This window comes from Micromonospora sp. NPDC047738 (assembly GCF_040642675.1).
Classification (GTDB): domain Bacteria; phylum Actinomycetota; class Actinomycetes; order Mycobacteriales; family Micromonosporaceae; genus Micromonospora.
The window spans coordinates 346,030-402,901 of sequence record NZ_JBEYSO010000005.1; the positions used below are offsets into that span (position 1 = coordinate 346,030).

Sequence of the window (56,872 nt, forward strand, 5' to 3'; positions counted from 1 at the left end):
TGGCGAGGTCGATGTCCGCGCCGAAGCCGACCTTGACCTTGACGGCGGTGAGCCCGAGCGCGGCGCAGCGGTGGGCGACCTCGGCGACCCCGGTTGGTCCGAGGCTGGAGCCGTACACCGGCAGCTCCGTGCGTGGGCTCGCGCTGAGCAGCCGGGCCAGGCTGGTGCCGGCGTGCCGGGCGGCGAGGTCCCACAGCGCCATGTCGACGCCGCTGATCGCCTGGTAGACCGGGCCGGGTGCACCCCACTGGCGGCCCAGCGGCGCCAGCGTTGCGAGCAGCGCGCGCTGGGCGGTGGTCGGGTCGGGAAAGCTGCGGCCCTTCATGAGCGGCGCGACGCCGTCGTGGATTGTGGCGATCCGCTCGCGCCACGCCCAGGACGGGTAGTTCGCCCAGCTCTCGCCGACGCCGACCGAACCGTCGGCCAGCTCGACCTCGATCAGGATCATCACGCGGTGGTTCAGCGGCGCGAACGACATGGCGATCGGCTCGGTGGGGCGTGCCCGGAAGACCCGGCACCGCACGTCCACCACTGCGGCATCCGGCAACGTGACCATGCGGGTCTCCGTGGCTGAGGGTGCGGCCTTGAGGTCCATGTGCCTTCTCTCACGTCGACGCTATCTGCATGCAGTGTTGAACGCATGTCACCCAGGCGTCAAGAGCACGAAACAAAGAAAAGGCGGAGAGTTGGCATCCGGCGAAAGGTGCCAATGCCTCATCGGGGCGCGTTCCGCTGTCGCCCGCTCCCCGTGAGGCCTCGGCAGGATTTCGCCACTACCGCAGCGGGTCTACACCGCGTTCGCGCAGTTCACTCGCTTATGCGGTCAGAACGCGGGTGCCGGTGCGGCGTGCGGCCGTGGCAACCGCAGCGGGCAGCGGACCGTCCACGACCAGGGTGTCGATGCGGTCGAAGCCGCACACCTGAACCGGAGCGGTGGCCGTCAGCTTGCTCGCGTCGGCGAGCAGCACGACCTCCTCGGCGATGTCCATGAGGGCGTGCTTGGCGCTCAGCTCGACCTCCGAGCGCACGTACGCGCCCCGTTCGTCGACGGCGCTGGCCCCGAGGAACAGCAGGCGCACCCGCATGCGCCGGACGAGATCCAGCGCCGCGAAACCCACCATCGCCTGGTTGTCGTGCAGCAGCTCGCCGCCGATCCCGATGACCCTTGACCTGGGCCGGGACAGCATGTGGGCCAGCACGGGGACGGAGTGGGTGATCACGCAGCCGTCGAAGTCCTCGGGCAGCGCATGGGCCACCTCGGCCGCGGTCGTGCCGCTGTCGATGCCGATCGTGTCGCCGGGCTGCACCAGGCGGACCGCCGCGGCGCCGATCGCCTGCTTGGCGCCGGCGTGGCTGAGCGCGCGGGACGTGTACCCGGGGGCCCCGACGCCGCCCGGCGGAAGACTCACGCCGCCATGGACCAGCTGGACCTCGCCAGCCTCAGCGAGTCGCCGCAGGTCACGGCGGATCGTCATCGAAGAGACGCCGAGCTGGGCGCTGATGTCGGCGACCGAGAGGAAGCCGGCCCGGCGCAGCGCGGCCATGATGTGCGTCCGCCGCTGCGGGGCGCCGTCGTAGCGCATGGCTTCCACTGACACGCCCGTAGTCTAGCCCCTGTTCTTCCAGCACCAATGGATGTTATTTTTCAAACATCCTTTGATCTCAGTGCCTCGACGTCGCCGACCTCGGCGGCGCCTCGGCCGCTCCCGCGCTGGAGGAACAGTGACCACCGACCCCTCGATCCTCGCCCGCACCTCGGGCGGCTACGCCATGCTCGCCGTCGACCAGCGCGAGGCGCTGCGCGCCATGTTCGCCGCACGCCAGCCCGAGCCGGTGACCGACGCGCAGCTGACCGCGTTCAAGGTGGACGCGGCACGGGCGCTCAGCCCATACGCGTCGGCGATCCTCATCGACAAGCAGTTCGGCTGGGACGCCGTGATCGCGGACAACGCCGTCGACCCGTCCTGCGCGCTGATCGCAGCGGCCGACGCGTTCACCCCGAGCGCCACCGAGTTCGTCGCAGACGTGGCGATCGACCCCGAGGTCGACCCCGCAACCGTACGCAAGCAGGGCGCGAAGGCCCTCAAGCTGCTCGTGCTCTACCGGCCGGACGAGGCGCCTGAGCCGCGGATCGCCATGGTCACCGACTTCGTCGCCCGCTGCCGCGAGGCCGGCCTGGTCAGCATCATCGAACCGGTGTCCCGTGGCCCGCGCGACGGCGGCGCGTACGACCACGAAGCGGGAATCCACGCGGCGGCCCGCGAACTCGGCAACCTCGGTGCCGACCTCTACAAGTCGGAGGTACCAACCCACGGCAAGGGCACCGCAGACGAGATCACCGCCGGGTGCGCCTCGCTGTCGTCAGTCATCAGCAGCCCGTGGGTGGTGCTGTCCTCCGGCGTACCCGCGGAGGTCTTCCCCGAAGCCGTGCGACTCGCCTGCCGGGCCGGCGCCTCGGGTTTCCTCGCCGGCCGCGCGGTCTGGGCCTCGGTGGTCGGCAGCCCGACCATGGCCGACGACCTGCGCACGATCTCGGTTGACCGGCTGCGACGCCTCGCCGACGTGGTCGACGACGCCGTGTCGCACTGAGATGGTGCCCGTCGCCGACGTGCTCGCGGTCAGCGCGGTCGCGCTCGGCGCCACCATGCAGAGAGCAACCGGCCTGGGCTTCGCCCTGGTGGCCGCGCCGTTTCTGGTCGTGATCCTCGGCCCCTTCTCGGGCGTGACCCTGGCCAACCTGCTCTCAGCGGCGATCAACCTGATCGTGCTGTCCATGACCGCCCGGGCGCTGCGCCGCCGCGTGGCCCTTCAGATGATCGCCGGGGTGATCCTCGCGCTGCCACTGGGGGTCTGGGTGGTCCGGGAACTGCCGGGTCCGATCCTGCTCGTCGGCATCGGCCTGATCACAGCGGGATCAGTGGCCTGGGTGGCGGTGGGCCAGAGCATGCCGTTCCTCCGGCAGCGGGGTGGTGCGGTGGCGTCCGGGTTCGCATCAGGCTTCTTCAACACGACGGCCGGGACGGGCGGACCGCCGCTCGCGGTCTACGCCGCGAGCACCGACTGGGAGCACCGAAGCTTCGTCCCGACCGTGCAGCTCGTCGGCCTGGTGACGAACGTGCTGTCGCTGGCGGCGAAGGGCCCCCCGGTCCTGTCGTGGAGACTGCTGTTGGCCTGCGGGGCGGCGATGCTGGCAGGGATCGGTGGCGGCCACTTCCTGGGGCGGTGGTTGCCGGCGACGGCTGCCCGGCGTTGGGTGCTGGCGCTCGCCCTCGCCGGAAGCGTCATAGCGATCGTCAAGGGGCTGGCGGCGTGGTGAAACGTCGTGCCTCAGCCCCGCACTCGGGCGGGCCGACGTCTCCGGGCGCGTCGACCCGGTGGCCTCGCCGCGTCTTCAGTCAGGGCAGCGACCCGGATCCGCGGTTCAGCCTCGCCAACGAGCGCACGTTCCTGGCGTGGATCCGTACCTCTCTGGCACTCTTCGCCGCAGGCGTGGCGTTGGAGGCGGTGAACCTGCCGATCGTGCCCGGGTTGCGCCGAGCGTCTGCGATCGTGCTGATCCTGCTGGGTGCCGCCGCCCCGGCCCAGGCCTGGTTCGGCTGGGTCCGCACCGAGCTCGCCCTGAGACGGGGGGAAGGACTCCCGCCACCGATGATGGCCGTGCCGGTCGGTGCGGGTCTCATGCTCGTCGGCGTCCTGGTCCTCCTGGGGCTCGTCCTGTGATCCACCTCGGCTCCTCGCCGTCGTCAGGCCCCTCCCCGGGGCCGGTCTCGTCTGGTGATCCCGGGTTGCAGCTGGAACGGACGGTGCTGGCGTGGCGGCGTACCGCAGCCGCCTTTGTCGTCGCGGCGGCCGGGGCCGGCCGTTTCCTCCTGCCGCACCTCGGCGGATGGATCTTTCTGGCCGCCGTCGCCAGCGCGATGACGGTCGTCATCGTCGCCGCAGCGGCGCTGCGCCGACGCCTTCCGCCCTCCGCCGCCCCGGCCGTGCTGAACTCGGCCCGCCCGCCCGGCCCCTGGCTGGCGGCGGTCACGCTCGCAACCGCCGCCGGCGGTCTCAGCGTGGCGCTCGCCGCACTAGCCGGATCACACTGACAGGCACCTTCTTGGACGGGGTCCGCGACCGGTCGACGCATCTGCCGTGCGAAGGCCATTGACTGTGCGCTATTGCCAGGGCCGGCGGCGCGAGGCCTGGACACCGCCCTTGGTGACACGGTGCGGCCATGTCAGCCGGTGGTGACCGGCAGCGTGGCGTAGCCGCGCAGCGCCAGGCGGTCGCGGCGTTCGCCCGGGGCGGCCAGCTTCAGCCGCGGAAGCACGGTGAGCAGCAGCGGGAACGCGACCTGCGCCTCCAGCCGGGCCAGCGGCAGCCGGCGGTCGATTGGCAGTTGGGTCACTACGGCGTGGGCGGCCTGCCCGGGCCCGGTGTCCCATTCCTGGTCACTTCTGATCGGTCCGCTGGCTGCTCACGACGCCGTCACGCCCGCCTCGTGCCTGTCGGCGTATCGCTCGCGCTGCTCGGGTGCCGGAGCGGTCGGACCGACACGCGGGCCGTGACACGCGGACGCCGCGCTTGACAGCGGCTGATTTCGCGATGATGCTGCCCACTAGTCCTACTGTCGTAGGACAATAGAGAGGATCGTCTCGAGTGATCGAGTTCGTGCTGGACAGTCGGTCGAAGGTGAACACTTACCTGCAGCTGGTGCAGCAGGTGAAACAGGCGCTCCGGGTCGGCCTGCTGGCCCCGGGCGACCAGTTGCCGAAGGTGCGTGACGTCGCGCAGTCGTTGGCGATCAACCCGAACACGGTGCTCAAGGCGTACCGCGAACTGGAGATCGAGGGCCTGGTCGCCGGGCGGCCCGGGGTCGGCACGTTCGTCGAACGGAGCCTGGCGGGCGCGTCCCTGCCCAACCAGGCGGAGCTGCGCGAGGACCTGGTGGCCTGGCTGCACCGGGCGCAGGCGGCCGGACTCACGCCCGAGGACGTCATCGCCCTGGTGGAGACCACCCTGCGGGCCGCCCTCGCCGACGACACACCACACAAGCAACCCGCGCGAGCGGAATGAGAGGACAGCCGATGGACGTGGCTCTGGAGACCGACCAGCTCGGCAAGAGGTACGGGAGCACCTGGGCGCTGCGGGACTGTTCGCTGCAGCTACCGACCGGGCGAATCGCCGCTCTGGTCGGCCCGAACGGGGCGGGCAAGAGCACCCTGCTGCACCTCGCCGTGGGCCTGCTCCGGCCGAACGCCGGGACGGTGCGGGTGTTCGGCGAATCGCCGTACGACAACACGAAGGTCCTGGCTGACATCGGGTTCGTCGCCCAGGACACCCCGCTGTACCGGGACTTCAGCGCGGCGGAACTGGTCACCGCCGGTGGGAAGCTGAACCGGCGGTGGGACGGGGCGCTGGCCCGCAACCGGCTGGCCCAGTTGGGCATCCCGCCCGACCGGCCGGTTGGCAAACTCTCCGGCGGGCAACGTGCCCAGGTGGCTCTCGCGCTCGCGCTGGCCAAGCGGCCCCGGCTACTGCTGCTCGACGAGCCGGTCGCCAGCCTGGACCCGCTGGCCCGGCGGGAGTTCCTCCAGTCGCTGATGGGCAGCGTCGCCGACGCCGGCACGACCGTCCTGCTCTCCTCGCACCTGTTGGCGGACCTGGAGCGGGTCTGCGACTACCTGATCGTGCTGCACGCCGCCCGCGTGCAACTCGCGGGCGCGGCCGACGACCTGGTGGCCGGGCATCGGCAACTCGTCGGGCCCCGCCACGACGGCGGTCCGATCGGCGGCGTCGCCGCGGTCGTCCGGGCCAGCCACACCGACCGGCAGTCCACCCTGCTGGTTCGCACCGACGGGCCGATCAACGATCCCTCCTGGACGGTCCGGGACGTCGGCCTGGAGGACGTCATCCTCGCCTACCTGGCCGACGGCGACCCGGCCGCGAGCCACACCGAATGGGGGGTGCCGGCATGATCTGGCTGGCCTGGCGGCAACACCGCAAGCAACTGCTGTTCACCCTGCTCGGGTTCGCGGCGCTCGCCGCCCTGATGATCCCTATCGGCCTGTCGATGCGGCACACGTTCACCGAGTTCGGGCTGCCGGACTGTGTCCGCCAGCTGGCCGACGCCGACGTCGCCCGGACTACCCGGGACTCCTGCGATGCGGCGTTCCGCCGCTTCAGCACCCGGTACGGCAGTTTGAACCTGGTGGCCGTCCTGCTGCTCGTCCTGCCGATGCTGGTCGGCCTGTTCTGGGGCGCCCCGCTGGTCGCCCGTGAGGTGGAGCACGGCACCCACCGGTTCGCCTGGACCCAGGGGGTGGGTCGCACGCACTGGGCGCTGGTGAAGTTCGGGCTGGTCGGCGTGGCCACGGTCGCCCTCGCCGTCTGCTACGGGCTGGGCATGTCGTGGTGGGTCAGCCCGCTGACCCAGGCCGCGCACGAGGGCCGGATGGGCGTCATCGTTTTCGACCTGCAGGGGATCGTGCCGATCGGCTACACCCTCTTCGCCGTGGCGCTCGGCATCTTCGCCGGCACCGTGTGGCGCAAGATGCTGCCTGCCATGGGCGTCACCCTCGTCGGGTTCGTCGGCGTACGGGCGGCGGCGGCGATCCTGGCCAGGCCGCACTTCCAGCCCGCCCGTACCCTCACCTTCCCGATCGAAGGGACGGAGGGGCCGAGGATCAGCCGGGGCGACTGGATCCTCGCCAGCGGCGTCCGGGATGCCGACGGCAAGATGGTGCTGGCCGACTCCCAGATCGTCTGCCCGCCCGGCACGAAGGGACCGGATGGCAGGGCCTGCGGCGCCGAACTGGGACTCGGGCCGGGCGCCTACAACTGGCAGCTCTACCAGCCGGCCGACCGGTTCTGGCTGTTCCAGAGCATCGAGACGGGCATCTTCGTGGCCCTCGCCGTGGTCCTGCTCCATCTCGCCATCCGCATGATCCGCCGGATCGCCTGAGGCGCATCAGCGGTGATCGCCGGTCCCTGCGGGGTCCGGCGATCACGCGTGTCGGCGGGTGCCGGCCCTGACCGATCACCGGTGGATCAGCCGCGTCCGGCCAGACCCCGGACAGCGACCAGCCCGGGCACCGCGACGCGGCCGAGCTCGTTGCCGGTGGCGGGATCGTGCCAGCTGACGGCCCCGGTCTGGCCCACGTAGAGGCGCTTGCCGTCGGGGCTCCGCACGAGGCCGGTGACCGGCTCGCGGACCGACCAGTCGGCGGCGGGGCGCAGTTGCTGGAGATCCATCCGCCGCACCACCGTGCCGGCGCCGAGGAACAGACTCTCGCTGTCCGCGGCGGCGTGCCCGGTGCCGCTGCCGCCGGCCACGATGGCCGTGCGGCGTACCGTCAGCTCCTCGGTGGAGATCTCCGCGACCGTGCCGGACGTGACGTCAGAAACAAAGAGCCGACCGCCTTGTGGGCTGATCGCCATGGCGTGGCCGCTCGCCGACGCCTCCCCGAACGGATGCGGCAGGTCCACGCAGTACGCCCACCGCTCGGTGAGGTTCAGCGTGTGGACGAACGCGTGTGCGTTGCCCGGCCGCCCGCTGACCAGGTCACGGGTGTGCTGGTGGCCGGGTTGGTGCGTGTAGAGGGTGTAGAGGGTTTGGCGGTCCGGCGCGAGCACGGCCTGGCGCCCGTCGCCGCGCATCTCCTCCTCGGCGCCGGGCGGGATCGCCGCCTTGTCCCGGGTGGTGAGCGGGCCCGGAGCCTTCGTGGCGAGATCGACGACGCGGACCCGGTACCGGTCGGGCGCCGCCGCCGGGAGCCACTCGAGGACGAAGAGTCCGGCTTGATCCCCGGTGAACGTCTCCGGCACGAAGTTGCCCCGTAGTTCAAGCTGGTGCCGCACCCCGGTGACGTCGGCGACCAGCACCGGCGTCACGTCCCGGCCGTCCGGGCGTCCCAGCGCCGCATTCGCCGCATCCGAGGTGAGCGCCACCAGCGCGCCGTTCGCCGAGACAGCCTGCGGCAGCCAGCGCCCGGGCAACCTGACCCGGTCCGACGTGTGGCCGGTGGCGGTGTCGACCCGCCAGAAGGCGGTGTCGGCGCCGTCGGGCGCGGTGGCGTAGATCGCCGACCCGTCGGCGGTGGCGACGGAGCGCGGGATCGACAACCGGTCGGGGCCTCGGAGCACGCCGAGTGCGTCGTCCAGTTCGACGAGCAGGGCGTCGGGAAGCGACACGGCGGGCGCTGTGTTCCGCACCGGATCGCAGCCGACGAGCGTGGCGGCGCCGGTGCCGGCGAGGAGGGCCAGAACGGTGCGACGCGAGATCCTTGTCGTTGCCATCATGCCCGGATGACACCGGCGAACCCGCCGCAGTTCCACCCGGAGCGGGGATGGAACCAGCCCGGCGTGAGCGGTGTCATGAAGGGTGATCGGGGAGGTTGTCACTGGACGACGGAGAGCTCGTCACCCGCGCTCGGGCTGGTGACCTGGAGGCGTACGAACTCCTGGTCGCCCGGCACACCGCGCCCGCGTATCGGACGGCGGTGTTGCTCGGCGCCGGCCCGGACGCCGAGGACGTCATCCAGGAGGCGTTCGTGAAGGGATACCGCAGTCTCGCCCGCTATCGGGGAGAGTCTTCCTTCCGTTCCTGGCTTCTGGCGATCGTCGCCAACGAGACGCGGAACCTGCACCGGTCCCGCGGCCGGCGGGATGGACTCGTCCTGCGGGCCGCGGAGGCGAACCGGGGATCGGAGGTCGCCGAGGACAGCGCGGTCGGCGCCGTCCTCGCCGGCGAACGCCGCGCCATGCTGGTGCAGGCCCTGCGCCGGCTGCCCGTGAAGGACCGCGAGGTGATTGTCTGCCGGTTCTTCCTCGACCTCAGCGAGGACGAGACGGTGGCGATGCTGGGCTGGCCCAGAGGCACCGTGAAGTCGCGGACCTACCGGGCGCTGGCCAAGCTCCGCGGCCTGCTCAGCGTCGAGGAGGTCCACCATGGATGACCTCGAACGAGAACTGCGCGACCTGTCCGCCTGGCTGGACACCCCCGAACCGCCCGACGTGACCGCCCGGGTACGCGCCCGCCTCGCCGTACCCGCGCCCCGGCGGCGGCGGTGGCGCTACTACCTCGCCGCGGCGCTCGTCGCCCTGCTCGTCGCCTTGCTCCCGCCCGGCCGGGCCGCCCTCGCCGACGCCGTGACGGGGCTGCTGCGCTTCGCGGGCATCACCATCGCCACATCGCCCGCACCGACCCTGCCCACCGGCGAACCGTCGCCGCTGCCCTCGCAGCGACCCGCCGCCCTGCACGAGGCGCAGCGGCTGGTCCACTTTCCGATCCGCCTGCCGGCGAAGCTGGGTTCACCGGAGCAGGTGCTGGTCGCCGACCCCGACCGGACCGGCGCGTACCGGGTGGCCACCCTGCTCTATCGCGGCGGCACGCTGCGGATCGATGCCTTCGACGGTCGTCTCGACCCGACGTTCCACAAGCTGGCCATGGGGCCGGGCGTAGAGTTGACCGAGGTCGATGCCGGGTACGCCATCTGGGTCGGTGGCCCGCACGCGCTGACCTACGTGGATCGCACCGGCACGGCCCGGGAGGAGACCGCACGGCTCGCCGCGTCGACTCTGATCTGGGAAGAGGCCGGGGTGAGCTACCGACTCGAAGGTGACCTGGCCAAGTCCGACGCGATCGAGATCGCCAACTCGCTGCGGTAGCGGACATGTCTCGGCTCGGCGCCTCGCTGGCGGCGTTGCGCACTGCGGTACAGGTGTGGACACGCTGGTGTTCGTATCCAGCGACGGTGAGGCGGCACGTGTGCTTGACCCCGTCCGGGGATGCTGGCCGCAGCGTTGAAAGCCGACGCGTCGCCGCACCGTTGGTTCCGTGTTGGCCGGTGTGTCGGCATCGGCACAACGTGTGGGGTTGCGGTGCGGGCAGTTGGTCACGACGGCGTGCAGTCGGCCCCCAACGCCGCGAGGTCCGGGGTGAGTATGCCTCTCCTGATCAATGTTGCAGAAGCAAATGAGGCCGGGCGCCCGTGAAGGCTAAATGCCCACCACGATGTGGACGGCTATTGGCGGAGTGCCCGGGCGATCAGCCTGCCGATGACCAAGTACACCAGCGCGGCGAGTCCGTAGTTGAGAACGAGCCCAACCTTGGCGTCGTTCGGCGTGAACACGTCCCCGAATCCCAGTACGAACGCCTTGGCAAGCACGTAGACGAATTGAACGAAGCTGTTGCTCTGGTTGGCACCCGCCAAGGAAAAGAGAACGTGCAAGGCGAAGATGAGAGCGACGCTGCTGGTCACGCCGACCATGACGCGGGCGACGATGGTAGCGGTATCTGTCTGATTCCGTTGTCGTGGCGCTGGCGCTGGCGCTGGCGCTGGCGCTGGCGCTGGCGCTGGCGGGGCCGGGTAGGGCTGTGATGGGTAAGCAGGTGGCGTATAGGGCGTCGGGGGTTGGGGGTAGTGCATCGGTGGCTGGGGGATGGGCGGCGCGGGGTGGGGGTACGGCGCTGGGGGTTGGGTGCGCGGCGTGGGGTGGGGGTAGTGCGCCGTGGGTGCTAGGCCATCGCCGTGGTGTACGTCCACGTACGCGATCCGCTGTGTCGGTGGGGGGTCGGGCGCCGTGGGTTGGGTGGGGAACCGGTGGTGTTGGTCGTCGGGGTCGTAGTTGTTGTACGACATGGATGGGCAGTCTACTGTCGGTCGGGAGTCGGCAAAACCTCTCTTTCCGATTAATCGGATCTCTCTACATCGTGTCTCTTGTTCACCACAATGCGTGAGTGTCCACTGCGTCCACCTCGATGCCTGACACATCATCACGACTGTCAGTGACCGCCGTGGCGTGGGTTGAGGTGGCCCGCTGGCCGGGTTGGTGCTCACCGGGCGAGGACGACGTTGTGCAGGTTGGCGATGCCGGAAGCGGCGTCGTTCAGCATGTAGGCGGCGCAGTGGGGCGCAGGACTATGCGGGTTACTTCCGGGAGGCGAAGACCACGACGGCGAGGGCCCAACCGACGAACAGTCCGTAGATCCCGCCACCGGCGGCCCAGTTGAAGGCGCCGCGCAGGCTGGTATCCACCTGGATGAACGCGGCCAGGAGGCCGGCGGACGCCGCAGCGAAAACGTAGGCTCCCCAGCTCGAGAAGAACAGCCTCGCGCTGCGCGATGACGCTGCCGCAACCATGAGCGACACGAAGACACCGGTCAGCACGATGAGCAGGATTGCCTTGATGTCGTTGGCGAGGATGGTCCGCACCGAATCGTCCGAGCTGAACGACCAGGTCGGCCATGCCAACTGCTTGAGAAAGAATCCCCACGCGTCGTTCGAGGTGTCGTTCTTCGCCCAGTCGGTGTAGGCCGGGTTGCCGAATGCCGCCACCAGGATCAGGGCGGCGAGTACTGCGGTGCCCGTCACGGTACGGACCCGCCCGGCTGCAGTGGTAGTCATACGCACAGTGTGAGGCGTGACTCCTAAGCAAAGCAATCCACGAGGATAAATGGCCACCCCTCCGGGAGCCAGGATGACCGCCAACACCAGCCCGATCGTTCGCCAACTGTCCGTGACACTCCGGACCGGTTGGTTGAGCCGGGCCAGCCGATGGCGGGCGGTCGCCATTTCTGGTAGCCGCCAGTGGTCATGCTGTCCGCCGCCGGTACGGCTCGACTATGAAAGGGGGGACGCATCTCTGATCACTGGGAGTCCCATGACCATGCCACTCTCGGCCCTGCACCGGGCGAGCGCCGCCGCCGTCACCTCGCTCGCCGTCGTGGTCGGCCTGCTCACCGCGGCGCCGTGGTCCACAGCGAACGCGGCGGCCTCCGCCGATGGCCTCGCCGCGGCGCCGGCTGCGCGGGTTGTCTCCGTAGGCGGCGGAGCCGAGGTCGCCCTGACGCCGCTCGGAGACACCGGCGCCACCTCGCTCGCCGCGCTGCCCAGCCCCGACGGCGTGACTCCTGGCCTTGTTGTCGCGACGAACAAGACAGGCACGACCGTGCAGACGACCGATGTCGCCAGCACGCCGACCGTGATCGAGGGCCACGCCGCACCTCTGGCCGCCAGCGCTGCCGACACCGTGCCGCTGCACTTCTCCGCGGTGGGCCGGGACGGCCGGGCCGCCCAGGCCTACATCACGGTTTTCGACCTTGAGCACGGCGCGGCGTGGACCCGCCAGTTGGTCACCGACCCGGCGCCGGGCAACGAGTGCTCCGAGGTCACCTTCGCCCGGACCACCTGCGTGCTCGTACCGCCCGGCGAGTACTCGGTGATGGCGTTCGTCACCACTCTGCCCGCCGAGAAGCCGACCATCGGAAGCAGCCGCACGTTCCAGAACATCTCGCTCGTGGGCGAGCCGGAGACGACGGTGAGCGGAGAGCGAACCTTCGCGCTCGACGCCCGCGATGCCCGGCAGCTCACGCTCAGGACCCCGGGGCGCAGCACCAAGGTGCCGCCGCAGGGTGCCATGCTCATCGGCTACGACCGCACCGCCGCGGACGGGTCCGCAGTCCACCTGGACATGCGCCCGGCATACCTCCTCGACCAGCACTTCTACCTGCAGCCGACACCGCAGGTGTCCATCGGGACGTTCCAGGCGCGCACCCGGGTCCGGCTGGAGGCCCCCGACATCACCCTGTCCGTGCCGACCGCGCCGGCCCTGCACCCGGAGTACGTCGACCGGACCTGGTTCTCCGACGTCGCTTCGGACTTCCCGGTCGTCAACGGCCGGTCCCGCCTCCCCGTGGTGGACGTCGGCCGCGCCACGGCGGCCGAACTCGCCGACCAGCAGCTGCACGGCGCGCTGGCGCTGGTCACGCACTCCGCCGACATGTCGATCGCCGAACAGTCCAACAATGCGGCCGCACACGGTGCGGGCGTGGTCGTGATCCGCAACGACGGCCCCGGTGACATCAGCGACCCGGGCGGCACCGGAGTAAAGCTGCAGGTGCCGACGATCCGGCTGAACCGGGCGGAGGGCCTCGCGCTCGCCCGACTCCCTAAGGGAGCCAGGGTGACCGTCGAGGGCGAGCCCGCCAGCCCCTATGTTTACGACCTCTACCTGAAGATGAAGGACCGGATCCCCGAGGACCCCACTTACGTCGCCCTCCCCGAGCAGCTCGCCACTCAGGTGCGTCAGGTGTACGGGCAGCCGACGCTTCCCTCGACGTTCTCCGAGGCGGCGTACCCGTGGCAGCCCGGCAACTCGTTCGTCGTCTCGACGACGTTCCCCTTCGAGGCCGGGCCGCGTACGCGCGCCGAGTACCGCATCCCCGACCCGGACACCGCATGGAGCTACGCGGTGTTCGCTCCGGAGTCCGCTTACAACACGATGTTCCCCAAGGCACCGGTGCTGCCGATGAGCCTGAGCATGCCCGGGCGCCAGGCGTACTCGGACCGCGAGAAGGACGAGCTGCCCTTCGGCCGGGCGCCGATCACGGCGGCCCCGAATCCCGCTCGGCCCGTCCAGCGCTCCGGTGATCAGCTGCGCGTGGCCGTCGACGGCTTCATCGACGCGGACGGAAACCACGGAACGGAGTACACCCACCCGAGTGGGGTTCGCACCCATCTCGAGATCAGGGCCGACGGCGCCCTGGTCGGGGAGACGGACAACCTCCCCTCCGGCACGGTCCGGCTGCCGGGCGGCGAGTCTCGCGTCTCGATCTCGTTCACCGCGGACAACCCGCAGGCGTGGAACGAGCTGTCGACACACACCGACACCGCCTGGAGCTTCCCGTCGACGACGACCGCCGGAGATGCGGCGGAGGCCCAGCCGCTGCTGCTGCCGGACTACGACGTCGGCGTCGACCTGCACAACCGGGTCCGGGCCGACCGCCAGGGCAGAGTGGCGTTCGACCTGCGGCTGCGGCGCCCTGACGGCGTACCGTCCACGCTGGGCGGGGAGCCACGCCTCGACGCGTCGTACGACGACGGTGCGACCTGGCGGCCGGCGGTCGTCACCCGCGGTACGGAGGGCTGGCGCGTCGAGCTGCCGGCCGGCAGCGGCCTGGTGTCGCTGCGGCTACACGCGGAGGACACCGGCGGCTCAGTGGTCGACCAGACGATCGTCCGGGCCTTCGACATCGGGCACTGAGCTCTCGAGCCAACCGAGCCGGACCGCCTGCACGCCCGCCTGGAAGCGCGTGCGGACGTGCAGGTGGTCCATCAGCTCGGCGATCCGGCGGCTGAGCGTACGGGTGCTGGTGCCCAGCCGGCGGGCAACCGCGTCGTCCTTCGCCCCGGAGGCGAGCAGCGCGGCGAGCTGGCGATCGCTGAACCCGCCCTCCTCTGCCGGTGCGACGATCGGCGTCGCCTGCGCCCAGAGCAGCTCGAAGAGCTGGACCAGCGCGTCGAGGAGGGTGGAAGGTCGGATGCAGACCGCCACATCGGCGCTCTGCACGCCGACCGGCAGGATCGCCAGCCGGCGGTCGCCTATCGCCAGCTTCATCGGGAGGCCGGTGTGCACCCGGGACTGCTCACCCACGCCGGCTGCGTCCTGGACCTCCTCGAGCGCACCCGGCAGCTCCAGCGCCTCTGGGGCGTAGATGCCGCGCACCCGCACCTTCGCGCGCAGGAGCCGGCGTACCGAGTTGTCCGACCGCCGGGGATCGGCGACGTACGGCGGGCGATCGAGCACCATGAGCTCGTGCCGGGTGGTGCTGAGCAGCTGCTCGAACCGGGCAGCGATCGCTGCCCGGCCGACCAGCACCTCGACGATCTCCTCCGGGCGGTACCGCTCCTCGGCGGGCATCTCGGCGAGCAGGGTGCGCGCGGCGAGCTGCGTACGCGCCAGCTCCTCGCGGCGTCGGTCGACCAGCGCGTCAACCGCGACGTCGGGCCGCGCCGCGCGCATCCTGGCGGGCTGGCCGGGCAGCCGGTGCACCAGGCCCAGCTCCTCGAGTCTGGTCAGCGAGCTGCCCACCTCGGCCGCACCACGGTCAAGTGCCGCGGCGAGGTCGCGCTGGGACGCCTCGGGGCGGGACAGGAGTTCGCGGTAGACCATCTCGTCCTCGGGGCGGACACCGATCGGCTCGAGCACCAGCCCATCTTGCCCCGGCCGGCCGGGCGGCCACCCAGGCACCCGTCTGCTGGTGGCGAGGTCTACGCGCGACCGGGGCGACAACGGCGTGGTGTCGTTGCCCAGGACGGGAGCCAGACCGTCTCGGGGAGCGGTGCCAGGCTTGCGAAGTGGTTGATGATCGCCCGAAGCCCCGGGTGCGGATTCGTTCTGGGGAACATGAGGGAGAGCGGGTAGGCGAGCGTCGGGTTCACGATCGGGATGCGGCGTAGGTCGTAGTTCGTCGGCCAGATGTACCGGTCGCGCGCGCCGACGAGGGTGGCCACGTCGGCGGAGTCCGCGAGGGCGTCGAGGAGTACCTCGTTACCGAAGTTCGGGCCCGCCGCGTCGATGCGGAGGTCGAAGGCGGTGGCGAGCTGATCGTAGAACTCCGCCCATTCACTTCGAGGCACGATACCCGGCACCCAGATCCGAAGCTTGCGCAGCTGGGGTGGTGTCACTGTGCGCGCGGAGGCAAGCGGATGCCTGGGGCCGACGAGGAGTTCCAGCGGGGAGTCGAAGGCGTGGATCATCTGCACGTCGCGTGGCAGCGTGGTCGGATCGGTGACGGTGCGGAACGAGGCGTCGACATCGCCTGCCTGGACGGCGGCGGCCGCCACGTGCGGGTCGTTGACCCTGAGGGTCACCACGTCGAGGTCGGTTTCGGGATGCGACCGCCAATAGTCGTGCAGAACGACGGCCTGCGCGCTTCGCAGGCCTAGAACGTCGATCCGAAGGGCCCGCGAGCCCGGCCTGACCGCGGTGACGGCGCGATCAACACCCGCGACGATACTCCGTGCGTGTGGGAGGAATGCCTGGCCGTCGAGCGTCAGTTCGACCCCTCGGGCGGTACGGGTGAACAGGCGGACCTCCAGCTCGCGCTCCAGGGCGGCGACCCGCTTCGAGACCGCCTGCTGGGTCACGCCCAGCTCGTCGGCCGCGTGTTGCAACTGCCCGAGCTCGGCCGCTCGGACGAACGATCGTACTGCCTCGGTATCCATTGGCCCAGCTTAGGCTCGCCCAACTGATCGTTGTGGCTCGCCGAACGGCGGTTGTTTGATCCCGCCCTCGTGCAGCCGATGGGATTCAGGGATCCAAACATCGGTTGTTGCGGGGGAGTCGTGTGCGCGTGAAACTGGGGTCGAGTTTCGGCTGGCTCTGGTCGGCCTACGCGATCAGCACGTACGGCACGTGGATCGCCTTCGGAGCGTTCCCGCTCATCGCGGTTCGAGTGCTGCACTCGTCGGCATCCGCGGTCTCGCTGCTGGAGGCAGCCGGGCTTGCCGTCGCGGCGATCATTGCGGTCCCGCTCGGGCCGTGGGTCGAGCACCGGTCCAAGCGCCCAGTGATGATCGCGATGGACCTGGCTCGGTTCCTCGCGATGGCGAGTGTTCCGCTCGCGTACTTCCTCGGGGTGCTGTCCTACGGCCAGTTGTTGGTCGTCTCGGTCATCTCCGGAACCGCAACCATCGCCTTCTCCGCCGCCTCCGGCGCGTACCTGAAGTACCTTGTCCGCAGTGACCACCTCCTGACCGCGAACGGGAGATTCGAGGGCACGAGCTGGGTGGCGACCGCGGCCGGACCGCCCCTCGGCGGCGCGCTCGTCGGGCTGCTCGGCCCGGTCATCACCCTCATGGTCGACGCTCTCAGCTACCTGCTGTCCGCGCTCGGGGTCCTCCGCATCCGCGGCGGCGACGTCGCGGCACCCCGCGACCCGGCCACCGCGTTGCGCGGAGCCGACCTTCTTGGTGGCTGGCGGTTCATCCTCCACGACGGCGCACTACGGTGCCTGTTCCTCAACTCGATCCTGGTCGGCGGCCTGATCATGGCCACCGTCCCGCTCCTGGCCGTCCTGCTGCTGGGCGAATACCACTTCCCGGCCTGGCAATACGGTCTCGTCTTCGGCATCCCGGCACTCGGCGGCTTCGTGGGCGCCCGCCTCTCCGCACGCCTCGTGAAGCGTTACGGCCGGCACCGGGTCATGATCGTCTCCGGCTGGCTGCGATCGTTCTTCCCGCTCGGTCTCGCGTTCGTCCATCCCGGCATCACCGGACTCCTCACCGTGATCATCGTCGAGGGCCTGCTGATCACATGCATGGGCATCTTCAATCCGATCTACGCCAGCGAACGCCTGCAACGGACTCCCGCGGATCATGCCGCCCAAGTCCTCAGCGCATGGAGTGTCAGCAGCAAACTCGTGCAGGCCACCCTCATGGTGATCTGGGGCATCCTCGCCACACTCACCAGCCCCCTCGCCGCGATCACCATTTCCGGTGTCCTCCTGCTCGCCACCCCACTCCTGCTGCCCAACCGGGCACACTTGCGCTACCTCGAACCCGTCTTGTCGGCCGAAGACGTCCCGGCCGCCTGACTCACCGCAACGCCCCGTTCACCTCGGAAGGGCGCCGCAGGCGCATCGAGCGCGCGAGGACCTGGGTGACCTCACTCCAGATCCTGTTCGGGCGCGAGAATGCGGTCCGCCAAATCTGCGGTATCAACTGTGCCATCGGGGTCAACGCTGATGGGAGTAGCTCGACCATCAGATTGGATAAGCCAAGCAAGGACCGCCTCAGTCAGCGGGGTGCCGTCGTACCCGTCGTTCCAGTGGGCACGCCATCCACCCCCAGGTATGACGCCCACAACACGCTCTCCACGTTCCAGATGGGAGAAGTCCGGCCAGTCGGTGACGGGGCGGAGCGCACCACGTTGAGGGTCCACGACAAGCGCCACCCCAGTAGCCGGATCCCACGCCTCCACTGGTCGCATGCGTCCGCTCTCGGTCTCCGTCCCGCTGAAGATCGCCGTCCAACCAGTCGCACTGAAGCACCGCATTGATCAAGTCTCGCACCAACCGGTGGAACGATTTCGCCAGCGGTGTTGCGGGTTCTACCGCCGCCGTCACTCCGCCTTGAGTCGATAGCTGGCCAGTGCGGTGAGCGCGCCGTCCAGGGCGGCCTCAAGCGGCGGCGCTAGCGGGGAGCGCGGCGGTCTGCGACGGCGTACGAGGCGGCTGCGGTGAGTGCCGAGACGGCCAGCACGGCGGGCCAGGCACCGATGCGCCTGGCCAGCGGGTGCGACAGGCCGAACGCCCCGAGGTAGGCCGCGACCAGGCCTGCGGTCACGGCCGGGCTCGTCCGCCGGGCCCACTCGCGTCCCGCCAGCACACCGCCGGCCGCAAGGACCACGCCGCCGAGGGGACGGTTACCGGTCCGGCGGGCGAGTTGCCACCCGCCGATAAGGGAGCCCGCGGTGGTCGCTGCGGTTGGGAGGCGCATTCCACGACCGTACCCGCCGCCGACGGTGTGCGCCTGAGATCAGGCGACGAGCAGCAACGCGCCGACAGCGGCGACGAGCGGCCGATCATGTCAGCTGCCGTGTCAGGGGCGTGTCAGGTGGGTGGCAGGCCCGGCGCCGATGGTGGTCGCATGACGAGTTCAGCGATTGCGGCTTCAGGGCTGCGGAAGGCGTACAAGGACAAGATCGTTCTTGACGGCATCGACCTCGATGTTGCCGCGGGCACGATCTTCTCCCTGCTCGGCCCTAACGGGGCGGGCAAGACGACGACGGTCAACGTGCTGACCACGTTGATGAAGGCCGACGGTGGCACGGTCTTCGTTGCCGGGCATGACGTGGCGACCGAGACCAAGGCCGTCCGCGCGGCCATCGGGGTCACCGGTCAGTTCGCCGCGGTGGACGATCTCCTGACGGGCCAGGAGAACCTCCAGTTGATGGCGGATCTCAAGCGTCTGCGCTCGGGTGAGAGCAAGCGGGTGGTCGCCGACCTGCTGGAGCGGTTCGACCTGACGGAGTCGGCGCAGAAGATGGCGGCCACCTATTCCGGGGGTATGCGCCGGAAGCTGGATCTGGCGATGACCCTGGTCGGCCAGCCCAGGATCATTTTCCTCGACGAGCCGACGACGGGTTTGGATCCGCGCAGCCGTCGGACGATGTGGGACATCATCCGTCAGCTGGTGGCCGAGGGCGTCACCATCTTCCTGACCACCCAGTACCTGGAGGAAGCCGATCGGCTCGCCGACCGGATCGCGGTGCTCGATCAGGGCAAGCTGGTTGCCCAGGGCACTCCCGCCGAGCTCAAGCGCCAGATCCCCGGCAGTCATGTCCGGCTCCGGTTCGCCGGCGACCTGGAACTCGCCGCCGCGGTGCGGGTCCTGACCGACTCCGCGCGGGACGCCGAGGACGATCTGGTCCTGCGGGTTCCCAGCGATGGTGGGGCGAAATCGGTTCGCGCCCTGTTGGCACAACTCGACGCACATTCGATCGAGGTCGAGGAATTCTCGGTGCACACGCCGGACCTCGATGACGTCTTTCTTGCCCTGACCGGCCGTACTCGCGCGAAGGTGAACGCATAATGAGCAACGCGACGACCATGCTGGGTCGCAACTTCAAGCACACGCTCCGGAACCCGGTCGCGGTATTCAACGCCGTCCTGTTCCCGATCGTGATCCTGCTGATGTTCGTGTACGTGATCGGCGGCGCTTTCGACATCGGCGGCAACTACATCGACTACGCGACGCCGGGCATGGTCGTGTTGACGATCTGTTACGGGTTGAGCGCGACCGCGTTGGCCGTCAACTCCGACATGACGAAGGGGATCATCAATCGGTTCAAGGTGATGGACATCTCCCGCAGTGCCGTGCTGAGCGCTCATGTCGCCGCCAGCATGCTCCGCAGTCTGATCGCCATCGCGGCCATCATCGGAGTGGCGTACGCGGTGGGGTTCCGACCAGCGGCGAGTTTCCTCGAATGGCTCGGCGCGATCGGCCTCATCGTGCTGGTCTCTTTCGCGACCAGCTGGATCACCGTCGCCCTGGGACTGGCGGCCAAAACCCCGGAATCGGCGGGCCTGATCTCCGTACCGCTGGTCATGCTGCCGTTCCTGAGCAGTGCGATCGTGCCGGCCGGAACCATGGGCGCGGGGGTGCGGCAGTTCGCGGAGTACCAGCCCTTCACCCCGATCATTGAGGCACTGCGCGGGCTGCTGACCGGTGAACCTGCTGGCAGCAAGGTGATCATCGCCGTCGTCTGGTGCGTCGGGATCGCCCTGGTCGGATATGTGTGGTCGCTGGCCACCTTCAAGAAGCGGGCCTGACCAACCGGGGCGGGCACACCAACAGATCACGTACCAAGCAAGAGGGAGAAGCTGTCATGCCTACATTCGCCACCCCCGGGCCCATCGCCGCCACCGTGGAAGTCGCCGGTGGTCAGGTGCGGGTCACCGCGAGCGACCGCACCGACACCGCGGTGCTGGTCGAACCCATCAACGCGACGAGCCGGTCCGACGTCAAGGTGGCCGAGAAGACCAAGGTCGAATTCGCCGGCGGTCAACTGTCGGTCAAGACGACCGTCCCCGGGCACAAGAACGGGTCGGTCGCCATCACGATCGAGCTGCCCACCGGCTCCAGTTTCGCCGCCTACCTGGCGCACTCCGATGTTCATGCCGACGGCTCGTTCGGCGGGTGCGAGCTGCACGTGGCATCGGGCCGGGTCCAGGTGGCCCGCATCGACACGCTGCAGGCGAACATCGCGTCCGGTGAGGTCGCGATCGGCCACATCGCCGGGCGCGCCGACATCGAGGGCGGGGCGTTCGCGCTGCGGATCGGCGAGGTCGAGGGCGCGCTGCGGCTCTCGAACTCCGGCGGGCAGGCCTGGATCGGCCACGCCTCGGCCGACCTCGATCTCAGCAGCGCCGGCTGCGACTTCGACATCGACCGCGCCGACGGCAGCATCGCCGCCATGACAGCCAGCGGCGCCATCCGGATCGGCCGGATGACACACGGTCAGGCGAAGCTGACGAACGGCTCGGGAAACATCGAGGTCGGCATCAGCGAGGGCACCGCCGCCTACCTCGACGTCAACAGCGAGCGAGGATCGGTGCGCGACGCCGTTTCCGCGCCGGGAAACCCTGGCCCGGCGGGCACCAACGTCTCGGTCCACGCCCGCACCCGGCACGGCGACATCGTCATTCGACGCGCAGGTCAGAAGGAGAGCGTGGTCTCGACCAGCTGAGCCCAGCTCGCCTGCGTACCCTCCTGCGACACCTCGGCGAACCGTGCTTCGCCGAGGTGTCGCCGTACGTCCCGCTCGATCCTGGCCGCATCCGGGTGGGCGAGATCCGGCACTCCACGTGCGCCGACGCTGGCCGCGAGCAGTCGCGCCGCCTGCTCGTACTGGTCGTGCCGGAGTGCGAGGTCCGCGACACCGACGAGGGTCTGGGCGATCATGGGAGCGTGTCCCGCCTCGGACGCCGCCTGCCAGGCCGCCACGCGGTGGGAACGAGCCTCCCGAAGATCGTCGACCAGGTAGCCGAGCACGTCGTGGATGCCTGCGCGGATGTCCGCCGTCTCCGCCTCGTCGCCGAGCAGGGCGGTCGCGACCCCGAGTTGGTGACGTGCCGCCGCGGCGTTACCGACCCAACGCGCGAGATCGGCCTTGGCGAGTGCCAGCTCGACCAGCGCATGCGGCCAGGTAACCCCTTCGGCGCACCGCTCCGCCTCGGCGATGGCGGCCGCGCTGGCGTCCCGGTCGCCGTGCAGCCAGTACAGCAGGGCCTGTTGGGTCCGCAGCCGGATGACATCTTCGACGGCGCCGACCTCGGTGACGAGCGTGACCGCCTGTTCGTAGTGCGCACACGCACCCACGAACTCACCACGCAGGGCGAGTTGGCCCGCCAGCTCGGACAGGGCGATGGACATGCCGAACCTTTCGCCGAGCGCGCGGAACTCAGCGAGCGCAAGCTCCAGGTTGGCCTCCGCCTCCCGGCCGCCCTGGCCGAGCATGATCCGCATCTTGCCGAGCTGGAACCGGGCCAGGGCGCGTACCCAGGGGTCTTCGTTGTCCAGCACCGACTCGAACGCGGTCACCGCGGCGTCCGGCTCCTGCAGCAGGCGTTCCAGCGCGTCGACCAGTCCCAGCAGCGGGTTGCGGTGCTGGCTTTGCTGACTGAACCGGTACGCCTTGTGGATCCATTCCGCGCCCAGGTGCTCGTCGCCCCGCCCGGAGGTCACGAAGAGCACCACGATCCCGTACGCCATGGCCCGGACGTCATCGGTCACGTCGCCGGGGATGTTGGTGGCCGCGAGCATCAGCTCGAGGCCTTCGGCCCGGCGCCCGCCGAGCCACCAGTACCAGCCGGCGGCGGCCGCGAGCCGCATCGCCGCCTGTGCGTCACCGGCCGCGACCGCCGCCCGCATCGCGGCGCTGATGTTGTCGTGTTCGGCCTCGAGCGTGGCGAGCCAGGCCAACTGCTCGGCGCGGCGCAGATGTGGCTCCGCGGTCTCGGTGAGGTCGGTGAAGTAGGCGAGGTGCGCCCGGCGAGCCAGGTCCGATTCGCCCGCTTCGGCGAGCCGGTCCGCGGCGTACTCCTTGATCGTGCTGATCATCCGATAGCGCGGGGCGGCGTCGCCCTCGGTGACCACCAGCGACTTCTCGGCCAGCGACGTGAGCAACTCCAGCACCTGATCCTGCTCGACGTCATCGCCGGCGCAGACCCACTCGGCCGCGTCCAGGCTCGCCCCGCCGGAGAACACCGACAGCCGGCGCAGGACCGTCCGCTCGGCCTCGGTGAGCAACTCCCAGCTCCAGTCGACCACCGCGCGCAGCGTCTTGTGCCGCGGCAAGGCGGTACGGCTCCCGCTGGTCAGCAGGCGGAACCGGTCATCGAGCCGGTTGGCGAGCTGATCGATGGTCATGGTACGCAACCGGGCGGCAGCCAGTTCGATCGCCAGCGGCATCCCGTCCAGCGCCCGGCAGACGCGCACCATCGTCGACAAGGTGTGCTCGTCGACTCCAAGGTCCTTGCGCACCGCGCCGGCCCGGTCCCGCAGCAAACGGACGGCCGGCGAGGACACGGTCTCGGCAAGGCCTGCGTCGGTTGACACGGCCAGCGGCTCGACCAGCCACAGCGCCTCACCGGTGATGCCGAGCGGTTCCCTGCTCGTCGCCAGGATCCGCAGCCGCCGGCATTGCCCGAGCACCCGATCGGCGAACCTCGCCGCCGCCTCGATCACATGCTCACAGTTGTCCAGGATCAGCAGCGCCTCCCGCTCGCGGATCGCGGCAATGAGCCCGTCCGCCAGGTCCGCGCTCGGACCCGCGCCGAGCAGAGCATCCCGCAGCCCGAGCGCGGTGAGCGTCGCCTGCGCGACGTCACCGTCGGCGCCGATGGCGGCAAGTTCCACCAACCAGACTCCGTCCGGCAGGTCACCGATCAGCGTGCGTGCGGTTTCCGTGGCCAGCCTGGTCTTGCCCGAACCGCCCGGCCCGATCAAGGTGATCAGACGATGCTCCGCGATGAGCTCGCGGACGGCACCGACATCAGCGTCCCGGCCGACGAAACTGGTGAGCTCGGCACGCACGTTGGTCTTCCGATTCTCCTCCCGCCGCCCCAGTTCGCCCCGCAGTAACGCGACATGTAAGGCCGACAACTCCGGCGAGGGGTCGACGCCCAGCGCGTCGGACAGCGCCTCCCTCGTACGCTCGTAGGCGAGCAGGGCCTCGGAGTCGCGGCCGGCTGCCACCAGGGCCCGCATCAGCGCAGCGACCAGCGGTTCCCGCAGCGGATGCGCGGCCACCGCGTCGGTCAGTTCCGCGACCACCGCCGCTCCATGGCCCAGACTGACCTCCGCTTCGAAGCGATCCTCCATCGCCGTCAGACGCAGCCCCTCGAGCCGCGTCACCGCCGCGTCGAACGCCTCACTGTCCCCCAACCCGACATCCTGCATAGCCGCACCGCGCCACAGGGTGAGGGCTTCGCGCAACAGCCGAACTCGCTGGAGGCCCTCCTCCTGGCGAGCCCGGCCGATGAGGCGTTCGAACCGAAGGGCGTCGACCGCGTCGGGGCCCACCATCAATCGGTAGCCGCCCGTCTGCCCCTCGATCACCCCGCCGGGCAGCGCCTTCCGTAGCCGGGAAGCCAAGCGTTGCAGGGCGTTCCCCGCATCGGCGGGCGGGTTCTCACCCCAGATCCAGTCGATGAGCGTCGCCTTCGGCACGACGCGGCCAGGTTCGAGTGCCAGGGCGATCAACAGTGCGCGCAACCGGACGCCCGGCACGTCGGCCAGGATGCCCTCGTTCGTGCGAACCTCGAATGATCCAAGCATCCCGACCTGCACCCGCTGATTCTCCCACGGCGGCGTGCCCTTGCCGGAGGCGCGGCCCGTCACCGGTGACGCCTCCAGCTCCAGGCAGGACCGGTTGTTCAGGACGGCAATGCCGCCCGCTCGAGACCGCGCGGGAGCGGGTGACGGATCGGGCGGCGGAGCGGACCCGGTGCTGCGGTTCGGCTACCGCTTCACCAGGTTGCGCAGCGCGGCGAGCAGCGACCGGTCGCTGACCTCGGCGTAGATCTTCTTGTCGGGACCGACCAGGACGACGTACGGGCAAGCCTGGTCGTCGCCGCCCATGGCCTTGTCGAGCAGCTTCCGGCCGGTCGCCACCTCGTACACCCGAAGGCGGTAACTGGCCTTCAGCAGCGTCAGCGTGTCCGGCTTCGGGTCGTCGTACTTGCACCGGCGGATCGTCGCGCCGGTGTTGACCCGGTCCAGGCAGGCGACCATCTGCACGTTCTTCGGATCCTCCGACGCCCAGGTCTGTTCCACCCGCTTCGACAGGCCCTCGTCGTAGTAGTAGCCGTTGTCCTGGCGGCGGTGGTTTCCCGGGCCGTCTCCGATGAGCAGCACCACCGGGTGCGGGGCCTTGCCGGCGCGCTTGGGCGACTGGGGGTAGTAGAGGATGCCGTCGCACACGTTGTTCAGATCGGAGATCTGGGTTGCGGCGTAGTCGCTGGGCTGCGGCCCCTGCGGCACCGGCTCCGCGCTCTCGGCCGTGCGAGGGCTCGGGGCCGAGCTACCGGTCGTGGACGACCGCCGCGCCTCCGTCGCCGGCTTGGCCGCGTCGCGCTCCGTGGAGCGCAGCAGGAAGGCCCCGCCGACCAGGCCCGAGCAGGCCACCAACAGCAGTACGCTCAGCGCCACGACGGCGATGATCAGGCCGCGGTTGCGGTGGCCGGGTGGCGGCGGGTCGGCTGGCAGTTGCGCCCCGAACGGGATCATGGGCAGTCCGAACGGCTGGCCTGCCGCGGGTGGCACCTGCGGCGGTGGCGCGCCGTGGACCGGTGCCGGCTCGGGAGCCGCACCGCCCGGCAGCGGCGTCCGTGCCGTTTCCGGACCGCGCACCCAGTCCGCCGTCGATCCTGAATCAGGTCCGGCCCCCGCGTCGGACATGTGCATCCCCTTGTCGATTCAAGCGAAGGGCGAATCTATCAAGATCCCGCCAGGTGGGGCGGGTGCAGGTTGGGCGGCGAGGCGGCGAAACCGCCGATTTCGGCGAGAGCGGCGATCGTGAACAGCAGGATGAGCGGGCGACCGTCATGCGTCGGACCCCATCTTCACCACCTGGCGGTCCTTCTGGTCACCCTGTCCACAGGAGCAGCTTCCGCCAGCGCAGCCGGTGGTGTGGCGGCGTTGGCTGGCCCACCACCAGGACAGGCAGGCGAGCACGGCCAGGGCGACGGCGACGGCGGGCATGAAACGGTTGACCGCGGCCCAGCCGGCGCCACCGAGGATCCCGGCGGCGAGCAGCGCCGGCAGCACGCAGCAGGCGGCGCAGGCGGCTCCGGCGAGTGCGGCCATGCCGGAGGGGAGCAGGCGGCGCAGCCGGTTAGCAGGCGTCGGCACGGTCGGCCCTTTCGGCGAGTTGGGCAAACGGCAGGGGGCAGCAGGAGCTGCCGGCGCAGGCGACCAGGTCGTCGCAACCGGCGGAGATGGCGGCTCGGAGGGTGTCGCGGATGACGGTGAGGTCGGCCAACTTCTGTTCCACCTCGGCAAGCTTTTCTCTGGCTCGCGCCTGGAGGCCGGTATCCGGTTGGCCACTGTGCCGGTGTCGGCCGGCGTCGAGCAGGTTGGCGACCTCGGTGAGGGTGAAGCCGAGGCGTTGCGCGGTCTTGATGACCCGCAGCAGCGTGACCGTCTCCGACGGATAGAGCCGATGCCCGCCCGGCGACCGCTGTGGGGAGGCGAGCAGCCCCCGGCGCTCGTAGTAGCGCAGCGTTTGCAGGTTGACCCCGGCCGCGTCGGCGAGCTGGCCGCTGCGTAGCCGTGATTCGATCATCGGGAGCCTGCCGCTGACGCGGCACGATTGGCGAGGCCATCGAGCACGTCGGTGTGGGCCGCCGGCACCCGGACGTCCAACGTCAGGTCATCAGGGCCGGACCGGAAAATGTCAAAAGCGAAGAACGAGCAGCAAGACGACTCCCGGGCGGTGAGGTCCCGCGCCGTCTCCTCAACCTGCACGCCTCCGGTGAGCCGCAGGCGCAGATGCTGCGCCGACAGCCGGTCGGCACTCCGGACCGCATCGCGGAAGAACTGATCGAACTCAGCAAGCCGCAGCGGCCGTTCGGCCGTCGGCAGGGTGCAGGCATTCGGCACCCAGGCGTCATCGGTTGTGACGTGTCGGTCGCTCATACTCCGACGGTAAGCCTGTACCTGGGTACCAGATGCAAGCCCCAGGTCAGTGGAAGCACCCAGGCCGTTGCCAGGCCGTCGGAGGTCGGACAAGGCCAACCAACGATGACCATTGGCGACGACGGGGTGCGCCGGCGGCGTGCCAGGGTGACGGGTGAGGGCGGAGCCCACCGACCCGGGCAGCGGGATGTCCCGTGTCTTGCGGCTCTTGGGCACGTCGAGTCGGGTCGGCGCTGCACGCCCTCGCTGAAGGCCAGCACCGCTACGCCGAGTTCGGCCGTTCCTGATCGGAAGTTGGCAGGCGGCCGCCGCTCGGACGCTATTAGTGCGCTACGACCTGCCGAAGTTGATGGCCAAGGATTGCCTCGACCGGGCCGATTTCATCGGGGGTGAACGTGCATGCCGTGCGAGCCGGGCTGGCGACTGCGATCTCGAAGCGGGCAAAGCCGCTGGGCCAGTCGAACTTCAGGGTGTCCAGCGCGACTGCCGTCTCGCAGCATGGCACCGTCACGATCAGGCTGTCGAACTCGCCCTCGGTCTCCTCGATGAGGTCCCCGTACCAGGCCAGCGGGCTGTTCTGGTCGCAGCGTAGGCATGTGATCTGCTGGATGTTCTCGCCTGCGTCGACCACGGTGATCCGGTCGTAGAACTCGACCGTCACGTCCTGCTGGACGCCGCCCGGTTGGCGACGCACCGACCCCCAGCTGGCGCAGGACAGCCCCTGCCGGCTGCCGGCGAAGCTGGACGCTCCTATCGTTCGTCAAGTGGTGCCGTGGGTGACTGGCTGAGCCCGTAGAGCTTGTTGAGGTCGAGCAGGTGGTGGCCGAGTACTGATGCTGTTCGGAGGTTGAGTACGAGCACCATGAACACGTTCGGGGCCTCGGACGCGATGAGGACGTGCAGATGGATGCCGTCGGGCATCTGCCAGACGTTCGTCACCTCCTCGCGGCTGAAGTCGTGGCCCGCGAAGTGATCGTGGGGGATGGCGTCGAAGTAGGGCCAGAAGTCGAATGGAGGACGTTCATCGACGTCGACTGGTGCTGGCGGTGTCCCGTACGTGGCCTTGAACTCGTCTGCCGTCAGTAGTCGCACCGGGCCATGGTGCCGGTTCTGTCGGGCGAGGTGCGAGGTGGGTGAAGGCTTGCCGCGCGATGTAAGTTCCGCTTCAACGTCTGACCTACTGGCTGACCGACGTTTCCCGATCAGAGTGGTGTCCAAGAAGCCAGCCGTTGCTCAGCCGCGTTGAGCCGGCCGATCCATGCTTGCGCCTCGACGGACCCTTCCGCAGTGTCAGCGAAGCAGAGGAGCCCCTGTACGACGACGGCGGGTAGAACCGTCGTTAGGCGTTCGGCAGGTCCGTAGGCGGCGGTGACGGCGGCCCATTGGGAGGGGTCGACGGAGGACAGCAGGAGCCAGGCAAGGTCGATGACTCCGGGGGCGGCGGAGACGTCCTCCCAGTCGAGAAGTGCCAGCTCGCCGTTCGGGGCGGTGCGGGCGTTGCGTGCGGACGCGTCGCCGTGTACGAGGGTGAGCGGGCCTGCCGAGGCGATGTCCTGCTCGGCCTCTGGCACTCGTCCTACGAGTCGCGCAGCGAGCGTTCGTAGGTTAGCGGGTAGGTCAGGGCGTGCTGCCAGGGTCGGCATCATCCGGTCGAACAGGTCGCCGACCAGGTCGGCGGCTGCGCCTACCGGACGTAGCCACGGCCACCTCAGCGGAGCCTGCCCGGCCCAACGCTGATGCATGTGCGACAGCAGTTGGGCGTGTGCGACGGGGTCGGCTCCTGGTTGCCATGAGGAGAGGTCTTCGAGGACCAGTGTCGTGCCTACCGGGGTGATCTCGGAGTGAAAGCAGGTAGGCACTCGGACGCCCACGATCGGCGCGATCTCGCGATAGAAGCGCACCTCGGCACGGAACATGTCCAGGACCTCGGGAATCGAACCTGGCTCTGGTATGCCGCGACGCTTCACAAACCCGTGCACGGCGCTCATGTTACGAGAACTGCCCGGAACAGGCTGACCGTGCGACATGCCGGTGATTACCGCTCCAGGGCCGCCGTGAGAGGAGGAGGCCTTCGACAGCAACGGTGACAGACATCCGGCCCGGACGAGGACAGCCGCCAGCGGCCGAGCGCGGTTCATAGCCGGAGGTCTACACGACCCAGCTCACCCTACGCGATTGCCGCGATGGCGGCATGTGGCCGATGAGGGCCTTCGCTGGGCCGCTGCAGACGCTCAACTTCCGTGAAGCCGGCTCGCGCCAGTCGCTCGGAGAACTCGTCAACGGGCCAGCGATAGGCGGTCACGACCTTGTGGTCAAAGGCGGCGACCTCGTCACCTACGAAGAGACCAAGCACTAATGCCCCGGCCGGGGCCATTACTCGCCGGAACTCAGCTAGCACGCCGTCGAGATCCTCCGGCGGCAGATGGATCAACGAGCCCCAGGCCAGGATGCCGGCGATGGAGTGGTTGGCAACGGCGAGATTTTCCATCGACCCGAGCTGGTACCTACCGTTCGGGTGGGCTGCCCGCGCATGGGCGATGAACTCGGGGACCATGTCGATTCCCGTTGCGTCGACGCCAAACGAGCGGAGGTAACCGGTGATGTGGCCAGGCCCGCAGCCCAGATCGAGCACCGTGCCAGGTCGACCCGCCAGGTGTCGCGCGATAAACGCGAGGTCGTCGGCGTGTACCTGCTGGCTTGTACCGAAGAGTTCGATGTAGAGCTCTGCGACGGACGCATATGCCTGCCGGACCTGCTCCATCTTCACCCCGTGACTATATGAGCTCTCGTGCTCGGAAGGCCGACGTGGGCCAGCGCTGTCTGGAAAGGCCTCTTCCAGCCACGAGGACGGGCGGCCGGCCGCAGCCTTTCGCGTCGATGACCATGGGGTGCCGCGGAGGCCGGCCATCCACTCAGCGACCGGGGCCAGGTCGCCGGTCGGCCGCCGGTCGAAACTAGCCGATGTGCGGACTGGTTGGCTGGGGCCGAATCGTGCTTCCTCGGGTTCGTTGGGCGGTCAGCGAGGTGTCGGGCTCATCGTGGCCAGGGCCGCGATGGATGCCGTCATGTCCCTGACAAAGGCATCTCTGGTCGGAGCGGCAACGCGGTCCAGAGAGAGGTAGGGGTTGAGGTCCTCAAGCTCGACGAGTAGGAGTTCGCCGGTTCGTGTGCGACAGGCGTCGACGCGCTGGATGCCGTGGCTGATGTCGTTCCAGTCGATGAACCGTTGAGCGAACGCCAAATCGGCATCGGTCGGTTCGTAGGGCTCGAGCAGCCACCGTTGGTCGGCATGAGGCGCGTACAACGCGTACTGGAAGGTGCGGTCGACGAAGTAGAAGGAGACTTCGTACTCGAAATCGACACGTGGCTGGACCAGCAGGTTGTCGTAGGTCAGGTCCTGCAGTTGCTCGCGCTGAACGAACTGCAGACCAACGGAATCAGCGCCGAACTTCGGCTTGGCCACGTACTGGGTGGCCGGTGGCAGGCGTTCGATGTCCTGCAACCGGTCCACGGTGGGGATGACGGGGTAGCCGGCTCCGTACAGATCCAGCAGGTACTGCTTGCCGGCCATGTCGGCCTTGCCGGTCAACTCGGTAAAGACTCGCACACCCGTCTGCCTCGCACGAGCGCGGAACTCGTCGTGATGATCCTGGTAGTACAGGACGGGGCCGCTGTTGCGAACCACGACCACGTCAAAGGAGTCCATCAAGTCAACTGCATCGATCGGGTGGCACAGGGCGATGTCGAAGTGCTCCCGCAGTTGGGTGGACAAGAAGATGTCCTCGTCGCAATAGCGACGCCCGCGCGCCTCGTATGCCAGATCGGTGACGTAAAGGACGCGGGTTCTACGGGGCGGCACGGGGCTTCTCCTGTTGGTCGGGCGTGGGTCGCTGGCTTCAGTTGGCGTTGTCGAGCACGAACGCCCGCATGAGCTTGGCGCACTCGGCCGCGTGCGTCTCCAACAAGAAGTGCCCGCCGTCGTAGATGTGCGCGTCCATGCGCTCGAGGGCGCGGTGGTAGGCGAGGACTTCGTCAACGTCGAAGTACGGGTCGCGCCGTCCCCACAGCACGAGCGCCGGCGGCTGGTGAGCCCGGTGGTACTCGGCGATCTCATCGAAGCGGGCGACGTGGCTGGCGTAGTCGCTGAAGAGCGCGAACTGCGCGTCGATGTTGCCGGGTCGGCTCATGCGCTCCCAGTCGAGGTGCCACGACTCGGGAGGGTGCAGCGTACGCAGGTATTCGGGCAGCCCGGCGAGGTACTGGTCACGGGTGCCAGCGAAGTTCAACCAGTCCGGCAGCTCGGCGCGCTTGTCGTCGGTCGGGTCCGCCCAGTACTCCTTGGCGCTGTCCCACTGCTCGCCGAGGCCGTCCTCGTGCGCGTTGCCGCTCTGGACGATGAGGCCGCGGATGCGATTCGGGGCGCGGGTGGCCAGGTGGTATCCCACCGGTGCGCCGAAGTCGTGCAGGTAGACGAAGAAGCGCTCGACCCCAAGCTGGTCGAGTAGGTTCTCGATCGCCCGTGAGAGGTTCTCGAAGGTGTAGTCGTACTTGTCGACGGTTGGTGACGAGGACATGCCGAAGCCGGGAAGATCAGGCGCGACCACGTACGCGACCTCAGCCAGTGTTGGCATGACCTCCCGGAATGTGTGCGACGAGCTTGGGAACCCGTGCAGCAGCAGTACGGTCGGCCGGCCGGGGCGCCCGGCCTCGCGGAAAAACACCTCCAGACCGTTGACGTCGGCATGTCGATGGCGGACCTTCTGGATCGCCTGCATTGCGTCCTCCTCCTACGTCGGTTAGCGAGGGTCCCCGCGCAACCACCTCAAGTGACCGAACTGGGCATGGCAGGGATTCGGTGTTCGCTTGCCGACCGCTACCCACTGTCATCCCCAACGGATCAAGCCAAGGCCCGGCCGTGCCGAAGAGGGGATGCTGAACTCACCGACTGCACCGACGGGACCGGGCGGCTATCCGAAGCGGTCAGCCAGCTTCGTCAGCTGGGTGACGTACGCCGGCCAGTCATAATCCTGAGGGATGTTGGTGTTCTCCCGCCGCAGGCCGATCGCCGTGTCGTGCTGCTCGCGCATGATGTCGGCGTGACCGGCGTGACGAGCGAGGTCGCAGGTCACGTGGACGATGATCCTTTGCAGCGTCACGGCCTGTCTACCTGGCCGCCACCACGGCACCCGCCCCGGCGCGTCGAGCGGTAGCTGTTCGATCGTCTGGTCCGCGAACACCCCGACACGGCGATACAGGTCGATCAGCCCATCCTTCGTCTCCTCCTCCCGCGCGTACCAGTCTGCCTGCGGGTCCTCCTCGAACGCCTCCATGGCGACCAGTTCCTCAGGCGTCGGGAATTCGCGCCCGAAGGTAGGCCCGAAGTAGCCGGCTTCGACATTGAGGCAGTGCTTGAGGACTCCCAGCAGGTTGTTGCCGGTCGCGGTGCGGGGCAGTCTGGCTTCACGTTCGCTCAGCCCGTCGAGCTTCCAGATTAGGTCTTCGCGAGCCGCCTGAAGGTAGTGGTGCAGCGCAGCCTTCGCATCGTCCAAGTCAGCCATGCCCGCCAGTCTTCCTTATGCGCCGAGCCATCGTGCGAGGTGCCGTCCGCAAGATCAGCGCCCGGCTGGAGGCGTCGGCATCCTCATCAGCCGCAGACCGAGCCGTATCAGTCGGTGCCAATCGCGGTCAGGATCTGCATGGCGTGGTGTTCCCTGTCGGCGAGTTCGGTGAGCATTGCCGAGGCGCGGGTCAGGTGGTCTGGGTCGGCGGTTGCTCCGGCGGCCGTGATGTGGTGGGAGACCTCGGTCCATAACGGGGCGATCTCGGCGTACAGCTGGTGACCGACGCGGAGGTTGTCGTCGTCGACGATCGTGGCGCATTCGGCGAGGAAGTCGCGGTACATGTTGCGAAACAGGGCGCCGCCGGTCCCGCCGCGTTCCATCAGCGCCGCGGCCAGCGGGAGGTCGCGGGACGGGTCGCTCGAGCGGTCGAGCCACCGCGCCACCTGTCGGGCTGCCTTGGCGATGCCGCGGTGACCGAGGTTGGCGATGGGTGGGTTGAGAAAGGCGTGTGCGTTGTTCCGGATGGCCGACCGGATGGCGTCGCCCAGATCGGGCTGGCCGGCGGGGTTGGCGATGGTGTAGGAGAGGTTGCGGGCGGTCATCGGTCCGCGTTCGGCGCGGGCCCGTTCCAGGCTCGTCAGCGTGGTCGTCACGGTGCCGCCCTGCTGGGCGGTGTCGATGAGGTAGGCGTGGGTGTCGTCGTAGCCGTACATCGCGGCGAAGTGGCCCCCGAAGTGGACTTTCGTGGTGAAGTAGTCCAGGTGGTAGCAGTCCAGTTGCAGGCCGACCGGGCGTCCGGCGGTGAGGGCGGCGGCGACGTTCTGCCAGGCCTTTCGAGGCGAGGCGGTCTCCTGGATGTGCAGCGCCAGGCCCAGCCGGTCGGCCACGGTCCGGGTGATCGCGGTCGGCTTGGTGCGGCCGCCGAGGAATGGAAAGTCCATGTTCTTGGCGTCCCAGTAGACGAAGCCCAGACCCTCGCCGAGGCCGAACAGCATGGGCTCGGACAGGTCGAGGCCCTCGTGGCGCAGCAGGGCGCCGAGCGTGGTGGTCTCGCAGTGCTGACCGGCGGGGAACGCCACATTATCGATGATCATTCGGTGTCCTGATCTGCTGGTCGGGCGGGCCGGACGGGGGTCGGACCGGCCAGGCGATCTCCGTGCGGAGCGCGGCCGTGGGTACGCCGGGCGCGGGCGGGACGAGGTAGCGCTCCTCGGCCGGGCCCGCCAGCACCCGGTCCTGCTCGGCGATCCAGCGCCCCAGGGACCGGTAGGCGGTCTCAAGGTCGTCGTAGCCACCCTCGTGGACGGTCGCGGCGAGCAGGCAGCCCGCCAGTTCCCCGGCCGCGATCGTCGCGGTCGGCCGGGGTGGGTGCCCCACCGGCACGAACACCTCCACCTCCAACTCCGCCGCGTCGAGGTCGTCGCTGAGGTAGCGGGTCCCGGCCGGACCCGTCGGGGCGATCCCCTGCGCGGCGAGGCCGGCGAACAGCCGCGCGAACCCGGGCGCCAGCGCCTCGGCCAGCCCGCTCAGTGGGGTACGCACCAGCACGCGGGCGGTGGGCTGGGCGGGGCGCCACCGTTCGTACACGTGTAGCCAGCCCGGCACGCGCCCCGGCTCGGCCAGCACGACCCCCAACTGCCCGGCGATTTCATCCAGCCGGGCCGCCCGCGCGGCCACGCGTTCCCGGTGCCGCTCGATAACGGTGCGTGCCTGCTCCGGGGTGTCGGCCGCCAGGATCTCGGCGATCTCGGGCAACGGCACCTCCAGCTCTCGTAGCCGTCGGATCAGCCCCGCCCGGGGGAACTGGTCGACGCTGTACCGGCGGTAGGCGGTACCCGGATCGACCCACGCCGGGACGAGCAGACCCAGCTGGTCGTAGTTGCGCAGCGCTCGAACGGACAGCCGGGTCGCTCGCGCGAACACTCCGATCGGCATCAACCCCGTCACCAGCGCCTCCAACAGCCTCGACTCTCTCTCTGGGAGAGGGTCAACCCCGGCGCGGCCCTGCCGCGCCGCACCTGGAGGAAATCATCGTGGAACAGGTGCGGTCGTCCGCAGGTCCCACCCGCTTGCGGACTATTGCTTCCGCCGCGTGATCAGAGACGCAGGTCCGTTCGTCATGATCGAGGACATGGCTGACCTCGTCGACTGATTGACCTCAACGGTGGATGTCGAACGCACCCACCCTCTCGACGAGCCAGGTCACATCGGCGCCGCTCGGAACCTCGACCGGCTCGGATCCTCGGCGGAAGACTCGCGCGCCCGCGGCCACGCCATCGAGCCGCATGGCACCGTCGCTCACCCGCAGCCAGGTGCCCTCGCGCATGGCGAGCACCGGGACGTCGTTCTCCTCGAGGAACTGGGTGAGCCGCTCCTCCCGGGTCTCGCCCTGGTGCGTCGAGGCCGGATCCGGGTCGAGGTAGTGGGGGTTGATCTGGAAGGGCACGAGGCCGAAGGTCTGGAACGACGGCGGCTGGACGATGGGCATGTCGTTCGTCGTGCGCAGGCTCGGCGTCGCGGCGTTGGTGCCGGCACTCGACCCGAGGTAGGGCATCCCCTCGGCGACCCGGGCACGCACGACGTCGATCAGGCCGAGCTCGTGGATCGCCTTGACGAGGCGGAAGGTGTTGCCGCCGCCGACGAAGACGGCCTCGGCACCGGCGACCAGGTCGCGCGGCGTGCCCTCGTGGGCTCCGCGGACGGTGATGCCGAGCGGTTCCATGGCACCACGGACCGTCTTGGTGTAGGCGTCGTGGTCCGCCAACGCGAACGGGACGAACACGATGGAGCGCAGGCCGTCGAGTGTCTCGAGGATCGCCTCGCACGCGTGCTCGAGGTAGGTCCGCCCGGGGGCCGTCGAGTTGGACAGGAGCAGGAGGTTCTGGTGGCCCTGGGGCATGGGTGTCTCCTCGCGGTGGTCGGTCTGGCTCAAGGGCGCGGCGCTCAGTGGGCTCGGGTCGGCTTGGTCTGCCGGGCTACGGCGGCCGAGTTCGCCCGGTTGTCGAGCAGGGCGGACAGTTGCTCCGCCGCGGCCTGCAGTGCCGGCAGGTGGTCTCGGATGTCGTCGGAACGCGCCGGATACTTGCTCTCGCCGAGACTGAGCGAGCCGACAGGCCGCCCTCTGAGCATGATGGGAACGGCGAGCGCCCGGGTGGCGTAGTCGTATTCGCCCTCGGAGTAGGCGTACCCCTGCGCGACGGCCTCGACGAAGAGCCGTTCGAGCTCATGCTCGTCGACCCTGGTCAGCTCGGTGAATGTCGCGAAGACCCGCCCCGAGATGAGGGCGCGCCGCTCGTTGCCGTCAAGGAAGGCGAAGTAGCCGCGGGAGGTGGCTCCCGCGTTGGCCGGGTACAGCTCCCCGACGAGCGGATGACTGCGCAGCGGTCCGCCGCCGTCGACGGCCGCGACGCACCGGACGTGGAGCCCGTCCGGGACGGCGAAGAGGGCCGTCCGATCGGTCTGGAAGGCGAGCGGCTCCAGCACCCGGTGCGCCAGGGCGGCCAGGCCTCCCGTGCGTTCCCAGACGGCGGCCATCCGCCACATCGTCGGGCCGAGGCTGTAGCGCCGGGACACCGGATCGGCGCTGAGGAAGCCGCGGGCGGCGAGCGCGGCGAGGATGCGCTGCGCGGTCGACTTGTCGATGGCGAAGGCCTCGGCAAGCTCCATGACGCCCCAGTCGCGGCGCCGCTCGGTGAACGACAGCAGGACCTCCAGGGCGCGGTCCACGGTCTGGAGCGGCGAGCGGGGGCGAGCGCCCGTGTCTGACATGGGTCCTCCGGGATGGGCGGGACGGGTGAGAACCTACCGCACCCGGAGCCAATCAGGGACGCCCTCTCAAATACAGAGAAAGTATTGCTCAGTGATGACGGGCAAGCGAATCCTGGGCGCCGAGACCAGGTCAGACCCAACGAAGCGCAGATTGGAGGTGGCTGTGAACCACGTGGTGCGACGAGTCCTCGCGATGATCCCGGCACTCTTCGGCGTCGTGCTCTGCATCTTCCTGCTCACCCGCGTCCTGCCCGGCGACCCGGCCCGGACTCTCGCTGGGGAGCAGGCTGACCCGGCGACCGTCGACAAGATCCGTGCCGAGATGGGCCTCGACCAGCCACTGGTCGCTCAGTTCATCTCCTACGTGCGCGGCCTCTTCGCTGGAGACTTCGGATTCGCGTGGCACACCGGCCAGCCCGTCCTCGCGGACTTCGCCTCCCGGCTGCCGGCGACGGTCGAACTCGCCATCGTGGCGATCCTCATCTCGCTGCTGCTTGGGGTCCCCATCGGTGTCATCAGCGCGACGCGTCGCGACCGGCCGATCGACCACGCCAGCCGCATCTTCTCGCTGATCGGGGCGTCGATGCCGCTCTTCTGGCTCGCCCTCATCGTGATCTTCGTCTTCTACAACAAGCTCGGGTGGGAGCCGGCCCCGCTGGGCCGCATCGCCCAGGACGTGAACCCACCGACGTCGATCACGGGCCTCTACGTCCTCGACTCGCTCCTGACCGGTGACCTGGTCGCGCTGAAGTCGTCGCTGGCCCACATAATCTGGCCGGCCCTGTGCCTCGCCACCGGGAGCACGGCGATCATCGCCCGGATGACCCGGTCCGAGATGCTCGAGGTGATCAACCAGGACTACGTGCGCACCGCTCGCTCCAAAGGCCTGCCGCCGGCCAAGGTCATCCTCAAGCACGCGCTGAAGAACGCCGCCCCTGTCGTCGTGACCGTCGTCGGGCTCCAGTTCGGCCAACTCCTCGGCGGCGCGGTCATCACCGAGACCGTCTTCAGTTGGCCGGGCGTCGGCTTCTATGTCGTCCAGTCCGTGCTCGCCACCGACTATGCGCCGGTCCAGGCCTTCACGCTGCTCGCCGCGGCCATCTACCTGACGGTCAACCTCTGCGTCGATCTGTTCAACGCCCGACTGGACCCGAGGATCGAGAATGCCTGACACCACCGTGTCCGCCTCTGCGAGCGGCGTCCGGGCCGCGTCGTCCGACCGGGCGGGTTCGAGGCCCACGACGGCCTGGCGCCTGCTGATCCGCAACCGCCTGGCGATGGTCGGCCTCGTCTTCATCGCGATCTGGACCATCGGCGCTCTCGTCGCCGGCCTGCTGCCGTACTCGCCCACCGCGACCGGAGCCGGCGGGCTCCTCGAGCCGCCCTCCGCCGCACACCTGTTCGGCACGGACAACTTCGGCCGCGACATCCTCGCCCGGGTGCTCGCCGGCGGGCGGATCTCTCTCTGGACCGGGCTCATCGCCGTCGGGATCTCGCTGCTCATCGGTGTCCCGATCGGCGCCATCTCCGGCTTCCTCGGCGGCGTGGTGGGTGCGGTGCTCATGCGGGTGATGGATGTGCTGCTCGCCTTCCCGTCGCTCGTGCTGGCCATGGCGATCGCCGCCGCCCTCGGCCCGGGTCTGGCCAGCGCGATGATCGCCGTGGGCGTCGTCGGCATCCCCGAGTTCGCCCGCATCGTCTACAGCCAGACCCGCTCGCTCCGGGAGCGTGACTTCGTCGAGGCGGGTCGCGCCATCGGCCTGCGTGACCGGACGATCCTCACCCGTCACATCGTCCCGAACACCGTTGCCCCGATCCTCGTCCGGGCGACTCTCGGCATGGGCTACGCGATCCTCACGGCCGCCTCGCTCAGCTTCATCGGCCTCGGCGCGCAGCCGCCGACGGCGGAGTGGGGCGTCATGATCTCGGACGGCCGTGGCTACATCATCAGCGGCGAGTGGTGGATGACCGTCTTTCCCGGCATCGCCATCGCCACCTCGATTCTCGGCTTCAACCTCGTCGGCGACGGCCTACGCGACGTCCTCGACCCGCGCCTGCGGACGAGCCGATGACCCGGTTCGTATCTGCCACGGGCGCCAGCCCATCCACCCCCTTCCATCGCATCTTCCCCCACCCGTACATGAAGGAGAACAGCGTGAAGCGCAGCGCCACCCTGGCCGCCGCGGTCGCCGTCATGTTCGCCGCAGCCGGCTGTGGAGCCAACGCCAACCAGGGCGGCTCCTCGCGTGCCGGTGCGGCCGCCAAGGACACCCTCGTCGCCGCCTACTCCGAGGGCGGCAAGACCCTCAACCCGGCCGAGGCCAACGACGTCACCTCCGACACGTTCGTCGTGGCGGCCTACGACCAACTCGTCACGTACGACCGCACGACGACGAACGGCAAGCCGACCGCCAAGACGGACAAGATCGTGCCGATGCTCGCGGAGTCGTGGAAGGTGAGCGACGACTCGAAGAGCTACACCTTCACGCTGCGGCAGGGCGTGAAGTTCGAGGACGGCTCGGCCCTCGACTCCGACGACGTCGTCAAGTCGTTCGACTTCATCAAGAAGTCCAAGTCGGCGAGCTTCCTCTACGGCATGGCCGGCATCGGCACGGTGACGGCGATCGACCCGCGCACCGTGAAGATCGACCTCACCGCGCCGAACCACCTCTTCCTCCAGATCCTGCCGATGTACTCGTTCTCGATCATCAACATCGACAAGGTCAACGCCGAGGGTGGCGCCGCCTGGCTCGACACCCACACCGCGGGCTCCGGCCCTTACCGGGTGACGAAATGGGACCCGGCGACCGAGGCCGTGCTCGAGCGCAATGACACGTACTGGGGCGAGAAGCCGGCCCTGCGCAAGGTCAACACGAAGTTCATCGGCGAGGCGAGCAACCGCGTCCAGCTCCTCACCAAGGGCGAGGTCGACCTCGCGCTCGAGGTGCCGGCGAAGGACGTCGACACCCTGTCGAAGCAGTCCGGCGTCGCCATCGACTCCCGCGCCAGCAACAAGATCCTTTTCTTCGGGATGAACAACGCCATCAAGCCGTTTGACAACCCGAAGGTCCGCCAGGCCGTGTCGTACGCGATCCCGTACGACAAGCTCATCAGCGACGTCATGAAGGGCCAGGCGTCGTCGATGCGCTCGTCCGTGGCCAGCTCGACCCCGGGCTTCTCCGACGCCGGCTACGTCTACTCGCACAACCTCGACAAGGCCAAGGCGCTCCTCGTGGAGGCCGGCTACCCCAACGGCTTCAGCTTCGACTTCACCCTCGGCAGCGGCTTCGACGACTGGTCGGACGACGCCGTGCTCATCCAGGCCGAGCTGGCGAAGATCGGCGTGACGATGAACATCCACAAGATGGCGCGTCCGCAGTTCCTCGAGGCGCTCGCGACGAAGAAGGTGCAGAGCTACATCAGCCGCTGGACCTCGTTCGTCAACGACCCGGGCTATCACCTCGGCCTCCTGTTGACCAGCGACGGCACGAGCAACTACGTCAACTTCAACAACCCTGAGGTCGACAAGCTCTGGAAGCAGGCCTCGACCGAGCCGGACCAGAACGTCCGCAACGATCTGTACGGCAAGGCGCAGGAGATCATCAACACCCAGGCGCCGTGGGCCTACCTGTACGAGTACAACATCGTCGTTGCGGAGCGCGCGGGCGTGCAGGGGTACACGTCGTACCCCGACGGGATCATCCGCTTCTTCCAGTTGAGCAACAAGGGCTGACGCCGAGAAGGGGAGGCGCGCCGCTGGGCCCGCTGCCATCCCGACGCGCGGCCAGCGGCCGCCTCCCCGCGCACCAGTACGAATCCGACGCCCCGTACACGAAACGACACTTGGAGCCTGACGTGGCCACGCAATCCTCCGACTGGGAGACCCGGGTCCTCGACGAGATCGAGCGCACCCGGGACGAACTGCTGACGCTCGCCGGAGACCTCATCCGGATCCCGAGCGAGAACCCCCCGGGGGACTGCACAGACGTCGGCACCTTCATCGCCGACCATCTGCGCGCCGAGGGCCTCGACCCCGAGGTCCACGACGCGGGCGATGGTCGCCTCAGCATCGTCGTCCACCGTGCCGCGAGCAACGCCGCGGTGGGCGGCGACCCCACGACGGCGCGCCACCTCGTGCTCGCCGGCCACACCGACGTCGTACCCGTCGGTGACCTCAGCCGCTGGACTTTCCCGCCCTTCGCAGGTGACGTCGTCGACGGTTACCTGCGCGGTCGCGGAGCGAGCGACATGAAGGCCGGTCTCGCCGGCGTCATCCACACGCTCGTCGTCCTCCACCGCCTCGGTGTCCCGCTGGCCGGGAGGCTGTCGCTCGCCGCCGTCCCCGACGAGGAGCAGGGCGGCTCACGCGGGGCGGACTGGCTCCTCGACCAGGGGGTCCTCGACGGCGCGACCGGCGCGATCATCGCCGAGCCCGCCGAACGGACGCACCCGACGATCGGCCAGAAGGGCAGCAACTGGTTCCGCATGACGATCGACGGCAAGCCGGGGCACGGCAGCCTCCAGCCGCTGCACGGCGTCAGCGCGAACCTCCTCGCGGCCCGGGCCGTCGTCGCCCTGCAGCAGCTCTGGGACATGAAGCCGTCCGCGCCCGAGGACGTGCGCGACCTCATCGAGAGTTCGAAGACGTTCGCCGAGGAGCGCGAGGGCTACGCTCCCGGCATCGGTGCCGTCTTCGAGCACGTCACCGTCAACATCGGCACGATTCGCGGCGGCACGTCCTCCAACGTCGTCGCCGACCGGTGCGTCGTCGAGGTCGACACCCGCGTGCCGATCGGGTTGTCGCGCGCCGAGGTCCTCGCCCGGGTCGACGAGTTGCTCGCCGAGGCGGGCGTCGAGGCGACGATCGAGCCGATCGGCTTCTGCAGCGAGCCGAACTGGACGCCGCCGAGCGACCCCATCGTCACCGAGCTCGTCGCGGCTCTGCGCGAATTGACGGGGGACCCCACCACGGAGGGCGTGCTCCAGTGGGCGTCCTCCGACGCCCGCACCTTCCGCAGCCACGGCATCCCCGTGCTCCAGTACGGGCCGGCCGAGCTGGCCACCATCCACGGCTTCGACGAGAAGGCACCAGTCGCCGACGTCGTCCTCGCCGCGAAGACCTACGCCCTGACCACCCTCCGGTACCTCGGCGTCGCCGAGACCGCTGTCGAAAGCGAATGATCGTGCTGTCCCACGTCCTTACGGCCCTCGACCTCCTCGACCGCCCCGACGCGTCCGGAGATCTCGTCGCCGAGCACCTGCGTACCCTCGGCGACAATGCCTGCTCGATCACCGTCGAGAGGGTGGCGGGTGAGCTCGGTTCGACCGACTTCATCTGCGTCACCGTCCCGGGCAGCCGCGGCAAGACCGCCGGCGGCGACGCTCCGACGCTCGGTGTCGTCGGGCGCCTCGGCGGCATCGGCGCCCGGCCGGAGCTGATCGGCTACGTGTCCGACGGCGACGGGGCGACCGCCGCCATCGCCGCGGCCGCCAAGCTCCTCGCGATGCACGCCCGCGGCGATGTCCTGCCCGGCGACGTCGTCATCTCGACGCACATCTGCCCCGACGCGCCGACCCGTCCACACGACCCCGTGCCCTTCATGGACTCGCCCGTCGACATCACCGCGATGAACGAGCACGAGGTCACCTCGGAGATGGACGCCGTCCTGTCCATCGACACCACGAAGGGCAACCGCCTCATCAACCACCGTGGCATCGCCATCTCCCCGACGGTCCGCGCCGGCTACATCCTCCCCGCGAGCGCCGACCTCATCGGCGTCCTCGAGACCGTGTCGGGTGAGCCCGCCGTCGTCTTCCCGCTGTCGACGCAGGACATCACGCCGTACGGCAACGGCCTCTACCACCTCAACTCGATCCTCCAGCCGGCCGTCGCGACGGCCGCGCCCGTCGTCGGTGTCGCCATCACGACGGTGACGCCCGTGGCCGGCTGCGCGACCGGCGCGAGTCACGAGGTCGACATCGCCCTGGCCGCGCGCTTCGCCGTCGAGGTCGCCAAGGGCTTCACCGCGGGTGCGGTGTCCTTCCACGACGAGGCCCAGGCAGCGCTCCTTGAGAGCCTCTACGGCCCGGCCACCCACCTGCAGACGGCTGGACAAGTCCCCGCGCACGCCTGAGCGGGCGCGCGAGACCGAGCCCAGCGGCATACGGAACCAAGGAGCACGGACATGGCTGAGACTCTGCTGTCGATCGAGAACCTCTCGATCCGCATCGACACGTCCCGCGGCCCGATCCACCCGGTCCGGGGCCTCGACCTGACCATCGCACGCGGCGAGATGGTCGGGCTGGTCGGCGAATCGGGCTCGGGCAAGAGCGTCACCGCCATGTCGATCACGGGATTGCTGCCGGCGCGGCAGGCGCACATCACAGGTGGGCACATCCGCTTCGACGGACGCGACCTCGCCGCACTGTCGGACCGGCAGAGGCGCGGGATCCGCGGCAAGGACATCGCGACGATCTTCCAGGAGCCGATGACCGCGCTCAACCCGGTCTTCACGATCCGCGACCAGCTCACCGAGCCGTTGCGCCAGCACCTGCGCCTGGGCCGACGGCAGGCGGCCGACCGAGCGGGCCAACTGCTCGACATGGTGGGGATCCGCAACACCGCACGCGTCCTCGCGGGCTACCCGCACGAGCTGTCCGGCGGGATGCGTCAGCGCGTCATGATCGCCATGGCGATGGCATGCGAGCCCAAGCTGCTCATCGCCGACGAGCCGACGACGGCGCTCGACGTGACGACCCAGCTGCAGATCCTCGACCTCATCATGGACCTGCAGGAGCAGCACGGGACAGCGGTCCTGCTCATCACGCACGACCTCGGTGTCGTCGCCCAGACCTGCCAGCGGGTCGCCGTGATGTACGGCGGTGAGCTGCAGGAGACGGCGCCGACGGAGCAGCTCTTCGCCGCGCCACAGGCCGACTACACGAAGCGGCTGCTCAGCTTCATCCCCTCCGCCAACAGGCAGGTCATCGAGGCGGTCGAGGCGCTCGCCGAGGGAAGCACGGCGCGCGACGGCTCCGGGTCGGTTCGCGTCGAGGCACGCACGGCCGCTCCCACGGAAGCCCCCGACGACGACGCGCCGGTGCTGCTCGAGGTCACCGACCTGACGAAGGTCTTCACCGGGCGACGCCGCCGGCTGGGACGTCCGGCCGACACCATCACGGCGGTCGACGGTGTCTCCTTCCGGGTCCGCCGTGGCCGCACGCTCGCCATCGTGGGCGAGTCCGGTTCGGGCAAGTCGACAACCGGTCGGGCCCTGCTGCGCCTGCACGAGCCGACGTCGGGGACGGTGACCTTCAACGGGGCCGACCTCCTCGCGGCCGGTGACGACGAGTTGCGTCGCCTCCGCTCCCAGATGCAAATCGTCTTCCAGGACACGTACGCCTCGCTCGACCCACGGTGGACCATCCACCGGGCACTCGCCGAGCCGCTGCGGTTGCACACGGACCTCGACGACGCGGCGATCCGCGCCCGCATCGTCGAGGTCCTCGAGACGGTCGGCCTGGGGGAGGAACACATCGACCGCTTCCCGCACGAGTTCTCCGGGGGCCAGCGCCAGCGGATCGGCATCGCGCGGGCCCTCATCCTCAACCCGAGCCTCGTCGTCTGCGACGAGCCCGTATCGGCACTCGACGTGTCGGTGCAGGCCCAGGTGCTCGACCTCATGAAGCAACTGCAGCGAGACCTCGGACTCACCTACGTCTTCATCTCGCACGACCTGTCCGTCGTCGAGATGATGGCCGACGAGATCGTCGTCATGAGCCAGGGCCGCGTCGTCGAGCAGGGCACCGTCGAGCAGATCTTCACAGCGCCTCAGCACCCCTACACCAAGGCGCTCCTCGCCGCGATCCCGATCGCCGACCCCAACGCGCGCGTCGACCGCGCCGTGCGACGCCGCATCGTCGAGCGTGGCGTCGCGGCCGCGGACCTGCCCGAGAAGGCGGTGGCGTGATGCACGTGCCGGTTGAGGGCCGGGCGACCCACGTGAGGCCGAGACTCGGTCTCGTCACGATCGGCCAGGCACCCCGCACCGACCTCATCCCGGATGTCGAGGCCACCCTCTCCGGCGTCGACTGGGTCGAACACGGCGCGCTGGACCTCCTCGACGCGGACGGCATCGCTCGGCTCGCGCCGCGCGCCGGGGAGCGCACCCTCGTCTCCCGCCTGCGGGACGGTTCGCGCGTCCGCCTCGGCGCGGCGAGCATCGCCCCAGCACTCGACGACGCCATCCGACGTTGCGTAGCCGATCGGTGCGGGGTCGTGCTCGTGCTGTGCACCGGCCGTGTCGAGCACGGCCCGGCGTCGGTGCCGGTGCTCCACGCGGAGGACCTCGCCCACGAGCTCATGGAGCAGCTCGTCGGCGAGGGCTCCCTGGGTGTGCTGTGCCCCGTGCCAGAGCAGTTGACGGACATCCGGGAACGGTGGGAAGGGCGCCTGGGCCGCTCGGTCATCGCGGCGGCCGTAGACCCCTACACGGCTGGACTCGACGAGGTGGCGGCTGCCGGACGGCGGGTCACCGCGGGTGGCGCCGACGTGGTCTTTCTCGACTGCATCGGCTACACCGGCGAGCAGCGGGAAGTGCTTGCCGCCAAGGGCATCCGAGCCGAGACCGCCCGCCACCTCGCGGTGACGGGCGCGGTGGAGCTCCTGTGTTCCGCCTCGTACGCTGACCATGAGCGTTCACCGGGTTGGTGAGTCCTGATCGGGGAGTTCCGCGTTGAGGCGGTCCGGCCAGTCATCGTCGGCGAGACCGCCCGCCAGGAGCACATCCCGTCAAGCATTGGTGCTGCCGCATGGCGTTCGCCCTGATACGTCCGAGGGCAGCGCCAGATAGCGACGCCCCGTCCCGGCAGCCGTCCGGATCGCGGCAAAGCCCAGTGCGTCGGGGCCTCCCTCGTATGGTGGTGGGGTGACTGAGCGATCCCTGACCTTGATGGCGGTGCATGCGCACCCCGACGACGAGGCGACGAGCACGGGCGGCATCCTCGCCCGGTATGCGGCGGAGGGAATCACGACAGTGCTCGTGACCTGCACGGACGGGCGGTGCGGCGACGGGCCCGGTGGGGTCAAGCCAGGCGACCCGGGGCATGACCCGCAGGCCGTGGTGGCGATGCGCAGCGCCGAGTTGACGGCCAGCTGCGAGGCGTTGAAGGTCACACACCTGGAGACGCTCGGCTATGCCGACTCCGGAATGATGGGTTGGGCGGCCAACGACGCGCCCGGCGCGTTCTGGAACACCCCGGTGGGGGAGGCGGCCGACCGGCTGGCCGAGTTGATCCGGCGCTACCGACCCGACGTCGTCGTCACCTATGACGAGAACGGCTTCTACGGCCACCCGGACCACATCCAGGCCCACCGCATCACCATGGCCGCGGTCGAGCGTACGGACATTCCCGCAAAGGTGTACTGGACCACGGTGCCACGCAGGGCGTTCCAGGAGTTCGGCCGCGTCATGAAGGAGATCGGCGTCGAGTTTCCGGAGCCGGACGGACCGTCGGGGGAGATGCCGGCGCTCGGCCTGCCGGACGACGAGATCACCACCTGGGTGGACACGAGCGCCTTCGGCGGGCAGAAGTTCGAATCCTTGGTCGCACACGCCAGCCAAGCCGAGAACATCTTCTTCCTGCAACTCGGTCAGGAGCGGTTCACCGAGCTCATGGGCGTGGAGACCTTCGTCCGGGTCCGCGACACCACCGGTGCGCCGACGCCGGAGGACGACCTGTTCGCCGGGCTACGCTGACCGGCACCGAGGGGCGGTCGGGCCGGTCCTGGTGCCGGCAGTGCCATCGCCCGAGGGTAGCTTCGGCCCGTTCGCGCGAGCGGCAGCGGCGAGGACAAGGGCTGACTGCTCCGCCAGCGCCCCGGTCGCCTCCCTGACCGAGTCCTTCACGCCCGCTGCCGGGGGTGGGCCGTCGCTGCCCGTGCTGGCACGGCCACCGCAGCGGGTATCATGCATCAGGCTCAGGGGAGTTCGGGCAGTGGTCTAGAGGAAGTTTGGGAGCTATGTCGGCGGCGCAGAGGGCATCCGCTGGGGTCGCCGAAAACGACGTCTCGAAGAAGGACGTGATCGTCCAGAGGCTTCGTGAGGAGATCGTGTCCGGGGCTATCGCGCCGGGGGAGAAGCTCTCAGAGGCGCGCCTCGCCGAGCGGTTCGGGGTCAGTCGGATGCCGGTGCGTGAGGCGTTCAAGGAGCTCGAAGGTGCCGGATTTGTGTCGATCGAGCGTCGCCGTGGCACTTTCGTCAAGAGCCTTAGCCGGCACGAGATCCTCGATCTCTTCGAGGTGCGTGAGGCGGTGGAGGGGATGACCGCCCGGCTGTGCGCGAACCGCGCCAGCAACGAGCTCATCGCGCGGATCGACGAGGTGATGGCGTCGATGCAGGACTGCGTCGAGGCTGGCGACACCGACGGCTACAGCGCCGTGGACGCGCGGTTGCACGAACTCATTACCGAGGGTGCTGGCAATGAACGGTTGAGTGACCATTACCGGTTGCTGGTCCAGCATCTGAACCGCGGCCTGCTGTCGTCGATCGTGACCAGGCGAGAGGGGCGGATGCGGCGGTCGCTCGCGGAGCACCGCGCTGTGGTGTACGCCATCCGCGCGCGGAATGCCGATGCGGCGGAAGAGGCCATGCGTGCCCACGTGCAGCAGGGCCGCCTCGAACTTCAGGACGAGGTCACGGCTAAGTTCGGTCGCTGACCCGGTCCGGCACTTCCGCGCTCGACCTCGGCGGCCAGGAGAGGCCCGTCGCTGGACGTGAGCAGCGGCCCGACCCCGCAATCCCGTATGTGAGCCCAGCCCGGCGCCGGCACGCAGCCGTTGATCGCGCGTCCGGGTAGGCACGTGCGCGCAGTCTTGCCGTCCTCGGCCGGTGCGGCCCTGGCCGGCCTGGGTGGCCCTTGCTTCGACCGCCGTTCCTGTGCCGACGCTGAGTCGGCCCGGCCTGCGGCACGTCATCCGGAATTCGGGTCGGATCAACCTCTTGACAACTGGTATGGCAGATCAGCAGTATCTGGTGCACGTTACCGCGCTCCCGCAGTCTAGGCGCTTGCATCTGCCATACCAGTTTTCTTCACCGGTCCGTTTCACCCCTGTTACCTACACGGGCAGCAGCCGACGAAAGGGCTCGCATGCGTACCAAGATCGCGATCGTGTCAGCCGTTACCGCCATACCCCTCGCACTCTCGGCGTGTGGGGTCTCGGGCGACGGAGCGGCTGCCGACGGGACCAAGAACATCGGTTTCATCTCCCAGGCCCCCCGCAACGACGGCGGGTTCACCCAGTTCGGCCTGGCCGGCGTGAACGCGGCGGTCGAAGCTGACAAGAACCTCAAGCTGTCCTCCATCGTCGACAACGCCGCCAACTCACAGGAGCAGATCCAGGGCCTGGAGTCGCTGGCGGCGAAGAACCAGATCGTGGTCGCCGACGGCGCCTCGTTCAACAAGGCCGTCGCGGTCGTGGCGCCGAAGTATCCGAAGGTGCACTTCATCCTGGTGGCCGCCGACCTCGACGCCTACGCCGAGAACGTGACCTCGGTCAGCGCCGCCGTTGGCTACAACGCCATCGTGGTCGGGGCCGTCGCTTCGGCCCATTCCCGGAGCAAGAAACTCGGGATGATCGCCGGCCTCCAGGTTCCCGCGTCCGGCGCGTGGTATTACGGCATGGCTCAAGGAGCCGCGTTGGAAAATCCGAACACCAAGGTCGTGCAGACCTACACCGGCGACTACAACGATGTCGGCAAGGCCAAGCAGGCCGCCGAGGCAATGATCGCTAGTGGCGTGGACTCGATCCTCTCCGACCTCGACAGTGGCTCCGGGGGCGTCTACCAGGCCGCCAGCGGGTCCGCCAGCCCCGCCGACGTGTACGACGTTTTCGCCCTGCACTGCGACTCGAGTCCCCACATCATCGGCTCCGGCGTAGTGAGCTGGTCCGACATCCTGAAGAACGCTGTCTCCGACGCCGCTGGTGGCAAGCTGCCGGCCGGCGCCATCAGCTACGGCCTGGGCACCGGCGCGCTGCGATTCGAGTTCTGTCCGGGCAAGGGGACGGCGGAGGAGAAGGGGCTCGTCGAGAAGATCACCAAGGACATCACCGACGGCAAGATCGTCGCCGACAAGGGTGTTCTCCTCCCCAAGCCGGCCTACCACTTCGAGCAGCGTTAGGCCGCCGTCGATGAAGACTCGTCCCGATTCCGGCCCCGCCCGCCGCGGCACGGGCACCGGAGCTTCCGCTCTCCGGCTCACCGGAGTGACCAAGAGGTTCGGCTCCTTCGTCGCCAACGACGCCGTTGACCTCGACATCGCCTGGGGTGAGATCCACGCCCTCCTCGGCGAGAACGGTGCGGGCAAGACCACGCTCATGCGGATCGTCACCGGCCTCTACACCCCGGATGAGGGTGGCATCGAGCTCGACGGAGAGCCGGTGCGTTTCCGCAAGCCCGAGCATGCCTTGCGGGCCGGAATCGGGATGGTCCACCAGCATTTCACGCTGGTACCGACACTGACCGAGCTGGAGAACCTCGCTATCGCACCAGCCGCCGTGCCATGGCGCAACGGTCTGACCGAGGCGCGCCGCCGGTCGCAGGAGGTGGCTACGGCAACCGGGCTGCGGATCACGCCCGACCGGCTGGTCGCCGACGCGTCGGTGGGGGAGCGGCAGCGGCTGGAGATTGTCAAGTTGCTGTGCCGCGGTGCCCGGATCCTGATCTTCGACGAGCCGAGCGCCGCGCTGAGCCCGGGTGAGTGGGACGAACTCGCCAACCTGATGCGGCTGCTTGCCGCCGACGGTCATGCGGTCATCCTGATCTCGCACAAGCTGTCGGAGGTCTTCAGCGTCGCGGACCGGTACACGGTGCTGCGCCGAGGTGCGGTGAGCGGTTCGGGAACCATCGCGGAGGCAACCCCGGACCACCTGGTGACCCTGATGGTCGGCGATCGGATGGCCGACCGTCCGCCACTTCCCGCCGGCATGCCGGGTCCCGCCGTCCTCACCATCCGCGGTCTCGACGTCGGTCGGGACGACAGCCAGCCGGCCGGCCCGAAGGCGCTCCAGGGCATCGACCTCGAGGTGCGTCGAGGCGAGATCCTGGGGATCGCCGGGGTCGCCGGTAGCGGCCAGTCCGAGCTCGTCGAGGTGCTCTTGGGCATCCGGCCGGCGCTGTCGGGCGCCATCGAGTTGGCGGGGCGGCCCTTCACCCACCGGTCGCCGCGCGGTTTCTTCCGAGCCGGCGGTGCGGTGATTCCGGAGGACCGGCACCACGCGGCGATCGTTCCCGGGATGACCCTCTGGGAGAACATCACCCTGCGGTCGCTGCGCTCCGCGCCGCTGAACAGGCGAGGGTTGCTCGACGTCCGGGCGGCGTCCGCCGAGGCGCGCCGGCTGATGCACGAGTTCGACGTACGCGCCGACAGCGAGAACCTGCCGATCGGGCGGCTCTCCGGCGGAAACCAGCAGAAGGCCGTTCTCGCCCGGGAACTCTCAGGGAATCCGGCCCTGCTGATCGCCGCACAGCCGGTCCGCGGTCTCGACGTCCGGGCGGCGGACTTCGTCTACCGGAGCCTCGTCGCGCACCGCGAACGCGGCGGTGCCGTGCTGCTGATCTCGATGGACCTCGACGAGGTCATCTCGATGTCCGACCGGATCGCGGTGCTCGCTCACGGACGCATCCAGGGCGTCGTCGACGCCACGAAGGCCACCCGCGCCAACCTCGGCGCCCTCATGACGTCGTCCGGAGAGGCCCTCTGATGCTGTCGAAAGACCTGATCATGCGGTTGCTCGTGCAGGTGGGAGTGGCCTTGGCGGCACTGGCCGTCGGCGCGCTCCTGCTGGTGGCGATCGGGGTGGCGCCGCCCGACGCGCTCCACGCCTTCTGGAGCGGCACATTCGGGACGCCGACCAACGCCGGTACGACCCTCACCCAGGCCGTGCCGCTGCTCCTGGTCGCGCTCGGCTGGATCCTGACCACCCGGGCCGGACGCCTGCACGTCGGCTTTCCCGGTCAGATCCTCGCCGGTGGATCCCTGGCCACGGCCGTCGGGCTGCAGTGCGGTAGCCTGCCCGGCCCGCTCGCGGTGGTGCTCACCGCCATCGCCGGCATCGTCGGCGGCGCCCTCTGGGCGGGCCTGACCGCCTGGTTGTGGGCCTCGCGCGGGGTACTTGAGATCGTCTCGTCGCTCCTGCTCAACCTGGTCGCGATCCAGGTCGCGGACTGGTTGGTCCGGGGGCCGCTGCAGGGCTCCCTGGACGGTCAACCGCAGTCGGCGAACTTCCCGGCCGCCGCACTGTGGCCGAGCGTCGAGTCGATCCCTGGCCGCACCCTCTCGTACGACGTGCTGCTCCTCCCGGTGTGCGCGATCGCCGTGGTGCTGTTGCTGTCCCGCACCGCGTTCGGCTTCCGCCTGCGGGTAGCCGGCGGCAACCAGGAGGCCGCTCGGTGGTCCGGCATCGATCCGGTCCGCGAAGGGGTCGCGGCCATCGTGATCTCCGGTGGGTTCGCCGGTCTCGCGGGCGCCGCGTTGCTCTTCGCCGGTTCCGCGCCCTGGATGAGTGACGGATTCGAAGCCGGCGTCGGCTTCAACGGCATCGCGGTCGCGCTGCTGGCGCGCAACTCACCGGTCGGCGCGGTCGCCACCGCCGTCGTGTTCTCCGCGCTGAACGTCGGTGGGACCGCCATGCAGGCCCAGTTGGACGTGCCGTCCTCGCTGGCCTCGGTTCTCCAGGGCGCCGTCATCGTGCTGGTCCTGGTGGCGGCCGTCGTCCTGCGCGGCCGCACGAGGGCGCCGTCCGCGGCCAAGCCCGCCCCCGCCCGTCGGCGCTCCGGCGTCGTCGCCCACAGCGGTGCCCGGACCGAGGAGGCCTGAGATGGGTATCTTCGACGTCGCGTTCCTCGTCTCGGCGATCACGATCGCCGCCCCGATCCTGCTCGCCGCCACCGGGGAACTCGTCTCCGAGCGAGCCGGCGTACTGAACGTCGGGCTCGAAGGCGTGCTGCTCGTCGGCGCCTTCGGCGGCTACCTCGTGATGGCCGGCACCGGGAACATCGCGGTCGGCTTCCTCGGCGGCATCGTCGGCGGCCTGCTCTTCGGGGCGCTGATGGGCGTGCTCGCGATCGAGACCAAGGTCGATCAGATCGTCTCCGGCATCGCGCTGACCCTGCTCGGCTACGGCCTAACGGCGTTCCTCAACGACGACGTCTTCAGCAAGCCGCGCGCCTTCGAGCCGCTGCCTCGACTCGCGATCCCGGTGCTCTCGGACGTGCCCGTCCTCGGGCCCGCCCTGTTCACCCAGGACGCCTTCATCTACGCCACGGCCGTCATCGTCGTCCTCGTGGCCCTGGCGCTGACTCGGACGACCTGGGGCATCAACCTGAAGGCGACCGGTGAGAGCCCGGTCTCCGTCGACGCTGCCGGCGTCAGTGTCCGCGGGCTGCGCTGGGCCGGCGTCCTCTTCTCGGGGGCCTGCGCCGGAGCGGCGGGCGCGTACATCTCCATCGGTGACGTCGGTGTCTTCCGTGAGGCCATGACCGGCGGGCGTGGCTATCTGGCGATTGCCGCGGTCCTGTTCGGCGGCTGGCGGCTGAGCGGGCTGGGCCTTGCCGTCGCGATCTTCGCGGTCACCGATGCCACCCAGTTGCGGCTGCAGGCCATCGGCGACATCCCTCGGGAGGTATGGGTCGCCGCGGCCCTACTCATCCTGGTGGCTCTCGGCACCCGCCGCGTCCGGAGTGCGGCGGGCACCTCCCGCCTCGACCGACGGCGGGCCAGCGCTGCCGGGCTTGCCGGCTTGGCCGCGGTCGCGGTGCTGATCGTGCTCGCCATTGTCCGACCGGCCGTGACGTTGCCGGTGTCCCTGTGGCTCGCCATGCCGTACGTGTTGGCGCTCGTTGCCCTCGCCGCCGAGGGCAAACGGCGGCACAAGGCACCGGAGGCGCTCGCCGTTCCTTATCTGCGAAGTGAGGTCTGACTTTGATCACCGACGTGCACACGCACTTCTGGACCCGGGAGCACCAGCGCTCTCCCTGGACGGACGGGCTGGGACGGGTCTCGAAGACGCTGGCCTCCGACGAGATCGACCTGGTCACGGTGGAGTCCTACCGCCGGGGCGTCGCGCCCGCCGAGCGGACGATCGTCTTCGGACTTCAGGCGCAGGCCTCCGGGATCATGGTCCCCAACGATGCCGTCGCCGCATTCGTACGGGAAGTCGGCGGTCAGACCGTCGGCTTCATGTCGGTCGATCCGACCCGCCACGACGCGGTCGACGAGGTGGAGCGCTGCCACTCCGAACTTGGGCTGGTCGGCATCAAGATAGGGCCGATCTACCAGGGAACCTCGCCGCTGCACCCCATGACGATGCGGGTCTTCAAGACCGCCGAGCGGCTCGGCCTGCCCGTGATGATCCACCAAGGCGCGATCTTCGCGAACGCCGGCAGACTGCCCGACGCCAACCCGCTGCTGCTCGACGACGTGGCGTGCACCTTTCCCGACCTGCGGATCGTGGTCGCACACATGGGCCACCCGTGGATCTACGAGACCGTCGTCGTGATGCGCCGGCACCCCAACGTCTTTGCCGACACATCCGCGATCGCGAGCCGTCCGACGGTGCTGGCGAACGCCTTCTCGGCCGCCAAGGAGTACGGCGTCCTGTCCAAGGTGCTCTTCGGCAGCGACTCGCCGATGGTGGCCGCGGCCAGCGCCGCCGCCGCCCTCGAACGGGTCGTCGCGCGAATGCGGCAGATCGCGCACACGCCCATCACCGACGAGGAACTGCACGGGATCCTGCACCGCCCCTCGTTCGACCTGCTCGGCATCGAGGCACCCGCGGCGCCCCCGCCGAGTCTGCCGACCGAGCTGACCCGAACTGCCTGCTGACCGTCCCCACGGAGAGAGCCATGACGACGAACCAGACCACGAATCCGTCGGTGTTCCTGGACGCCACGGCCGTACTCGACGGCCCGCTCCCCGTCGAGATCTCGATGGAGCCGATCCTTCAAGGGGCGCCCTTCGCATACGAGAGAGTCCTGTACGACGCTGCCGGCACATTCTTCGCCGTCTGGGCGTGCGACGCCGGGATCTATCCCCGCGTGAAGGACAAGCGGGGCTCGTTCATGTACATCATTTCCGGCGAGGCCACCATCACGGACGAGGACGGCACCTCCCACGAGCTGACCGCCGGCAGCGTGATCGTGCTGCCGTACGGCTGGGTCGGCGCCTGGGACATCCGCGAGACCATCCGGAAGGTCTACCTGCACACGACCCCGGTGCCGCCGTACCGCGCGGGGGTGCAACCGTCCGCCTTCCTGGCCGCGGCCGACGTGCTCGAGCGCGATCTGCCGGTCCCGGTGTCGACGGGAGGGGCCGCCTGGGCGCCGCCGGTCGCCGAGACCGTCGTGTTCGACGGAGCCGACGGCCGGTGCGCCGTCCAGGAGCACGGACCGGGGGTGTTCCGGCGAGCGGCGGCCGAGGGGGCCTCCTACCTGTACGTCATCTCCGGCGAGGCAACCGTCACCGACGCGGACGGCACCACGCACGAGCTGACCGCCGGCAGCGCCGTCGCCCTGCCGGACGGCTGGGCCGGCACCTGGGACATCCGCACCCCGATCCGCACCGTCCACGTCGACACCGCACCGATCGCCGACAAGTGATCATGACAGGAGAAGCTGTGATCAACGACGACCCCTACGCAGCCGTGACCCCGGCACCGCCGCTGCGGGTGTTCAGCAACGACCTCGTCGACGGCACGGAAATGCCGCTGACCTACCGCGACCCGGACATCGGCGGCATCAACACCTCACCCCACCTGGCCTGGTCGGACTTCCCGGCCGAAACCAAGAGCTTCGCGATCACCTGCTACGACCCGGACGCTCCCACCGGGGTCGGTTTCATGCACTGGGCCGTCGCGAACATTCCCGCCTCCGTGACCTCGCTGCCCGCCGGCGCCGGCGCGCCGGACGGGCCGATGCCGGCGGGATCCCTCACCCTCCCCAACGACCTGCGGATGCGCCAGTACATCGGCCCCAACCCGCCGCCGGGCTCGGGCCGCCACCGCTACGTGTTCATCGTCCACGCGGTCGACGTCCCCACGCTCGAGATCGATCCCGAGCTGACCCCGGTCGTCCTGGGCTTCAACCTGCACTTTCACACGTTGGCGCGAGGGAGCATGACCGTGTGGGTGGACGCGGCGGGGTGACGGTGAATGATCGCTCAGCACCCATCTGTCCGTTTCGTGGAGGCACTGAAATGACAGGAACTCTCTCGGCCGGCCGCACCGGCCGCTCCCGGCGTGCCGAGGTCGCGGGCGCCGGATTCGCCGGTCTCACCATGAGCATCGCGCTCGCCCGGCGCGGCTGGACCGTACGTCTGCACGAGCAGAACGACCAGGTGCGCGACTTCGGCGCCGGCATCCTGCTGTGGCGCAACGCGATGCTGGCCCTCGAGGTCATCGGAGTGGCTGGGACAATCCGGGCGAACGGCGTACGGCCCGGCACCTACGACACCAACCTGAACGGTAAGTCGGTCTCCTCGGAGTTGGCCGGCTACCCCTACTGGGCGATAACCCGGCCGAAGCTGCACGCGCTGCTCGTCTCTGCTGCCCGTGCGGCCGGGGTCGAGATCGTCACCGCTTCCCGGGCGGTCGGCGCCGACCCGGCGGGCGCCCTGCTCCTGGCGGATGGGAGCCGGCTGGCGGCCGACCTGGTGATCGGCGCCGACGGCGCCGGATCGGCGGTGCGCAACTCGCTGGGCGAGTTCACCCAGGAACGCAAGAAGTACCAGGACGGCGTCTGCCGTGTCCTGATCCCGCGTCCCGCGGAGTTCCAGGGCCCTGAGTGGGACCGGGTCATCGACTTCTGGACCCTGGAGCCGGACCCGATGCGCATCCTGTTCATCCCCACCGGACCCGACACGATCTACATGGGCATGATGGCGACGACCACCAACGAGCGCGCCTCGCGAATCCCGATCGACGTCGAGGTCTGGTCGAAGCGCTTCCCACACCTGGCTACGGCCGTGGAGTTGGCGGGCAAGGCCGAGGGTGGCCGGCACGACAGCTACCAGACCAACCGGGTGACGCCGTGGTCGACCGGTCGGGCGGTGCTCGTCGGGGATGCCGCCCACGCCATGTGTCCCGCACTCGGGCAGGGCGCCAGCGTCGGCATCGTCAACGCGGTCGAGCTCGCCCACACCCTCGATCAGTACGACGAGATCGGCGAGGCGCTCGCCGTGTGGGAGGAGCGCGAGCGGGTCATGACCGACGCCGCCCAGGCCCGCAGCGCCTACATGGCCGAGACCCGCACGTTGGCCAAGGGCAACGGCTTCACCCCTGAGGTCATGGAGACGGCGAACTTCGTGCTTCCCGCCGTGACCCCCGAGATCGAGGCGGCCTACCCGGTGCCCGCGGTGAACCGGTCATGACCACCGGGCCGCACACAGTCGTCATCGGCGACGTCGAGATCACCCGAATCCAGGAGTACGCCGGCCCCAGCCCGGCGACCCCCGGCTTCCTGTTCCCCGAGAGCGACCCGGCGTACTGGCGGGACAACGCCGGATGGCTCGACCCGGACTTCTTCGACGCCGGTCGGAGACAGCTCCGCTCGGTGCTGCACACCTGGCTGATCCGCAGCCAGGGGGCGGTGATCCTGCTCGACACCGGCGCCGGCAACGGCAAGGAACGCCCGTACGCCCCGGTCTACGCCCACCACGACACCGCGTACCTGGCGAACCTGGCCGCCGCGGGGATCGCACCGGAGGACGTGGACATCGTCATCAACACCCACCTCCACGTCGACCACGTCGGGTGGAACACCCGCCTGGAAGGCCGCGGCTGGGTTCCCACCTTCCCGAACGCGCGCTACCTCATCACCCAGGAGGACTTCGAGTTCTGGGACCCGGTGAAGAACCCGCGGCCGCCGGCCGACGGCAACCAGAACGTCTTCGAGGACAGCGTCGTCCCAGTGCACCGCGCGGGACTCGTCGAGCTCTGGAGCGGCGAGTACCGGATCGATTCCGATCTCGTGTTGCAGGCCGCCCCCGGACACACCCCCGGCTCCGCGGTGCTGCGGCTGGAGTCCGGGAACGCCGGCGCGCTCTTCGTCGGCGACATCATCCACTCACCCGTGCAGATAGCGAACCCGGACGTCAACAGCTGCTTCTGCGAAGACCCGGCGCTGGCTCGGGCGTCCCGGCGCCGCCTCCTCGCCGAGGCCGCGGAGCGCTCGTTGCTGGTCTTTCCGGCCCACTTCGGCGGGCACTCCGCCTGTCACGTCGCCGCCGCCGCCGACGTGTTCGTCATCCGCGACTGGGCCGACCTGGCCCGGATCTGAACCACCGCTCGGAAGGAACCCACCACCGTGACTGAGGACCTGTACGAGGCCGGCATGGCGATGCGCCGCCAGGTGCTCGGCGACGCCTACGTTGACGCGTCGCTGGCTGCCGCGACCGACTTCTCGATGGACCTGCAGGAGTACGTGACGAAGTACTGCTGGGGCGACATCTGGAACCGCCCCGGGCTCAGCCTGGAGGAGCGCAGCCTGATCAACCTGGCCATGATCACCGCCCTCAACCGGGGCCACGAGTTCAAGGCGCACGTCCGCGGTGCGCTGAACAACGGGGTCTCCCAGGAGAAGATCAAGGAGGTCCTCATGCAGACCGCCTTCTACTGTGGCGGGCCCGCCGCGTTGGAGAGTTTCCGCCTCGCAGCCGAGGTGTTCGCCGCGGTGGACGCCGAGTGACCGGGATGGGAATCGAGCACATCGGGTTCATCGGCCTCGGCAAGATGGGCCGACCGATGGCCGCACGACTGTACGAGGCGGGCTACCGACTCACGGTGGCCGACGCCGCACCGGACGTCGCCGAGGGATTCGTGACCGACCACCCGAAGGCGGGTATCGCCCACACGGTCGACGTGTACCGTGCGGTGGACGCCCTGATCCTGATGCTGCCGAACTCGGCGGTTGTCGAGTCGGTGCTCGAGGGCGACGCGGTCGCGGAAGTGCTGCGACCCGGCACTCTGGTCGTCGACATGAGCTCCTCCGAGCCGCTGCGCACCCGCGCGTTGGC

General features: G+C 69.4%; 58 protein-coding genes and 1 pseudogene (2 of these 59 running past the window's edge). 34 read left to right on the forward strand and 25 right to left on the reverse strand.

What is annotated here, in order from left to right; genetic code table 11:
* Together ABZ783_RS11680 and ABZ783_RS11685 are read right to left on the reverse strand one after the other, a co-directional pair.
* On the reverse strand, nt 1-556 hold the start of the coding sequence (locus ABZ783_RS11680; RefSeq protein WP_357436397.1) for a mandelate racemase/muconate lactonizing enzyme family protein. Its footprint begins 572 nt before the window's first position; only the first 556 of its 1,128 coding nucleotides appear in the window; it begins with the start codon at nt 554-556; its stop codon lies off the left edge, out of view.
* 259 nt (nt 557-815) lie between these two features.
* Nucleotides 816-1,598 (reverse strand): DeoR/GlpR family DNA-binding transcription regulator, encoded by a 783-nt coding sequence (locus ABZ783_RS11685; protein ID WP_357436399.1) that lies wholly within the window; start codon nt 1,596-1,598, stop codon nt 816-818.
* Nucleotides 1,599-1,722: 124 nt separating this feature from the next.
* On the opposite strand from ABZ783_RS11685, the gene ABZ783_RS11690 reads away from it, so the two are divergent.
* The 4 genes from ABZ783_RS11690 to ABZ783_RS11705 all read left to right on the forward strand — a co-directional run bounded on the left by ABZ783_RS11690 (nt 1,723) and on the right by ABZ783_RS11705 (nt 4,091).
* Nucleotides 1,723-2,589, forward strand: a complete 867-nt coding sequence (locus ABZ783_RS11690; RefSeq protein WP_357436400.1) for a hypothetical protein — start codon at nt 1,723-1,725, stop codon at nt 2,587-2,589.
* 4 nt (nt 2,590-2,593) lie between these two features.
* Complete coding sequence (locus ABZ783_RS11695) at nt 2,594-3,316, forward strand: sulfite exporter TauE/SafE family protein (protein WP_357436401.1); 723 nt, start codon at nt 2,594-2,596, stop codon at nt 3,314-3,316.
* Complete coding sequence (locus ABZ783_RS11700) at nt 3,310-3,720, forward strand: DUF202 domain-containing protein (protein ID WP_357436402.1); 411 nt, start codon at nt 3,310-3,312, stop codon at nt 3,718-3,720. The genes ABZ783_RS11695 and ABZ783_RS11700 overlap by 7 nt, the downstream gene beginning before the upstream one ends.
* A gap of 65 nt (nt 3,721-3,785) precedes the next feature.
* Nucleotides 3,786-4,091 (forward strand): DUF202 domain-containing protein, encoded by a 306-nt coding sequence (locus ABZ783_RS11705; RefSeq protein WP_357436404.1) that lies wholly within the window; start codon nt 3,786-3,788, stop codon nt 4,089-4,091.
* Nucleotides 4,092-4,222: 131 nt separating this feature from the next.
* Here ABZ783_RS11705 and ABZ783_RS11710 read toward each other — a convergent pair.
* Nucleotides 4,223-4,360: pseudogene (locus tag ABZ783_RS11710) on the reverse strand (cytochrome P450); the annotation flags it as partial.
* Nucleotides 4,361-4,644: 284 nt separating this feature from the next.
* Here ABZ783_RS11710 and ABZ783_RS11715 point away from each other — a divergent pair.
* From ABZ783_RS11715 to ABZ783_RS11725, 3 genes are read left to right on the forward strand one after another with little or no spacing between them, the layout of a single operon-like run.
* Complete coding sequence (locus ABZ783_RS11715; RefSeq protein WP_357436406.1) at nt 4,645-5,061, forward strand: GntR family transcriptional regulator; 417 nt, start codon at nt 4,645-4,647, stop codon at nt 5,059-5,061.
* 11 nt (nt 5,062-5,072) lie between these two features.
* Nucleotides 5,073-5,963: an ABC transporter ATP-binding protein gene (locus ABZ783_RS11720; RefSeq protein ID WP_357436407.1), complete on the forward strand. Its 891-nt coding sequence runs from the start codon at nt 5,073-5,075 to the stop codon at nt 5,961-5,963.
* Nucleotides 5,960-6,949 carry a transporter gene (locus tag ABZ783_RS11725; protein ID WP_357436409.1) on the forward strand — a complete coding sequence of 330 codons (990 nt, stop codon included), beginning with the start codon at nt 5,960-5,962 and terminating at the stop codon, nt 6,947-6,949. The genes ABZ783_RS11720 and ABZ783_RS11725 overlap by 4 nt, the downstream gene beginning before the upstream one ends.
* An 86-nt stretch (nt 6,950-7,035) precedes the next feature.
* On the opposite strand, the gene ABZ783_RS11730 is transcribed toward ABZ783_RS11725, so the two are convergent.
* On the reverse strand, nt 7,036-8,286 hold the full coding sequence (locus tag ABZ783_RS11730; RefSeq protein ID WP_357436411.1) for a hypothetical protein: 1,251 nt from the start codon (nt 8,284-8,286) through the stop codon (nt 7,036-7,038).
* Nucleotides 8,287-8,381: 95 nt separating this feature from the next.
* On the opposite strand from ABZ783_RS11730, the gene ABZ783_RS11735 reads away from it, so the two are divergent.
* Together ABZ783_RS11735 and ABZ783_RS11740 are read left to right on the forward strand one after the other, a co-directional pair.
* Complete coding sequence (locus ABZ783_RS11735) at nt 8,382-8,942, forward strand: sigma-70 family RNA polymerase sigma factor (RefSeq protein WP_357436412.1); 561 nt, start codon at nt 8,382-8,384, stop codon at nt 8,940-8,942.
* Nucleotides 8,935-9,654: a hypothetical protein gene (locus tag ABZ783_RS11740; RefSeq protein ID WP_357436414.1), complete on the forward strand. Its 720-nt coding sequence runs from the start codon at nt 8,935-8,937 to the stop codon at nt 9,652-9,654. Before ABZ783_RS11735 ends, ABZ783_RS11740 begins: the two co-directional genes overlap by 8 nt.
* Before the next feature lie 356 nt (nt 9,655-10,010).
* Here the strand turns inward: ABZ783_RS11740 and ABZ783_RS11745 are convergent, their stop codons facing one another.
* The gene (locus ABZ783_RS11745; RefSeq protein WP_357436416.1) at nt 10,011-10,256 is read right to left on the reverse strand and encodes a hypothetical protein; all 246 of its coding nucleotides are present in this window, start codon (nt 10,254-10,256) and stop codon (nt 10,011-10,013) included.
* Nucleotides 10,257-10,916: 660 nt separating this feature from the next.
* On the reverse strand, nt 10,917-11,360 hold the full coding sequence (locus ABZ783_RS11750) for a hypothetical protein (RefSeq protein WP_357436417.1): 444 nt from the start codon (nt 11,358-11,360) through the stop codon (nt 10,917-10,919).
* A 289-nt stretch (nt 11,361-11,649) separates the two neighbouring features.
* Here ABZ783_RS11750 and ABZ783_RS11755 point away from each other — a divergent pair, with 289 nt between their 5' ends.
* Nucleotides 11,650-14,031, forward strand: coding sequence for a PA domain-containing protein (locus ABZ783_RS11755; protein ID WP_357436418.1), 2,382 nt, complete (start codon nt 11,650-11,652; stop codon nt 14,029-14,031).
* On the opposite strand, the gene ABZ783_RS11760 is transcribed toward ABZ783_RS11755, so the two are convergent.
* Nucleotides 13,984-14,976: a helix-turn-helix domain-containing protein gene (locus ABZ783_RS11760; protein ID WP_357436419.1), complete on the reverse strand. Its 993-nt coding sequence runs from the start codon at nt 14,974-14,976 to the stop codon at nt 13,984-13,986. The genes ABZ783_RS11755 and ABZ783_RS11760 overlap by 48 nt on opposite strands.
* 62 nt (nt 14,977-15,038) lie before the next feature.
* Nucleotides 15,039-15,995: a LysR family transcriptional regulator gene (locus tag ABZ783_RS11765; protein ID WP_357436421.1), complete on the reverse strand. Its 957-nt coding sequence runs from the start codon at nt 15,993-15,995 to the stop codon at nt 15,039-15,041.
* A gap of 122 nt (nt 15,996-16,117) precedes the next feature.
* On the opposite strand from ABZ783_RS11765, the gene ABZ783_RS11770 reads away from it, so the two are divergent.
* The gene (locus ABZ783_RS11770) at nt 16,118-17,365 is read left to right on the forward strand and encodes an MFS transporter (protein WP_357436422.1); all 1,248 of its coding nucleotides are present in this window, start codon (nt 16,118-16,120) and stop codon (nt 17,363-17,365) included.
* Nucleotides 17,366-17,963: 598 nt separating this feature from the next.
* On the opposite strand, the gene ABZ783_RS11775 is transcribed toward ABZ783_RS11770, so the two are convergent.
* Entirely contained in the window at nt 17,964-18,269 is a 306-nt protein-coding gene (locus ABZ783_RS11775; RefSeq protein ID WP_357436423.1) for a hypothetical protein, read from the reverse strand.
* Nucleotides 18,270-18,419: 150 nt separating this feature from the next.
* Between ABZ783_RS11775 and ABZ783_RS11780 the strand changes: the two genes are divergently transcribed.
* The 3 genes from ABZ783_RS11780 to ABZ783_RS11790 are packed head-to-tail and all read left to right on the forward strand — an operon-like array spanning nt 18,420 to nt 21,021.
* Nucleotides 18,420-19,364, forward strand: a complete 945-nt coding sequence (locus ABZ783_RS11780) for an ATP-binding cassette domain-containing protein (protein WP_357436424.1) — start codon at nt 18,420-18,422, stop codon at nt 19,362-19,364.
* Nucleotides 19,364-20,104: an ABC transporter permease gene (locus ABZ783_RS11785; protein WP_357436425.1), complete on the forward strand. Its 741-nt coding sequence runs from the start codon at nt 19,364-19,366 to the stop codon at nt 20,102-20,104. The genes ABZ783_RS11780 and ABZ783_RS11785 overlap by 1 nt, the downstream gene beginning before the upstream one ends.
* The gene (locus tag ABZ783_RS11790; RefSeq protein ID WP_357436426.1) at nt 20,041-21,021 is read left to right on the forward strand and encodes a DUF4097 family beta strand repeat-containing protein; all 981 of its coding nucleotides are present in this window, start codon (nt 20,041-20,043) and stop codon (nt 21,019-21,021) included. The genes ABZ783_RS11785 and ABZ783_RS11790 overlap by 64 nt, the downstream gene beginning before the upstream one ends.
* On the opposite strand, the gene ABZ783_RS11795 is transcribed toward ABZ783_RS11790, so the two are convergent.
* The 16 genes from ABZ783_RS11795 to ABZ783_RS11870 form a co-directional block, all read right to left on the reverse strand.
* Complete coding sequence (locus ABZ783_RS11795) at nt 20,991-24,125, reverse strand: BTAD domain-containing putative transcriptional regulator (RefSeq protein ID WP_357436502.1); 3,135 nt, start codon at nt 24,123-24,125, stop codon at nt 20,991-20,993. The two genes, ABZ783_RS11790 and ABZ783_RS11795, sit on opposite strands and share 31 nt — an antisense overlap.
* Nucleotides 24,126-24,296: 171 nt before the next feature.
* Nucleotides 24,297-25,064, reverse strand: a complete 768-nt coding sequence (locus tag ABZ783_RS11800; RefSeq protein WP_357436427.1) for a hypothetical protein — start codon at nt 25,062-25,064, stop codon at nt 24,297-24,299.
* A gap of 315 nt (nt 25,065-25,379) precedes the next feature.
* Entirely contained in the window at nt 25,380-25,688 is a 309-nt protein-coding gene (locus tag ABZ783_RS11805) for a hypothetical protein (protein ID WP_357436428.1), read from the reverse strand.
* Nucleotides 25,672-26,121 (reverse strand): MerR family transcriptional regulator, encoded by a 450-nt coding sequence (locus tag ABZ783_RS11810; protein WP_357436429.1) that lies wholly within the window; start codon nt 26,119-26,121, stop codon nt 25,672-25,674. The genes ABZ783_RS11805 and ABZ783_RS11810 overlap by 17 nt, the downstream gene beginning before the upstream one ends.
* A complete protein-coding gene (locus ABZ783_RS11815) occupies nt 26,118-26,474 on the reverse strand; it encodes a hypothetical protein (protein WP_357436430.1) in 357 nt (118 codons plus the stop codon). Before ABZ783_RS11815 ends, ABZ783_RS11810 begins: the two co-directional genes overlap by 4 nt.
* A gap of 322 nt (nt 26,475-26,796) precedes the next feature.
* Nucleotides 26,797-27,168, reverse strand: a complete 372-nt coding sequence (locus tag ABZ783_RS11820; RefSeq protein ID WP_357436431.1) for a hypothetical protein — start codon at nt 27,166-27,168, stop codon at nt 26,797-26,799.
* 56 nt (nt 27,169-27,224) lie between these two features.
* Complete coding sequence (locus tag ABZ783_RS11825) at nt 27,225-27,566, reverse strand: hypothetical protein (protein WP_357436432.1); 342 nt, start codon at nt 27,564-27,566, stop codon at nt 27,225-27,227.
* Nucleotides 27,567-27,676: 110 nt separating this feature from the next.
* Entirely contained in the window at nt 27,677-28,453 is a 777-nt protein-coding gene (locus ABZ783_RS11830; RefSeq protein WP_357436433.1) for a phosphotransferase, read from the reverse strand.
* 188 nt (nt 28,454-28,641) lie between these two features.
* Nucleotides 28,642-29,241, reverse strand: a complete 600-nt coding sequence (locus tag ABZ783_RS11835; protein WP_357436434.1) for a class I SAM-dependent methyltransferase — start codon at nt 29,239-29,241, stop codon at nt 28,642-28,644.
* Nucleotides 29,242-29,490: 249 nt separating this feature from the next.
* Complete coding sequence (locus tag ABZ783_RS11840) at nt 29,491-30,333, reverse strand: hypothetical protein (protein ID WP_357436435.1); 843 nt, start codon at nt 30,331-30,333, stop codon at nt 29,491-29,493.
* Nucleotides 30,334-30,370: 37 nt separating this feature from the next.
* Complete coding sequence (locus ABZ783_RS11845; protein ID WP_357436436.1) at nt 30,371-31,249, reverse strand: alpha/beta hydrolase; 879 nt, start codon at nt 31,247-31,249, stop codon at nt 30,371-30,373.
* 192 nt (nt 31,250-31,441) lie between these two features.
* A complete protein-coding gene (locus tag ABZ783_RS11850; RefSeq protein WP_357436437.1) occupies nt 31,442-32,032 on the reverse strand; it encodes a DinB family protein in 591 nt (196 codons plus the stop codon).
* Between the two features lie 107 nt (nt 32,033-32,139).
* Nucleotides 32,140-33,129: a BtrH N-terminal domain-containing protein gene (locus tag ABZ783_RS11855; protein ID WP_357436438.1), complete on the reverse strand. Its 990-nt coding sequence runs from the start codon at nt 33,127-33,129 to the stop codon at nt 32,140-32,142.
* Complete coding sequence (locus tag ABZ783_RS11860; RefSeq protein ID WP_357436440.1) at nt 33,116-33,982, reverse strand: MerR family transcriptional regulator; 867 nt, start codon at nt 33,980-33,982, stop codon at nt 33,116-33,118. Before ABZ783_RS11860 ends, ABZ783_RS11855 begins: the two co-directional genes overlap by 14 nt.
* A 211-nt stretch (nt 33,983-34,193) precedes the next feature.
* On the reverse strand, nt 34,194-34,934 hold the full coding sequence (pepE, locus tag ABZ783_RS11865) for a dipeptidase PepE (RefSeq protein ID WP_357436441.1): 741 nt from the start codon (nt 34,932-34,934) through the stop codon (nt 34,194-34,196).
* A 44-nt stretch (nt 34,935-34,978) separates the two neighbouring features.
* Entirely contained in the window at nt 34,979-35,803 is an 825-nt protein-coding gene (locus ABZ783_RS11870; protein ID WP_073838485.1) for an IclR family transcriptional regulator, read from the reverse strand.
* A 163-nt stretch (nt 35,804-35,966) separates the two neighbouring features.
* On the opposite strand from ABZ783_RS11870, the gene ABZ783_RS11875 reads away from it, so the two are divergent.
* The 20 genes from ABZ783_RS11875 to ABZ783_RS11970 form a co-directional block, all read left to right on the forward strand.
* On the forward strand, nt 35,967-36,974 hold the full coding sequence (locus ABZ783_RS11875) for an ABC transporter permease (RefSeq protein WP_357436442.1): 1,008 nt from the start codon (nt 35,967-35,969) through the stop codon (nt 36,972-36,974).
* Entirely contained in the window at nt 36,967-37,875 is a 909-nt protein-coding gene (locus tag ABZ783_RS11880; protein WP_357436444.1) for an ABC transporter permease, read from the forward strand. Before ABZ783_RS11875 ends, ABZ783_RS11880 begins: the two co-directional genes overlap by 8 nt.
* 83 nt (nt 37,876-37,958) lie before the next feature.
* Nucleotides 37,959-39,536, forward strand: a complete 1,578-nt coding sequence (locus ABZ783_RS11885; protein WP_357436446.1) for an ABC transporter substrate-binding protein — start codon at nt 37,959-37,961, stop codon at nt 39,534-39,536.
* Between the two features lie 122 nt (nt 39,537-39,658).
* Nucleotides 39,659-40,984, forward strand: coding sequence for a M20 family metallopeptidase (locus ABZ783_RS11890; RefSeq protein ID WP_357436448.1), 1,326 nt, complete (start codon nt 39,659-39,661; stop codon nt 40,982-40,984).
* Nucleotides 40,981-41,937, forward strand: coding sequence for a DUF1177 domain-containing protein (locus ABZ783_RS11895; RefSeq protein WP_357436450.1), 957 nt, complete (start codon nt 40,981-40,983; stop codon nt 41,935-41,937). Before ABZ783_RS11890 ends, ABZ783_RS11895 begins: the two co-directional genes overlap by 4 nt.
* A gap of 51 nt (nt 41,938-41,988) precedes the next feature.
* A complete protein-coding gene (locus tag ABZ783_RS11900) occupies nt 41,989-43,773 on the forward strand; it encodes an ABC transporter ATP-binding protein (protein ID WP_357436452.1) in 1,785 nt (594 codons plus the stop codon).
* Nucleotides 43,773-44,516: an AroM family protein gene (locus ABZ783_RS11905; protein ID WP_357436503.1), complete on the forward strand. Its 744-nt coding sequence runs from the start codon at nt 43,773-43,775 to the stop codon at nt 44,514-44,516. The genes ABZ783_RS11900 and ABZ783_RS11905 overlap by 1 nt, the downstream gene beginning before the upstream one ends.
* Before the next feature lie 214 nt (nt 44,517-44,730).
* Nucleotides 44,731-45,561 carry a PIG-L family deacetylase gene (locus tag ABZ783_RS11910; RefSeq protein ID WP_357436454.1) on the forward strand — a complete coding sequence of 277 codons (831 nt, stop codon included), beginning with the start codon at nt 44,731-44,733 and terminating at the stop codon, nt 45,559-45,561.
* A gap of 263 nt (nt 45,562-45,824) precedes the next feature.
* Nucleotides 45,825-46,520 carry a GntR family transcriptional regulator gene (locus ABZ783_RS11915; RefSeq protein WP_357436456.1) on the forward strand — a complete coding sequence of 232 codons (696 nt, stop codon included), beginning with the start codon at nt 45,825-45,827 and terminating at the stop codon, nt 46,518-46,520.
* A gap of 452 nt (nt 46,521-46,972) precedes the next feature.
* Nucleotides 46,973-47,983, forward strand: coding sequence for a BMP family ABC transporter substrate-binding protein (locus ABZ783_RS11920; protein WP_357436458.1), 1,011 nt, complete (start codon nt 46,973-46,975; stop codon nt 47,981-47,983).
* Between the two features lie 85 nt (nt 47,984-48,068).
* Nucleotides 48,069-49,565, forward strand: coding sequence for an ABC transporter ATP-binding protein (locus ABZ783_RS11925; RefSeq protein ID WP_357436460.1), 1,497 nt, complete (start codon nt 48,069-48,071; stop codon nt 49,563-49,565).
* Complete coding sequence (locus tag ABZ783_RS11930) at nt 49,565-50,680, forward strand: ABC transporter permease (protein ID WP_357436462.1); 1,116 nt, start codon at nt 49,565-49,567, stop codon at nt 50,678-50,680. The genes ABZ783_RS11925 and ABZ783_RS11930 overlap by 1 nt, the downstream gene beginning before the upstream one ends.
* 1 nt (nt 50,681) lies before the next feature.
* Nucleotides 50,682-51,782 carry an ABC transporter permease gene (locus tag ABZ783_RS11935; protein ID WP_357436464.1) on the forward strand — a complete coding sequence of 367 codons (1,101 nt, stop codon included), beginning with the start codon at nt 50,682-50,684 and terminating at the stop codon, nt 51,780-51,782.
* Nucleotides 51,783-51,784: 2 nt separating this feature from the next.
* The gene (locus ABZ783_RS11940) at nt 51,785-52,687 is read left to right on the forward strand and encodes an amidohydrolase family protein (protein WP_357436466.1); all 903 of its coding nucleotides are present in this window, start codon (nt 51,785-51,787) and stop codon (nt 52,685-52,687) included.
* Nucleotides 52,688-52,707: 20 nt separating this feature from the next.
* Nucleotides 52,708-53,460, forward strand: a complete 753-nt coding sequence (locus tag ABZ783_RS11945; protein ID WP_357436468.1) for a cupin domain-containing protein — start codon at nt 52,708-52,710, stop codon at nt 53,458-53,460.
* 2 nt (nt 53,461-53,462) lie between these two features.
* Nucleotides 53,463-54,005 carry a YbhB/YbcL family Raf kinase inhibitor-like protein gene (locus ABZ783_RS11950; RefSeq protein ID WP_357436470.1) on the forward strand — a complete coding sequence of 181 codons (543 nt, stop codon included), beginning with the start codon at nt 53,463-53,465 and terminating at the stop codon, nt 54,003-54,005.
* A gap of 50 nt (nt 54,006-54,055) precedes the next feature.
* Nucleotides 54,056-55,228, forward strand: coding sequence for an NAD(P)/FAD-dependent oxidoreductase (locus ABZ783_RS11955; RefSeq protein WP_357436471.1), 1,173 nt, complete (start codon nt 54,056-54,058; stop codon nt 55,226-55,228).
* Entirely contained in the window at nt 55,225-56,136 is a 912-nt protein-coding gene (locus tag ABZ783_RS11960) for an MBL fold metallo-hydrolase (protein ID WP_357436473.1), read from the forward strand. The genes ABZ783_RS11955 and ABZ783_RS11960 overlap by 4 nt, the downstream gene beginning before the upstream one ends.
* 54 nt (nt 56,137-56,190) lie before the next feature.
* On the forward strand, nt 56,191-56,544 hold the full coding sequence (locus tag ABZ783_RS11965) for a carboxymuconolactone decarboxylase family protein (RefSeq protein WP_357436504.1): 354 nt from the start codon (nt 56,191-56,193) through the stop codon (nt 56,542-56,544).
* A gap of 5 nt (nt 56,545-56,549) precedes the next feature.
* Nucleotides 56,550-56,872, forward strand: partial view of an NAD(P)-dependent oxidoreductase gene (locus ABZ783_RS11970; protein WP_357436506.1) — the beginning only. 556 nt of this gene lie beyond the right edge of the window; only the first 323 of its 879 coding nucleotides appear in the window; the start codon lies at nt 56,550-56,552; its stop codon lies off the right edge, out of view.

Excerpts from the sequence above, each read along its gene's own strand:
- ABZ783_RS11720 (WP_357436407.1), top strand. The coding sequence starts at position 5,073 with ATGGACGTGGCTCTGGAGACCGACCAGCTCGGCAAGAGGTACGGGAGC.
- ABZ783_RS11725 (WP_357436409.1), top strand. The coding sequence starts at position 5,960 with ATGATCTGGCTGGCCTGGCGGCAACACCGCAAGCAACTGCTGTTCACC.
- ABZ783_RS11730 (WP_357436411.1), bottom strand. The coding sequence starts at position 8,286 with ATGATGGCAACGACAAGGATCTCGCGTCGCACCGTTCTGGCCCTCCTC.
- ABZ783_RS11740 (WP_357436414.1), top strand. The coding sequence starts at position 8,935 with ATGGATGACCTCGAACGAGAACTGCGCGACCTGTCCGCCTGGCTGGAC.
- ABZ783_RS11745 (WP_357436416.1), bottom strand. The coding sequence starts at position 10,256 with ATGGTCGGCGTGACCAGCAGCGTCGCTCTCATCTTCGCCTTGCACGTT.
- ABZ783_RS11755 (WP_357436418.1), top strand. The coding sequence starts at position 11,650 with ATGACCATGCCACTCTCGGCCCTGCACCGGGCGAGCGCCGCCGCCGTC.
- ABZ783_RS11765 (WP_357436421.1), bottom strand. The coding sequence starts at position 15,995 with ATGGATACCGAGGCAGTACGATCGTTCGTCCGAGCGGCCGAGCTCGGG.
- ABZ783_RS11775 (WP_357436423.1), bottom strand. The coding sequence starts at position 18,269 with ATGCGCCTCCCAACCGCAGCGACCACCGCGGGCTCCCTTATCGGCGGG.
- ABZ783_RS11780 (WP_357436424.1), top strand. The coding sequence starts at position 18,420 with ATGACGAGTTCAGCGATTGCGGCTTCAGGGCTGCGGAAGGCGTACAAG.
- ABZ783_RS11785 (WP_357436425.1), top strand. The coding sequence starts at position 19,364 with ATGAGCAACGCGACGACCATGCTGGGTCGCAACTTCAAGCACACGCTC.
- ABZ783_RS11800 (WP_357436427.1), bottom strand. The coding sequence starts at position 25,064 with ATGATCCCGTTCGGGGCGCAACTGCCAGCCGACCCGCCGCCACCCGGC.
- ABZ783_RS11810 (WP_357436429.1), bottom strand. The coding sequence starts at position 26,121 with ATGATCGAATCACGGCTACGCAGCGGCCAGCTCGCCGACGCGGCCGGG.
- ABZ783_RS11815 (WP_357436430.1), bottom strand. The coding sequence starts at position 26,474 with ATGAGCGACCGACACGTCACAACCGATGACGCCTGGGTGCCGAATGCC.
- ABZ783_RS11845 (WP_357436436.1), bottom strand. The coding sequence starts at position 31,249 with ATGCAGGCGATCCAGAAGGTCCGCCATCGACATGCCGACGTCAACGGT.
- ABZ783_RS11850 (WP_357436437.1), bottom strand. The coding sequence starts at position 32,032 with ATGGCTGACTTGGACGATGCGAAGGCTGCGCTGCACCACTACCTTCAG.
- ABZ783_RS11855 (WP_357436438.1), bottom strand. The coding sequence starts at position 33,129 with ATGATCATCGATAATGTGGCGTTCCCCGCCGGTCAGCACTGCGAGACC.
- pepE (WP_357436441.1), bottom strand. The coding sequence starts at position 34,934 with ATGCCCCAGGGCCACCAGAACCTCCTGCTCCTGTCCAACTCGACGGCC.
- ABZ783_RS11870 (WP_073838485.1), bottom strand. The coding sequence starts at position 35,803 with ATGTCAGACACGGGCGCTCGCCCCCGCTCGCCGCTCCAGACCGTGGAC.
- ABZ783_RS11880 (WP_357436444.1), top strand. The coding sequence starts at position 36,967 with ATGCCTGACACCACCGTGTCCGCCTCTGCGAGCGGCGTCCGGGCCGCG.
- ABZ783_RS11895 (WP_357436450.1), top strand. The coding sequence starts at position 40,981 with ATGATCGTGCTGTCCCACGTCCTTACGGCCCTCGACCTCCTCGACCGC.
- ABZ783_RS11900 (WP_357436452.1), top strand. The coding sequence starts at position 41,989 with ATGGCTGAGACTCTGCTGTCGATCGAGAACCTCTCGATCCGCATCGAC.
- ABZ783_RS11905 (WP_357436503.1), top strand. The coding sequence starts at position 43,773 with ATGCACGTGCCGGTTGAGGGCCGGGCGACCCACGTGAGGCCGAGACTC.
- ABZ783_RS11915 (WP_357436456.1), top strand. The coding sequence starts at position 45,825 with ATGTCGGCGGCGCAGAGGGCATCCGCTGGGGTCGCCGAAAACGACGTC.
- ABZ783_RS11930 (WP_357436462.1), top strand. The coding sequence starts at position 49,565 with ATGCTGTCGAAAGACCTGATCATGCGGTTGCTCGTGCAGGTGGGAGTG.
- ABZ783_RS11935 (WP_357436464.1), top strand. The coding sequence starts at position 50,682 with ATGGGTATCTTCGACGTCGCGTTCCTCGTCTCGGCGATCACGATCGCC.
- ABZ783_RS11945 (WP_357436468.1), top strand. The coding sequence starts at position 52,708 with ATGACGACGAACCAGACCACGAATCCGTCGGTGTTCCTGGACGCCACG.
- ABZ783_RS11950 (WP_357436470.1), top strand. The coding sequence starts at position 53,463 with ATGACAGGAGAAGCTGTGATCAACGACGACCCCTACGCAGCCGTGACC.
- ABZ783_RS11955 (WP_357436471.1), top strand. The coding sequence starts at position 54,056 with ATGACAGGAACTCTCTCGGCCGGCCGCACCGGCCGCTCCCGGCGTGCC.
- ABZ783_RS11960 (WP_357436473.1), top strand. The coding sequence starts at position 55,225 with ATGACCACCGGGCCGCACACAGTCGTCATCGGCGACGTCGAGATCACC.
- ABZ783_RS11965 (WP_357436504.1), top strand. The coding sequence starts at position 56,191 with ATGGCGATGCGCCGCCAGGTGCTCGGCGACGCCTACGTTGACGCGTCG.